52 protein-coding genes and 1 tRNA gene (1 of these 53 running past the window's edge) are annotated in these 56,633 nt (G+C 61.0%); 22 read left to right on the top strand and 31 right to left on the bottom strand.

Annotation, left to right across the window (positions count from 1 at the left end):
• The 7 genes from INS80_RS07350 to INS80_RS07320 form a co-directional block, all read right to left on the bottom strand.
• On the bottom strand, positions 1 to 811 hold the 5' portion of the coding sequence (locus INS80_RS07350) for a homocysteine S-methyltransferase family protein (RefSeq protein WP_192965012.1). It extends 86 nt beyond the left edge of the window; 811 of the gene's 897 nt are visible here — the first part of the coding sequence; the start codon lies at positions 809 to 811; its stop codon lies off the left edge, out of view.
• Positions 812 to 855: 44 nt separating this feature from the next.
• Complete coding sequence (locus INS80_RS07345) at positions 856 to 3,303, bottom strand: GcvT family protein (RefSeq protein WP_192965011.1); 2,448 nt, start codon at positions 3,301 to 3,303, stop codon at positions 856 to 858.
• Between the two features lie 45 nt (positions 3,304 to 3,348).
• On the bottom strand, positions 3,349 to 3,978 hold the full coding sequence (locus INS80_RS07340; RefSeq protein WP_192965010.1) for a LysE family translocator: 630 nt from the start codon (positions 3,976 to 3,978) through the stop codon (positions 3,349 to 3,351).
• Positions 3,979 to 3,989: 11 nt separating this feature from the next.
• Positions 3,990 to 4,559 carry a helix-turn-helix domain-containing protein gene (locus INS80_RS07335; RefSeq protein WP_192965009.1) on the bottom strand — a complete coding sequence of 190 codons (570 nt, stop codon included), beginning with the start codon at positions 4,557 to 4,559 and terminating at the stop codon, positions 3,990 to 3,992.
• A gap of 98 nt (positions 4,560 to 4,657) precedes the next feature.
• Positions 4,658 to 5,110, bottom strand: a complete 453-nt coding sequence (locus tag INS80_RS07330) for a free L-methionine (R)-S-oxide reductase MsrC (RefSeq protein WP_192965007.1) — start codon at positions 5,108 to 5,110, stop codon at positions 4,658 to 4,660.
• Between the two features lie 74 nt (positions 5,111 to 5,184).
• On the bottom strand, positions 5,185 to 6,231 hold the full coding sequence (locus INS80_RS07325) for an alpha/beta hydrolase (protein WP_192965005.1): 1,047 nt from the start codon (positions 6,229 to 6,231) through the stop codon (positions 5,185 to 5,187).
• A 172-nt stretch (positions 6,232 to 6,403) separates the two neighbouring features.
• Positions 6,404 to 7,576: a thiolase family protein gene (locus tag INS80_RS07320; protein WP_192965004.1), complete on the bottom strand. Its 1,173-nt coding sequence runs from the start codon at positions 7,574 to 7,576 to the stop codon at positions 6,404 to 6,406.
• Between the two features lie 97 nt (positions 7,577 to 7,673).
• Here INS80_RS07320 and INS80_RS07315 point away from each other — a divergent pair, with 97 nt between their 5' ends.
• The 3 genes from INS80_RS07315 to INS80_RS07305 all read left to right on the top strand — a co-directional run bounded on the left by INS80_RS07315 (position 7,674) and on the right by INS80_RS07305 (position 10,374).
• A complete protein-coding gene (locus tag INS80_RS07315) occupies positions 7,674 to 8,018 on the top strand; it encodes an STAS domain-containing protein (protein WP_192965003.1) in 345 nt (114 codons plus the stop codon).
• Between the two features lie 48 nt (positions 8,019 to 8,066).
• On the top strand, positions 8,067 to 8,504 hold the full coding sequence (locus INS80_RS07310) for an ATP-binding protein (protein WP_192967223.1): 438 nt from the start codon (positions 8,067 to 8,069) through the stop codon (positions 8,502 to 8,504).
• 292 nt (positions 8,505 to 8,796) lie between these two features.
• Complete coding sequence (locus INS80_RS07305) at positions 8,797 to 10,374, top strand: gamma-glutamyltransferase family protein (RefSeq protein WP_192965002.1); 1,578 nt, start codon at positions 8,797 to 8,799, stop codon at positions 10,372 to 10,374.
• A gap of 149 nt (positions 10,375 to 10,523) precedes the next feature.
• Here INS80_RS07305 and hspQ read toward each other — a convergent pair whose 3' ends face one another.
• Positions 10,524 to 10,850 carry a heat shock protein HspQ gene (gene hspQ / locus INS80_RS07300; protein WP_192965001.1) on the bottom strand — a complete coding sequence of 109 codons (327 nt, stop codon included), beginning with the start codon at positions 10,848 to 10,850 and terminating at the stop codon, positions 10,524 to 10,526.
• Positions 10,851 to 10,935: 85 nt separating this feature from the next.
• Between hspQ and INS80_RS07295 the strand changes: the two genes are divergently transcribed.
• Entirely contained in the window at positions 10,936 to 11,823 is an 888-nt protein-coding gene (locus tag INS80_RS07295) for an AEC family transporter (RefSeq protein WP_192965000.1), read from the top strand.
• Positions 11,824 to 11,876: 53 nt separating this feature from the next.
• Positions 11,877 to 12,464: a transglycosylase SLT domain-containing protein gene (locus INS80_RS07290; RefSeq protein ID WP_192964999.1), complete on the top strand. Its 588-nt coding sequence runs from the start codon at positions 11,877 to 11,879 to the stop codon at positions 12,462 to 12,464.
• Between the two features lie 269 nt (positions 12,465 to 12,733).
• On the opposite strand, the gene INS80_RS07285 is transcribed toward INS80_RS07290, so the two are convergent.
• The 4 genes from INS80_RS07285 to INS80_RS07270 form a co-directional block, all read right to left on the bottom strand.
• On the bottom strand, positions 12,734 to 13,324 hold the full coding sequence (locus tag INS80_RS07285) for a LolA family protein (RefSeq protein WP_192964998.1): 591 nt from the start codon (positions 13,322 to 13,324) through the stop codon (positions 12,734 to 12,736).
• Between the two features lie 96 nt (positions 13,325 to 13,420).
• Positions 13,421 to 16,333 carry a DNA translocase FtsK gene (locus INS80_RS07280; RefSeq protein ID WP_192964997.1) on the bottom strand — a complete coding sequence of 971 codons (2,913 nt, stop codon included), beginning with the start codon at positions 16,331 to 16,333 and terminating at the stop codon, positions 13,421 to 13,423.
• Between the two features lie 113 nt (positions 16,334 to 16,446).
• The gene (locus tag INS80_RS07275) at positions 16,447 to 17,628 is read right to left on the bottom strand and encodes an aminotransferase class I/II-fold pyridoxal phosphate-dependent enzyme (RefSeq protein ID WP_192967222.1); all 1,182 of its coding nucleotides are present in this window, start codon (positions 17,626 to 17,628) and stop codon (positions 16,447 to 16,449) included.
• Between the two features lie 153 nt (positions 17,629 to 17,781).
• Positions 17,782 to 19,113 (bottom strand): amidase, encoded by a 1,332-nt coding sequence (locus INS80_RS07270; protein ID WP_192964996.1) that lies wholly within the window; start codon positions 19,111 to 19,113, stop codon positions 17,782 to 17,784.
• 145 nt (positions 19,114 to 19,258) lie between these two features.
• Here INS80_RS07270 and INS80_RS07265 point away from each other — a divergent pair, with 145 nt between their 5' ends.
• Positions 19,259 to 20,485 carry an FAD-dependent monooxygenase gene (locus tag INS80_RS07265; RefSeq protein ID WP_192964995.1) on the top strand — a complete coding sequence of 409 codons (1,227 nt, stop codon included), beginning with the start codon at positions 19,259 to 19,261 and terminating at the stop codon, positions 20,483 to 20,485.
• A gap of 108 nt (positions 20,486 to 20,593) precedes the next feature.
• Here INS80_RS07265 and INS80_RS07260 read toward each other — a convergent pair whose 3' ends face one another.
• The 7 genes from INS80_RS07260 to INS80_RS07235 all read right to left on the bottom strand — a co-directional run bounded on the left by INS80_RS07260 (position 20,594) and on the right by INS80_RS07235 (position 25,230).
• Complete coding sequence (locus INS80_RS07260) at positions 20,594 to 21,286, bottom strand: hypothetical protein (protein WP_192964994.1); 693 nt, start codon at positions 21,284 to 21,286, stop codon at positions 20,594 to 20,596.
• 91 nt (positions 21,287 to 21,377) lie between these two features.
• On the bottom strand, positions 21,378 to 21,572 hold the full coding sequence (locus INS80_RS07255; RefSeq protein ID WP_192964993.1) for a Trm112 family protein: 195 nt from the start codon (positions 21,570 to 21,572) through the stop codon (positions 21,378 to 21,380).
• Positions 21,569 to 22,213, bottom strand: a complete 645-nt coding sequence (locus INS80_RS07250; RefSeq protein WP_192964992.1) for an LON peptidase substrate-binding domain-containing protein — start codon at positions 22,211 to 22,213, stop codon at positions 21,569 to 21,571. Before INS80_RS07250 ends, INS80_RS07255 begins: the two co-directional genes overlap by 4 nt.
• A 27-nt stretch (positions 22,214 to 22,240) precedes the next feature.
• A complete protein-coding gene (locus INS80_RS07245) occupies positions 22,241 to 23,176 on the bottom strand; it encodes a tetratricopeptide repeat protein (protein ID WP_192964991.1) in 936 nt (311 codons plus the stop codon).
• A gap of 301 nt (positions 23,177 to 23,477) precedes the next feature.
• Positions 23,478 to 24,266 carry an exodeoxyribonuclease III gene (locus INS80_RS07240; RefSeq protein WP_192964990.1) on the bottom strand — a complete coding sequence of 263 codons (789 nt, stop codon included), beginning with the start codon at positions 24,264 to 24,266 and terminating at the stop codon, positions 23,478 to 23,480.
• Positions 24,266 to 24,421: a hypothetical protein gene (locus INS80_RS19275; RefSeq protein WP_226892583.1), complete on the bottom strand. Its 156-nt coding sequence runs from the start codon at positions 24,419 to 24,421 to the stop codon at positions 24,266 to 24,268. Before INS80_RS19275 ends, INS80_RS07240 begins: the two co-directional genes overlap by 1 nt.
• 122 nt (positions 24,422 to 24,543) lie before the next feature.
• Positions 24,544 to 25,230, bottom strand: a complete 687-nt coding sequence (locus tag INS80_RS07235) for a response regulator transcription factor (protein ID WP_192964989.1) — start codon at positions 25,228 to 25,230, stop codon at positions 24,544 to 24,546.
• A 171-nt stretch (positions 25,231 to 25,401) separates the two neighbouring features.
• Between INS80_RS07235 and ribA the strand changes: the two genes are divergently transcribed.
• Complete coding sequence (gene ribA, locus INS80_RS07230; protein ID WP_192964988.1) at positions 25,402 to 26,490, top strand: GTP cyclohydrolase II; 1,089 nt, start codon at positions 25,402 to 25,404, stop codon at positions 26,488 to 26,490.
• Positions 26,490 to 27,005 carry a L,D-transpeptidase family protein gene (locus INS80_RS07225; RefSeq protein WP_226892582.1) on the top strand — a complete coding sequence of 172 codons (516 nt, stop codon included), beginning with the start codon at positions 26,490 to 26,492 and terminating at the stop codon, positions 27,003 to 27,005. The genes ribA and INS80_RS07225 overlap by 1 nt, the downstream gene beginning before the upstream one ends.
• On the opposite strand, the gene INS80_RS07220 is transcribed toward INS80_RS07225, so the two are convergent.
• Both INS80_RS07220 and INS80_RS07215 read right to left on the bottom strand, forming a co-directional pair.
• A complete protein-coding gene (locus tag INS80_RS07220) occupies positions 26,989 to 27,648 on the bottom strand; it encodes a YggS family pyridoxal phosphate-dependent enzyme (protein WP_192964987.1) in 660 nt (219 codons plus the stop codon). The genes INS80_RS07225 and INS80_RS07220 overlap by 17 nt on opposite strands.
• Positions 27,649 to 27,787: 139 nt before the next feature.
• A complete protein-coding gene (locus INS80_RS07215) occupies positions 27,788 to 28,771 on the bottom strand; it encodes a porin (protein ID WP_192964986.1) in 984 nt (327 codons plus the stop codon).
• Between the two features lie 494 nt (positions 28,772 to 29,265).
• On the opposite strand from INS80_RS07215, the gene INS80_RS07210 reads away from it, so the two are divergent.
• The 5 genes from INS80_RS07210 (at position 29,266) to INS80_RS07190 (ending at position 34,633) form a co-directional block, all read left to right on the top strand.
• Entirely contained in the window at positions 29,266 to 29,751 is a 486-nt protein-coding gene (locus INS80_RS07210) for a DUF3576 domain-containing protein (RefSeq protein WP_192964985.1), read from the top strand.
• Between the two features lie 92 nt (positions 29,752 to 29,843).
• Positions 29,844 to 32,396 (top strand): leucine--tRNA ligase, encoded by a 2,553-nt coding sequence (leuS, locus tag INS80_RS07205; protein WP_192964984.1) that lies wholly within the window; start codon positions 29,844 to 29,846, stop codon positions 32,394 to 32,396.
• A complete protein-coding gene (gene lptE / locus INS80_RS07200; protein ID WP_192964983.1) occupies positions 32,383 to 32,934 on the top strand; it encodes an LPS assembly lipoprotein LptE in 552 nt (183 codons plus the stop codon). The genes leuS and lptE overlap by 14 nt, the downstream gene beginning before the upstream one ends.
• Positions 32,931 to 33,959 carry a DNA polymerase III subunit delta gene (gene holA / locus INS80_RS07195; protein ID WP_192964982.1) on the top strand — a complete coding sequence of 343 codons (1,029 nt, stop codon included), beginning with the start codon at positions 32,931 to 32,933 and terminating at the stop codon, positions 33,957 to 33,959. Before lptE ends, holA begins: the two co-directional genes overlap by 4 nt.
• A gap of 83 nt (positions 33,960 to 34,042) precedes the next feature.
• On the top strand, positions 34,043 to 34,633 hold the full coding sequence (locus INS80_RS07190; protein WP_192964981.1) for a glutathione S-transferase family protein: 591 nt from the start codon (positions 34,043 to 34,045) through the stop codon (positions 34,631 to 34,633).
• Here INS80_RS07190 and INS80_RS07185 read toward each other — a convergent pair.
• Positions 34,606 to 35,814: a TIGR03862 family flavoprotein gene (locus INS80_RS07185; protein ID WP_192964980.1), complete on the bottom strand. Its 1,209-nt coding sequence runs from the start codon at positions 35,812 to 35,814 to the stop codon at positions 34,606 to 34,608. The two genes, INS80_RS07190 and INS80_RS07185, sit on opposite strands and share 28 nt — an antisense overlap.
• A gap of 68 nt (positions 35,815 to 35,882) precedes the next feature.
• Between INS80_RS07185 and INS80_RS07180 the strand changes: the two genes are divergently transcribed.
• Positions 35,883 to 36,176, top strand: a complete 294-nt coding sequence (locus tag INS80_RS07180; RefSeq protein WP_192964979.1) for an HNH endonuclease — start codon at positions 35,883 to 35,885, stop codon at positions 36,174 to 36,176.
• A 235-nt stretch (positions 36,177 to 36,411) separates the two neighbouring features.
• Here INS80_RS07180 and INS80_RS07175 read toward each other — a convergent pair whose 3' ends face one another.
• Together INS80_RS07175 and INS80_RS07170 are read right to left on the bottom strand one after the other, a co-directional pair.
• Positions 36,412 to 37,023 carry an enoyl-CoA hydratase/isomerase family protein gene (locus INS80_RS07175; protein WP_192964978.1) on the bottom strand — a complete coding sequence of 204 codons (612 nt, stop codon included), beginning with the start codon at positions 37,021 to 37,023 and terminating at the stop codon, positions 36,412 to 36,414.
• Positions 37,020 to 37,769 (bottom strand): SDR family oxidoreductase, encoded by a 750-nt coding sequence (locus INS80_RS07170; RefSeq protein ID WP_192964977.1) that lies wholly within the window; start codon positions 37,767 to 37,769, stop codon positions 37,020 to 37,022. The genes INS80_RS07175 and INS80_RS07170 overlap by 4 nt, the downstream gene beginning before the upstream one ends.
• Positions 37,770 to 37,928: 159 nt before the next feature.
• Between INS80_RS07170 and INS80_RS07165 the strand changes: the two genes are divergently transcribed.
• The 5 genes from INS80_RS07165 (at position 37,929) to lpxK (ending at position 43,996) form a co-directional block, all read left to right on the top strand.
• Positions 37,929 to 39,458: a DUF2125 domain-containing protein gene (locus tag INS80_RS07165; RefSeq protein WP_192964976.1), complete on the top strand. Its 1,530-nt coding sequence runs from the start codon at positions 37,929 to 37,931 to the stop codon at positions 39,456 to 39,458.
• Between the two features lie 151 nt (positions 39,459 to 39,609).
• Positions 39,610 to 40,956: a TldD/PmbA family protein gene (locus tag INS80_RS07160; RefSeq protein ID WP_192964975.1), complete on the top strand. Its 1,347-nt coding sequence runs from the start codon at positions 39,610 to 39,612 to the stop codon at positions 40,954 to 40,956.
• Positions 40,957 to 40,975: 19 nt separating this feature from the next.
• Positions 40,976 to 41,770, top strand: coding sequence for a 3'(2'),5'-bisphosphate nucleotidase CysQ (locus INS80_RS07155; protein ID WP_192967220.1), 795 nt, complete (start codon positions 40,976 to 40,978; stop codon positions 41,768 to 41,770).
• A 47-nt stretch (positions 41,771 to 41,817) separates the two neighbouring features.
• Positions 41,818 to 43,005 (top strand): 3-deoxy-D-manno-octulosonic acid transferase, encoded by a 1,188-nt coding sequence (locus INS80_RS07150; protein ID WP_192964974.1) that lies wholly within the window; start codon positions 41,818 to 41,820, stop codon positions 43,003 to 43,005.
• Positions 42,992 to 43,996, top strand: coding sequence for a tetraacyldisaccharide 4'-kinase (gene lpxK / locus INS80_RS07145; RefSeq protein WP_192964973.1), 1,005 nt, complete (start codon positions 42,992 to 42,994; stop codon positions 43,994 to 43,996). Before INS80_RS07150 ends, lpxK begins: the two co-directional genes overlap by 14 nt.
• 113 nt (positions 43,997 to 44,109) lie before the next feature.
• Here the strand turns inward: lpxK and INS80_RS07140 are convergent, their stop codons facing one another.
• From INS80_RS07140 to INS80_RS07130, 3 genes are all read right to left on the bottom strand, one after another.
• A complete protein-coding gene (locus tag INS80_RS07140; RefSeq protein WP_192964972.1) occupies positions 44,110 to 45,147 on the bottom strand; it encodes a YbaY family lipoprotein in 1,038 nt (345 codons plus the stop codon).
• Between the two features lie 212 nt (positions 45,148 to 45,359).
• On the bottom strand, positions 45,360 to 46,031 hold the full coding sequence (locus INS80_RS07135; protein WP_192964971.1) for a DsbA family protein: 672 nt from the start codon (positions 46,029 to 46,031) through the stop codon (positions 45,360 to 45,362).
• The gene (locus INS80_RS07130; protein WP_192964970.1) at positions 46,028 to 46,555 is read right to left on the bottom strand and encodes a DUF721 domain-containing protein; all 528 of its coding nucleotides are present in this window, start codon (positions 46,553 to 46,555) and stop codon (positions 46,028 to 46,030) included. The genes INS80_RS07135 and INS80_RS07130 overlap by 4 nt, the downstream gene beginning before the upstream one ends.
• Before the next feature lie 86 nt (positions 46,556 to 46,641).
• Between INS80_RS07130 and INS80_RS07125 the strand changes: the two genes are divergently transcribed.
• Both INS80_RS07125 and INS80_RS07120 read left to right on the top strand, forming a co-directional pair.
• Positions 46,642 to 47,721 carry an A/G-specific adenine glycosylase gene (locus INS80_RS07125; protein WP_192964969.1) on the top strand — a complete coding sequence of 360 codons (1,080 nt, stop codon included), beginning with the start codon at positions 46,642 to 46,644 and terminating at the stop codon, positions 47,719 to 47,721.
• An 81-nt stretch (positions 47,722 to 47,802) separates the two neighbouring features.
• Entirely contained in the window at positions 47,803 to 48,972 is a 1,170-nt protein-coding gene (locus INS80_RS07120) for an alkane 1-monooxygenase (RefSeq protein ID WP_192964968.1), read from the top strand.
• Between the two features lie 105 nt (positions 48,973 to 49,077).
• On the opposite strand, the gene hemN is transcribed toward INS80_RS07120, so the two are convergent.
• Positions 49,078 to 50,433, bottom strand: coding sequence for an oxygen-independent coproporphyrinogen III oxidase (gene hemN, locus INS80_RS07115; RefSeq protein WP_192964967.1), 1,356 nt, complete (start codon positions 50,431 to 50,433; stop codon positions 49,078 to 49,080).
• 241 nt (positions 50,434 to 50,674) lie between these two features.
• On the opposite strand from hemN, the gene INS80_RS07110 reads away from it, so the two are divergent.
• A tRNA-Leu gene (locus tag INS80_RS07110) sits at positions 50,675 to 50,761 on the top strand.
• A gap of 80 nt (positions 50,762 to 50,841) precedes the next feature.
• Here INS80_RS07110 and INS80_RS07105 read toward each other — a convergent pair.
• From INS80_RS07105 to INS80_RS07095, 3 genes are all read right to left on the bottom strand, one after another.
• Complete coding sequence (locus INS80_RS07105; protein WP_192964966.1) at positions 50,842 to 53,034, bottom strand: methyl-accepting chemotaxis protein; 2,193 nt, start codon at positions 53,032 to 53,034, stop codon at positions 50,842 to 50,844.
• A gap of 156 nt (positions 53,035 to 53,190) precedes the next feature.
• Positions 53,191 to 54,063, bottom strand: a complete 873-nt coding sequence (locus INS80_RS07100) for a ribokinase (protein WP_192964965.1) — start codon at positions 54,061 to 54,063, stop codon at positions 53,191 to 53,193.
• 9 nt (positions 54,064 to 54,072) lie between these two features.
• Positions 54,073 to 56,328, bottom strand: coding sequence for an NADP-dependent malic enzyme (locus tag INS80_RS07095; protein WP_192964964.1), 2,256 nt, complete (start codon positions 56,326 to 56,328; stop codon positions 54,073 to 54,075).
• Between the last annotated feature and the right edge of the window lie 305 nt (positions 56,329 to 56,633).

Raw genomic sequence — 56,633 nt, 5'->3', positions numbered from 1 at the left:
TTGTGGCACCCTGATTAATCCAGCCCATGACCAGATCCGCATAGGCTTTGGGCCCCAGATCCTTGCGCTCTTCCAGGGCGTCTACTGTCGGGGCGTCCTTCAGGAACCCTTCGGAGATCTTGGTGAAACCGTTCGCATAGGCGCCAAAGGGGCGACCAAAGGTTTTGAGGATCTCAAGGCCCGCCGGGATCGCCTCGGGGCGGGAGCAGTTGATCAGCACCGCATCGGGGGCAAATTCCGCCACCACAGGCGCCAGATCCGCCACCGGCTGACCGGAGCGCAGGCGAGTTCCGTCCTCGTCATCGACCGTCACCGACAGCCACACCGGGCGGTCTGCTTTCTGGCAGCCCATCAATCCGCCCCGCGCCTGATCAATCGAGGCGACGGTTTCCAGAATGAAGAGATCCACCCGGTCGCGCATCAGATCAACCAATTCGGCAAAAAGCGGCGCGGCTTGCTCTGCCGGGGGCGTCTTGTCGGTGCGGTAGGTGGCACCAAGCGGCCCCATCGCCCCGGCCACCCTTCCCCCGCCATTGGCATCGCGCGCGGCCCCAGCGCCCTGCAAGGCCATGTCGATCAGATCTTCAAATCGATCCTCAAGCCCACCCATGGGCAGGCGGTCCCGGTGCACCGCATAGGTATTTGCCGTGGCAATGGTCGCTCCCGCATCGAAATAGGCCTTGTGCACAGCCTCAACGGCTTCGGGCTGATCCAGCATCACCGAGGTCGACCACATGGGCGTCGGCTGCCCCTTGGCCCGCTTCACCAGCTCCTGACCAATGGAGCCATCCAGCAATGTAATATCCGACATTTCATGCCTCTTGCTTTACCTGACTGCGGCCTAACCCCGGAGCATCATGCGCGCAAGCGGGCGTTTTCCGGATCCCAGAGCGGCTCATCCTTTTGCACCATGGCAGGGCACATCTGCCCGTAGATTTCGACCTCCAGCTCGGTGTCGGCGACGGCGAGATCGGCCCGCACCATGCCCAGAGCGATGGAAGCGTCGACGCGGTATCCCCAATCGCCCGAGGTGGTCTCTCCGACAATCTCCCCATCCTTCCAGATGCAGGACATGTAAGGGGCGTCCGCCTCTGCCGCCTCGACGATCAGGGTGACAAAGCGTTTTGCCGGTCCGGCCTTTGCCTCTGCCGCGAGCTCCGCCTTGCCCGGGAAGTGCTGCGGTTTGTCCAACCTAATGAACCGATCGAGCCCGCCTTCGATTGCCGAATAGTCGGTGGAGAGATCCCCTTTCCAGGCGCGGTAGCCTTTCTCGATCCGCAGGGAATTCAGCGCGTACATGCCAAAGGGTTTGGCGCCCGCATCCAGCACCGCGTCATAAAGCGCCGGAATGTCATCGGGGGCAGCGTGGATTTCCCAGCCCAGTTCCCCGGCGAAAGAGACACGCGCCAATCCGCAGTCGATCCCGGAAATGCGCGCGGTCTGCACCGAAAGCCAAGGTAGCGAAAGATCGGCTTTGGTTTTAATGGCAGTGAATATATCGCGCGCGGCGGGGCCAGTAACGATCAGGGTCGAGAAATCCGTGGTGCGGTCGCGCAGCGTGATCCCTTCGGGCAGGTCATGTGCCAGCACATAGTAGTCATGCCACTGGGCCGTGGCGGCGGTGATCAGCATGTAGTGATCTTCCCCGTGCCACATGACGCTCATCTCGGTCAGGATACGGCCACGGGGATCAGTGAAATAGGCCAGCCCCATGCGCCCCGGTCCCGGCAGGGCGCCGGTGATCTTGCCGAGCAGCCATTCACGCGCACCGGGTCCCTTGACCTCGAAGCGGGAAAAACCGGGCAGGTCCAGCACGCCGCAGTGATCGCGCACCGCCTCGCATTCTTCGCGGATGCGGGCCTCCCAGGGGCCAGCGCGCCCCCAGGTGCGAGTGGCTTCCTCCGACGTGTCATCGCCGGGTTTGGCGAACCAGTTGGCGCGCTCCCAGCCGTTGTAGGCGCCCATCTGCCCGCCCAGCGCGATGACCTTATCATGGACCGGCGACAGCTTCTTGTCTCGCCCCGCAGGCCATTCGTGGCGCGGGAAGTGCATGGCATATTCGTGGCCGTAGACCTCCATGCCCTTGGCGACACAGTAGTCGTGATCGGTGTAATCGGTGTAGCGGCGCGGATCGCAGGACCACATGTCCCATTCGGTCTGCCCATCGACGATCCATTCCGCCAGCACCTTGCCCGCGCCGCCGCCTTGGGCGATGCCGAAGGTGAAAACACAAGCTTCGAAAGCGTTCTTCACGCCAGGCATCGGCCCTAGCAAGGGCAGCCCATCGGGAGCATAGGGGATCGGACCGTTGATCACGCGGGAAACGCCCGCTGTCGCCAGTGCAGGCACACGCTCCATTGCGTCGGTGACGATGTCTTCGATCCGGTCCAAATCGTCGTTCCACAGCTGGAAGGAAAAATCCTCGGGCATGGGATCGGCGTCGGTCTCCCAATGGGCGCGGCAGTTGGGTTCATAGGGGCCCAGGTTGAAGCCATGCTTTTCCTGCCGCAGGTAGTAGGAGACATCCACATCCCGCAACAGCGGTAGCTTCTTCCCGGTCTTTTTGCTGTGGGCTTCGATCTCGGGGATTTCCTCGGACAGAAGATATTGGTGGCTCATCACCATCATCGGCACCGTGCGCCCGCCATAGGGTTTGAACCATTCACCGACGCGCTGCGCGTAATATCCGGCGGCGTTGACCACATAGTCGCAGGCGATGTCGCCCTTGTCGGTGTGCACGATCCAGCCGTCATCCGTTTGCGTGACGCCAGTCGCGGGGCAGAAGCGCAGGATTTTGGCGCCCATGTCACGCGCGCCCTTGGCCAGCGCCTGCGTCACCTGCGCGGGGTCGATATCGCCGTCGTTGGGATCATAAAGAGCGCCCGCCAGATCGTGGGTTTCAAGGAAGGGATAGCGATCCTTGGCCTGTTGCGGGGTCAGGATCTCCATCCCCATGCCCTGATAGCGACCCATGGCTGCGGCCCGCTCGAACTCCTGCATCCGTTCTTTCGTGTGCGCCAACCGGATCGACCCCGTCTGATGATAATTCATCGGGTAGTCAACCTCATCGCCCAGCCGCGCATAAAGCTCGGTCGAATAGCGCTGCATGTTCATGATCGACCAGGAGGTCGAGAAAGTCGGCACATTGCCTGCCGCGTGCCAGGTCGAGCCCGCCGTCAACTCGTTCTTTTCCAAGAGCACGCAATCGCTCCAGCCCTTCTTGGCCAGATGATAGAGGGAGGAACAGCCGACGACACCGCCGCCAATGATGACCACGCGGGCCTTTGATGGAAAATCAGACATATCCGCTCCCTTTTGCTGAATGAGGTGTTGGGACTGGTGGCTGTGTCATTGCGGCACCTCCAGGTTTGGTGTGCTGCTGGCCCCCAGCAGAATCCCATATGTAATGAAGCACAGAGCCAGCACCCGGCGGATCCAGACATTGAAGACCGCCTTGAGCGCCGCCTTGCCCATCAGAACGCCCAATAGCGTGAACCCAGTGTAGCTGAGCGTCGTCAGAACCAGCGCCGTGGGCATGATGACCGCCATCTGATCCCAGATCGGCACGCCGGGCTGCACGAACTGGGAAAACGCGGCAAGATATCCGGCGACGCTTTTGGGGTTGATGGTGGCGACCGCCAGCGCGTGCAGGTAGACGTGGCGCGCGGGCCGTTCGACCGCGGGCGTGGGGCGCGTTGCGTTGAGCCAGCCGCGAATGCCAAGGAAGATGAGAAAGCCCGCGCCGATCACCTTGGCCACGAAAAACGCCGTGGGCGAGGCCGCGATCAGTGCCGTCACTCCAAGAGCCGACAGAACCAGAAATGCACTGGCCTGCGTCAGGATCGCAAGCACCCCGAGCATCGCCTTGGGCAGGCCGAGGGTCATGCCGTTCGAGATGCAGTTCACCGCGTTTGGCCCCGGTGTGGTGACAAAAACCACCCAGAACAGGGCAAAAACACTCCAGGCTTCGAAACTCATCGCACGTCCCCCTAGTACACCGGCGGGGCGATGACCCAGACCGCCACGGCGGCCACGTCATAAGGGTTGGCCCATTGATAGGGTTCATGGCGAATGCGGAAGCTGTCGCCGGGGCCGACGGTGAAGGCGCGCCCGCCGATCACCAGATCCAGCTTGCCCGAGATCATGTAGCCCACCTCCTGCGTGGGCCGGTCCGCGGGGGTCTGCATGCGTGAGCGGGGCGCAAAGGTGGAATGCACCATTTCAAAATCATCGGTGAGGTCCGGCGAGAGCAGCTCTTCGATCAGACCTTCCTCGCCCGACCCCATGGGACGGCGCGCACCTGCACGCACCACATAGCCCTGTTCCTCGGCCGGAGCGTTCGAATGGGCAAACAGCATCGACATGGGCACGCCCAGACACTGCGCAATCTGGCGCAGGTCCGAGATTGACGGATCAGACAGGTCCCGCTCCACCTGACTGAGCCAGCCCACAGAGCGGTCAAGCCGTTCCGCGATGTCCGTCAGGGTCAGCCCGCGCGCCTTGCGCAGGGCACGGATGTCGGCGCCAAGGGTGGCAGAGGGCGGGGACAGGTCGGACAAGAGGAGGCTCCGGGACGTGAAAAAATGCAGTTCTTTTTCACGATGCCCCGAGTCAGTGAAATTTCAAAGCATTTTTTCACGAATATCACAAAAGCCCGTCAAACGGCGAAGACCTGTTTCAGGATCGCAGCCAGTTGGTCGGCATCCTCTTGCGTAAAGGCATCCGGCTGGTCGCTATCGATATCAAAGACGCCGATCAGATCCCCGGCTTTGTTCCAGACCGGCAGAACCAGTTCCGACTGGGTGGAAGAGGCGCAGGCGATATGGCCTGGAAAAGCCTCCACATCCGGCACCAGCTGCACTTCGCCGCTGCGCGCCGCCGCGCCGCAGACCCCGCGCGAAAACGGGATCTGAAGGCAGCCGTGCCCGCCCTGATAGGGGCCGATCTTCAGCAGCTCGGGCGCCACCGCGCGGTAGAAACCAGTCCAGTCAAACCGGTCATCGCTGTGATGCACCTCGCAGGCCACGGTGGCCATCAGGGCGACTTCGTCGTCCTCCCCTTCGGTCAGGGCGGCGATAGTCTTTGCCAAGGTGCTGTAATCGAGGCTCATCAGGTCAGGCTCCCGCATCTATCAATTTCACAGGTGCTGTATCCCGTGACGGGCGCCCAAGCGCAAGATCCTGCTCAGGCATCGGCGTTTAAGGCCAGCCCCAGCCAGGTCGCGGCCTCGGAGATGGCCAGATCCCCTTGCGGGACCACCTTGGTGAGGTTCAGAAAGCCGTGGATCTGGCCCGGATAGCGCGAGAGGGTGACCGCAACACCTGCCTGCTCCAGCGCCGCGGCATAGGACAAGCCGTCGTCCCACAAGGGATCGTGACCTGCAACCAGTACAAAGGCCTGCGGCTGCCCTGCCAGTTTCCGAGACATCACCGGAGAAACCTCCGGCGCCAGCCTGTCCTGACCTGCAGGGAGATACTGGTCCATGTACCACTCCATCCGAGGGCGCGACAAAAGGGCATGCTCGTGCAGCGCCTCAACCGAGGCGGAATTGAGCCGCGCATCCACCGCCGGGTAGAACAAGAGCTGCGCTTGTGGCAGGGGCACTGCCGCCTCGGACAGGCTGTGCATCAGGCTGGCCGTCAGGTTGGCACCGGCGCTGTCGCCACCGACCGCAATACGGTGTGGGTCTATGCCAAGCTCCTCGGCATGGTCCAAAAGAGCCCGATATCCCGCCATCACATCCTGAGGCGCCGCCGGAAAAGGGTGCTCGGGCGCAAGACGATAGCTGTAGGCCACAACACAAATACCTGCACGCGCCGCCAGTTTGGCACAAAGCGCATCATGGGTATCGATGCTGCCCTGAATCCAGCCTCCTCCATGCAGATACATCAGGCAGGGCAAAGACTGGCCCGGATCAATCGCGTCCGGCAGGTACTGGCGCGCAGGGCGCGGGCCATCCGCACCGGGCAGTGTGATGTCGCTCCGCGCCACTCGGGCCATGCAGGGCGCGTCGAACTTCTCGATGAAACCGGCCAGCTGCGCGCGGCTTTCCGCGACCGTGGGCACGGCGCCCGGATCGCGTACCAGACCCACCAGATCTGCAACGGCCTGCGCCTTGGGATCGGCCTGCCTCTCATCAACGACCGGCAAGGATCCACTATAGAGCCTGCGTACAAGACCCTCGGGCAACAAAACACGCACCAGCGCCCAAAGCAGCTTCAGTTTCTTCATTGGAAACCTCCCAGCACCAAACCCGCCAGTGGCTCAGTCAACACGTCATTGAATATGTGAAACAGAGTGCGGGGAGTTGAGCGGCCGCGCAAGCCATGTAACGCGGCGGCAGATCAGAAACGCAAAAAAGGCGAGGGACTGGTCCCCGCCTTTTTAAGGAATTGGTCCGCGATCAGACGCGCTCGATCGCGATGGCTGTACCTTCGCCGCCGCCGATGCAGATCGCCGCAACGCCCCGCTTCAACCCGCGTTTTTCAAGCGCATTGAGCAGCGTCACCATGATCCGCGCGCCCGAGGCTCCGATGGGATGTCCCAAAGCGCAGGCGCCGCCGTTGACGTTCACCTTGTCACGGGTGATCCCCATCTCGTGCATGAAGGCCATGGGCACTACGGCAAAGGCCTCGTTCACCTCCCATAGATCCACGTCATCGACCGACCAGCCAAGTCGTTTCAAGAGATTCTGCGCCGCCGGAACCGGTGCGGTGGTAAACCAGCCGGGTGCCTGAGCATGGCTGGCATGGCCCATGATGCGCGCCCGCACATTTAGACCCTTTTCCTTGGCCGCCTCTTCGGAGGCCAGAACCAGCGCTGCAGCCCCATCGGAAATGGAAGAGGCATTGGCCGCCGTGACCGTGCCATCCTTGCGGAAAGCAGGTTTCAGGTTCGGAATCTTTTCCGGGCGGGCCGACTGGGGCTGCTCATCGGTGGTTATGATCCGCTCGCCGCTGCGGGTGTGGAGAGTTACGGGCGTGATCTCACCTTCAAAGGCACCACTGCGCTCGGCATCCAGCGCGTTGGACAAGGAAGCCAGAGCGTATTGATCCTGCGCTTCGCGGGTGAACTGGAACTTTTCCGCACAATCCTCGGCAAAGGTGCCCATCAGGCGTCCCTTGTCATAGGCATCTTCCAATCCATCGAGGAACATGTGATCGATGACCTGGCCGTGACCGATGCGCGCACCACCACGCATCTTGGGCAACAGGTAGGGGGCATTGGTCATGCTCTCCATCCCGCCTGCAATCATTGTATCGGCATGGCCCAGCGCGATCTGGTCAAAGGCAATCATAGCCGCCTTCATACCAGACCCGCACATCTTATTGAGCGTGGTGGCGGGCACCTCTTCACCCAAACCGGCTGCAAACCCGGCCTGCCGCGCGGGCGCCTGACCCTGACCTGCCGGCAGAACGCAGCCCATCAGAACCTCGTCCACCGTATCTGCGCCAGCGCCAGACAGGGCTGCCTTGATCGCGGCTCCGCCCAGTTCTGCAGCTGTCACACCGTCGAATACGCCCTGAAAGCCGCCCATTGGCGTTCGGGCCGCACCGGCAATCACAACTTGTTTCATGAAATTTTCCTCCAATCGTCGAAATTATCCATACAGAATGCTAAGGTTTGAGGTCTAGAGTTCTTGTGAAGTACAGATTGACGCCCGGGGAAATACTATGAGCCTATCCAGCACTGTAACGGACGGCGCGCAGATCGTGACGGTCAATGCCGAGAGGATCGACGCTGCCATGGCGATTCGGTTCAAAGAGGACATGCGGTCAGCCACCGAAAGTGGCCCGGATCGTGTGATTTTGGATCTGTCCGAGGTCCAGTTCATCGATTCAAGTGGTCTGGGAGCGATTGTAGCTGCCATGAAGCAGCTTGGACAGGGGCGGCGCCTTGATCTGGCCGGTCCCACACCCATGGTAGAAAAAGTCTTCCGCCTGACGCGCATGGACACGATCTTCAACCTGTACGGATCGCTCAAAGAGGCGATCTCAGAAACCAAGGTCGGCACATGATTGCGCACGTAAGTGCGCAAATGCGAAACCGCGCGAAGCGAGATGAAAATGGCTGAAATCTTTGCCTGCTCGTTCACGGCTACAGAACTGGATGCACGCTCGGGCATCACAGAAGTCGTGACGCGATTGCGCAAGATGGGTATCCCCGAACTGCGAGCGGATGAAGTGCAGATTGCCCTGGCCGAGGCGGTCAACAACGTGGTTGAGCATGCCTATGCCGGAACTGCACCGGGGGATGTCCGCATCCGGTGTTCGCTGGACCCACAGCGACTTTGGATCAATATCAGCGATGCAGGCGCGCCATTCCCGGATGGGCAGCTCCCGGACGGAAAAGCGGCCGACATCGACGTTCCTCTGGATCAGCTGCCCGAAGGCGGGTTTGGCTGGTTCCTGATCCGCGAGTTGACCAGCGATATCCACTACGAGCGAAACGCAGGCAACAATCAACTTTCTCTATGTTTCGAGATCCAGGTTACACAAGCCTGATACCAGCGCCCCAATTGCACCACAAATTTGACCCAATAGCGCCCAATTGGTGTGGCTTACATTAAGAATAAGCTTCTAATGGCTGTGCCCGGCGCCATGTGTCACTGCCCCCACCAAAGTCCTGGCGCCGGGTGTTTTTATCTAGGCCAGCGTAACAGCCCTCCACTCCGTCACGACAGGTTTATCCCGCATGCTGGTCCCCAGCCTGGTGACTGACCAGCCATCACGTCTTTCGCATTGCCTTTAAGTAAGGAGACACTACTGTGCGCCCGAAGCAGAAAGGGAGAGGTACATGCGCGACTTTCAACAACCGGGACGATCTGCAGTTTTTGCTCAAAATGGGATGTGTGCCACGTCACACCCAGTGGCAGCAAGCGCTGCCATCGACATTCTCAAACAAGGCGGCAACGCTATGGATGCTGCCATCGCCGGTGCAGTGCTTTTGGGGATTTGCGAACCTCAGATGACCGGAATCGGTGGCGACTGCTTCGTGCTCTATAACCGCCCCGGCAGTGAAGAAATCCACGCGCTCAATGGTTCGGGCCAGGCGCCAGCTGCCGCAAATGCCGCAGACTTGCGCGCTGAAGGGCTTAAGACCATCCCCCTGCAAAGCCCACACGCTGTATCCGTTCCCGGGGCAATCGATGCGTTCTGCCACCTCTCTGAAAACGAAGGCAAACTGGGTCTCGACACCATCCTTGCACCCGCAATTCACTACGCCGAAAACGGTGTGCCCGTGGCACCGCGGGTAGCATTTGACTGGGCCAATGACGCAGACACACTTCAGGGTTCGGCGCGCGAAAGCTATCTGTTCGGTGGCAAAGCACCCTCGGTCGGACAGATCTTCCGCGCGCCCGGTCAAGCCGAAGTCCTGCGGCGCATTGCCAAGAGCGGGCGCGATGCCTTCTACACCGGAGAAGTAGCCGAAGACATGGTTGCTGCTCTCAATGCTCTTGGCGGGGTCCATACCGCTGACGACTTTGCCGCTACGGCCTGCATGAAAACCACGCCTGTTGCAGGAGACTACAAAGGCATCGACTTGGTAGAGCATCCGCCCAACGGCCAGGGGGCAACAGCCATCCTCATGCTGAACATCCTCAAACACTTCGAAATCGCTGGTATGGCCCCATTTGGCGCCGAACGCGCTCACATCGAAGCCGAAGCAGCCAAGCTCGCCTATGATGCCCGCAACCGTTTCATCGCCGATCCGGATCATACAAGCCGCCTGGAGCACATGCTGGCGCCGGAAACGGCCGCAAAACTGGCCGCGCTCATCGATCCGAAACGCGCCATGGCCGCTGCCGCACCGATCAGCGAGGCAGTGCACAAGGACACGATCTACATCACCGTTGTAGACAAGGACCGTATGGCAGTCTCACTGATCTATTCGATCTTCCACGGCTTCGGCTCGGGCATCGCTTCAGAGAAGTTTGGCATCCTGCTGCAAAACCGCGGCGCAGGCTTTACCCTCGAAGAAGGCCACGCAAACGAGCTGGGCGGTGGCAAGCGCCCCATGCACACGATCATTCCCGGTATGCTGCGTCAGAACGGCAAGGTCATCATGCCCTTCGGCGTCATGGGCGGGTCCTATCAACCCAACGGCCACGCGCGCTTTGTCTCAAACATCACCGATTTCGGTATGGATCCTCAGGCCGCAATGGATGCGCCGCGCAGCTTCTCGGATGCAGGTGTATTGAAGGTGGAACGCGGCTATTCAGATGCCGTGCGCCAAGAGCTTGCAGACATGGGTCACTCCGTCGAAATTCCGGAAACCGCGATTGGCGGATCGCAGGCGATCCGGATCCACGAGGGTGACCTCCTCGAAGGTGCAAGCGATCCTCGCAAGGATGGCTGCGCTCTCGGTTACTGATCAGGGGGCATTCACCGTCACGCGCGACCGCGCTGCACCGGAAGGTGCAGCGCCGGGCCCAAGGCTGTCAGGCTAGATCGGCACAGCCGATCTAACCGCAGGCGCGGGAGCGCTTGCCGTCCTTTGACTACCCCTGATTGGAAAAGTGCCTAGTTCAGCTGGTACTGCAGGGAGTATGTAGCACCATCAAATTGTCCGAACATCTCTGGTACGTCCGGATGGCTGACCGGCTCGCCAGAATAATCGGCCACAAGGTTCTGCTCGGACACATAAGCAACGTAATAGGTCTGATCGTTTTCAGCCAAAAGGTGGTAGAACGGCTGGTCTTTGACCGGCCTGCTGTCCTCGGGGATGGCTTCGTACCATTCCTCTGTGTTGGCAAAGGTCGGGTCCACATCGAACACCACCCCGCGGAAGGGATGCTTCCGGTGGCGGACGATCTGGCCCAGGTTATATTTTGCGCGCGTTCTCAACATGGTCTTGCTGCCCCCGTGGATTACTACTAACGCGTATGGGCGACGGATGTCCAACTCTTGAGGCAAATTTTCGGGGAAACAGACTGTGAACCTTGCTGTAACAGTGCTCGAGATCGTAGCCCCTGTCTTCCTTCTGGCAGGTGTTGGTTTCACCTGGGTGCGCCTCGGTTTTGAATACAGAATTCAGTTTGTTACCAGACTGGCGATGACTCTGGCCGTGCCCTGCTTGATCTTCACTGCCCTGATGAAGACCGAGCTGGATAAGAGCGCGATAGGCTGGTTCGTGCTCGCCGCCTTGGCAGGGCATGCCCTTCTGGCGCTCGTCGGTGCTGCACTGGTCCGGATCATGCAACTCGAGCGGCGCAGTTATCTTGCCCCCTTCATATTTGGCAACACCGGCAACCTGGGCATTCCCCTTTCCCTTTTTGCCTTTGGGGACGCAGGTCTCGGCTATGCGGTGGCGATGCTGGCGGTCTCGGCCGTCCTATCCTTTACCTTCGGGATCTACCTCGTCGCCGGTGAAGGCGGTGGCAGCAAGGCCCTCCGCGAACCAATGGTCTGGGCGACTCTGGTGGGGGCGCTCTTCCTGTGGCAAGGCTGGCAGACGCCCCTGTTCCTGACAAATGCGCTGGATCTGATCGGCCAGATGGCCATTCCGCTGATGCTGATCACGCTTGGTGTTGCCGTGGCGCGGCTGACCCCGGGAAAGACCGGTCTGGCGATTGCACTGTCGCTGATCAAGGTCACGCTCAGCGCCGCCATTGGATGGGGGCTTGGACTGGCATTTGGCCTTGATTACACCGCCTTCGGCGTGCTGGTTCTGCAATTGGCAACGCCCGTTGCCGTAACCTCGTACCTGCTTGCCGAAAAGTTCGAAGCGGATGCTCAGGCCGTGGCCGGCATGGTCGTGGTTTCGACCCTGATGTCCGTTGCAGCCTTGCCTCTGCTTCTGTCCCTGCTTCTGGAAATGTGATTTCCCCCGAAGGGTGAATTCGCTACACTGCCCGAAAACAAAAGGCAGAGGCAATGAGCAGAATCATCGTCGCCCTGATCCTCCTGTTGGCAGTTGCCTCCTGTGGAGGTGGGTACAAGTCTCCGCCGCGTAACCTTGATAACGCCTGCAGCATTATCAAGCAGCGGCCGGAATACCTGAAGGCCTTCCGCGCGACCGAGCGCCGCTGGGGCGTTCCAGTGCATGTGCAGATGGCTACGATCTATCACGAAAGCCGGTTTGACGGCGATGCCCGTACGCCGCATCGCTATCTTCTGGGGGTCATCCCGATGGGCCGCCAGTCAAGCGCCTATGGCTATAGCCAGGCACTGGACGGGACCTGGGACGAGTATCGCCGCGAAACCGGAAAGCGCCGCGCCAAGCGGGACCGGATCCGGGACGCTTCGGATTTCATGGGCTGGTATATGAACAAAACCCGTGAACGGAACGGCATCCCGCTATATGATGCGCGCAACCAATATCTTGCCTATCACGAGGGCCACAGCGGCTATGCCCGCGGCACCTATCGCAGGAAGTCCTGGCTCATCCGTGTCGCAGACAAAGTCGAAGATCGCGCGCTGATGTATCAGGCGCAGCTTGCCGCTTGCCGAAAGTTTCGATGATTGAAAAGCGTGTCGCTTGCAATCGAAGGATAAGGCTCTGCCACCTGTCTTAGGCCCTTGCAAGAAGGTCCTTCACCTGTTGGGCTCGGCACTGCACAACGGCGGTGCGGTTTGCATTTGGCGCCTCTTATCTCTGCGTGTTCGCCAATAGCGCCTGGCCTGATTCCGCACAAAAGGGGGTCATGCACTACCTAGGCACCTGCGGGAGCGGGAGGATTTTCTGCACAAAGACGAAACTGCCATTTGCACAGATCTGGCCCTGCTCGTGATCAGCGCGACTTGCTGCCTGCTCCGGTATTGAAGAGAAAAGACGACAGTTTCCCACCCGTCTCAAGTGCGCCAAGGATCACCGTCGTCTTTCCCCCGGCACTGTCATAGACAACCCACTTGCGCAGCTCTACGGGATCACCGGTGAACATCAGTTCAAGCCCGCCCTGCTCTGGATTCTCGGGATCCTGTGCTTGCAGAATCGTCGAGGTCCCATCGAATTGATGCCCGACCACCATGCCCGCTCGCGCCAAATCCACATTCTTGGCCAATATGATAGACAAAGGCGTACGTTTCAGGGGGTAGGTTTCGGGCGGCTGGTTCGATTTAGGGTCATGAATCACAACGGATCCCGATCCAGCCACAACGGTCGCGCCATTTTCCCCGTCATATTCAAACCGCATCCGGCCAGGGCGATGGATATAGAGCTTGCCGGTAGACAGGCTCCCATCATCATTGATCTGGGTAAAGGGCGCCTCGGCCGTGGTCAGCCCGTTGAGATAGGCGGACAGCTCATTGAGGCTCAGCTTTTCAGCCGCATATGCAGCCGGCGCCGCAAGAACAAACGCGATTGCGAATAGGATCTGTTTCATGAGGTCTAGATAAGCCCTGCGGCACCAAAAGGAAGAGGCCGCCCTGTCCAAGGGCGGCCCTGCGCACCGATCCGCCGATCGGCGTTCGTGCGGCCTTTATTGTTCAGGGACAAGGATCTCGCGCTTGCCGACGTGGTTTGCAGGAGAGACGAGGCCCTCTTCTTCCATCTGTTCCACCAGCCGGGCAGCCTTGTTGTAACCGATCGCCAGCTTGCGCTGGATGTAGGAGGTGGAGCACTTGCGGTCCTTGATCACAATCTGCACGGCAGAATCATAAAGCGCATCCTCACCAGTGGTATTGCCACCTGTCGATAGGCCCAGAACCGCGTCGATATCGTCGGCCTTTTCCTCATCCGGGCCATCCAGAACTGTGCCCACATAGGCGGGCGGGCCGAACTGCTTGAGGTGGGTGACGACTTCCTCGACCTCTTCGTCAGAGACGAAGGGTCCATGGCAGCGGGTGATCTTGGCGCCCCCTGCCATATAGAGCATGTCGCCCATGCCCAAGAGTTGCTCGGCGCCCATCTCACCCAAGATGGTACGGCTGTCGATCTTTCCGGTCACCTGGAAGGAGATCCGGGTCGGGAAGTTCGCCTTGATGGTGCCGGTGATTACGTCAACCGAGGGGCGCTGCGTGGCCATGATCAGGTGAATGCCGCTCGCCCGCGCCATTTGCGCCAGACGCTGGATGCAGGCCTCGATCTCTTTGCCTGCAACCATCATCAGGTCGGCCATTTCGTCCACGATGACAACGATATAGGGCAGCGCCTCGGGTGCGAACTCTTCCGTTTCGAACACTGGCTCGCCGGTGTCATCGTCAAAACCAGTCTGCACTGTGCGGGAGAACATCTCGCCCTTGGACAGCGCCTCTTTCACGCGACCGTTGTAGCCGGCGATGTTACGCACGCCCATCTTGGACATCTTGCGATAGCGGTCTTCCATCTCGCCCACGACCCATTTGAGGGCGACAACCGCCTTTTTCGGGTCGGTCACCACGGGCGACAGGAGGTGCGGGATGCCGTCATAGACGGACAGCTCCAGCATCTTGGGGTCGATCATGATCAGGCGGCATTCATCCGGGCTGAGCTTATAGAGCAGCGACAGAATCATCGTGTTGATAGCAACAGACTTACCGGAGCCGGTGGTACCCGCGATCAGCAAGTGAGGCATCTTCGACAGATCAGCGACGACCGCATCACCGCCAATGTCCTTGCCCAGGGCCAGCGGCAGGTTCTGGGTGCCGTCACCATAATCGCGGCTCGACAGGATTTCACGGAAGCTGACCATCTCGCGCTTGTCATTCGGGAGTTCGATCCCGATGACCGAGCGCCCCGGCACGGTCGAAACACGGGCCGACAAGGCAGACATAGAGCGCGCGATGTCATCTGCCAGACCGATCACCCGGCTCGCCTTGAGGCCAGGCGCAGGCTCCAACTCATACATGGTAACAACGGGACCGGGGCGGACCGAAACAATCTCACCCTTTACACCATAGTCATCCAGCACCGATTCCAGCATCCGCGCGTTCTCTTCCAGCGCTTCGTCACTCAGGTGATGACGTTCAATGGCGGCCGGATTGGACAATAGCGACAGGGGTGGCAGCTCGAACGCATCCTGATCTGCCTCTTCAAACGCAAGGCTCGGCTGGGCTTCTGCCTTGGCGCGGGTGGAGGGTTCAGGCGCGCGTCGCTGAGGTTTTTCCACGACAACTTTGCGCGGCTCCGCCACCGGAAGCTCCATCGCCCCAGCCGGTTCAGCAGCCCGTGCGGCCGCGGGCGCCGGCGGCAGTGTCGATACGGCCGTTTCAGCCGCAGCCGCCTGCGGCGCCGCTGGCACCTGCGCAAGGCCTTCCTCGAACGAGACCTCCGGCGAAGCAACGGCCTGCGCCGCTGTCAGAGGCGGTTCTGGCGGAAGCCCCTCATGCGGCGACGGATCGGCATTGAAGACCAGCGGTTCTGGGCGACGGCCGCGCCCCTTGGTCAGGGGCAGATTAGGATCGGGTTCCGTCACCTTGCCCGCAGCGCGGCGCACCCGGACGGCATTGGCAATCTTCTGGGAAATGCGGTCATCTCCCGGCAAGTCTTCGTCCAGGATCGACGGCTCTTGCTCCACCAGTTCCGGCTGCGGCATCGGTGCATTCGTCAGATCCGGATCAGCACGGCGGATCAGGCTCGGCACACGCGCAAACAAGCCTGCCTTTTCAGGTGTAGGCGCAGGCGTGGGATCTTCGGGGTATGTTTCGAACATCTGTGGCTCTGCCGCTGCCTCGGCTATTGCCGCGCTTTGTGCAGCTGCAGCTTCGGCGCGGGCAGCGCGCTTTTCGCGGTAGGCCTTGGCAGCCTGCAAACCACCCGAGGCGCCACGGCCCAGAAGGCTGGCCAGTGCGCCGTAGACCATCACCACACCAACCAGCAGGAAGCGAGCGGCGCGCGTCAATTCGGCACGAGAGAAACCGCAGACATAGACACCCAGAGCGACCATGCCCAGCGCCATCAGGAACGACATCAATTTTACAGCGAAATGAGAACTGATCGGCACGAGTGTCAGCAAAGCGCCCATCACCGTATCGCCAAAAAGACCGCCCAGACCAAAGCTGTGCGTCGACAACCATTCCGCGCCGGGCACCAGCGTGGCAGCGTAGACCGACGCCACCGCAACAAGAACGGGCGCAAAAACAACCCGGGCAATCGCTCGTTCCGATCCGCGATGCAGCAGGAAGCGGATCCCCCAAGCTAAGAGCGTCACGGCAAAGGCCACACCGCCCCAACCCACGACCATGAACAGTGGCGCCGCAATCGAGGCGCCCATGCGGCCCATCCAGTTCTGAACAGGCGCATCCGTGGAGACCATCCAGTTGGGATCATCCGGTGTGTACGAGCCGATCATCGCAGCCGCGATCAGACCGCACCCCAAAAGGGCAATGCCGATCAGTTCCTTGCCACGCTTTTCAATGGCTGCCTGCATATTGCTGTCCAGCAACGGATCCCGGCTGCGAGTTTGAAATGCCATGCCTACCTCAGTTCCAGTTTATCGCAGGTCGCCCGGCTTGGTGTCGGATCTTCGCCTGCATTGGTCTATTGATCTTGGCCGCCCGCCCCACTGCCGGGGGCGAACCGCAGTCTTTATTCGTAAAGGCACGCGCGCAATGTGGTCAGCGCCGCCCGTGTTGTTTCTGCCGGGGCGACAAGCGCCGCCCTGATATATCCTTTGCCGGGGTTCTCTGTCCCCTCGCCCTGCGCCAGGTAGGCGCCAGGAAGAACGCGCACACCCGTCTCGGTCCAGAGCTTTAGCGCTGCAGCCTCACCATCCTCGACCGGCAGCCACAAGAAGAAGCCCGCTTCGGGCGCCATGTATCCATTGAGGCCACCCAGAACATCGTCCGCGATGCGGTATTTTTCCTGATAAAGCGCACGGTTTTCCGCCACATGAGCCTCATCCGCCCAGACCCGCGCCGCCGCTGCCTGCAAGGGACCGGGAATTGGGGCACCGCTATAGGCGCGCAGCTGCTTGATACGCTTGATGCTTTCCGGCCCCCCCGCGATCAGCCCCGCGCGCAGACCCGGCAGGTTCGAGCGTTTCGACAAGGAGTTGAACAGCACCACACGCTCAGGATCGGCGCCCAGTTCCTGCGCCACGGTAAGCGCGCCAACAGGCGCTTCATCGCGGTAGATCTCTGAGTAGCATTCGTCGGCAAAGATGCGGAAATCATACTTTTCCGCCAGCCGCACCAGATCAGCCCAGTACTCGCGTGAGGCAACAGCCCCCTGCGGATTCGCCGGAGAGCAGATATAGGCCACCGCAGTGCGGTTCAGCACCTCTTCGGGAAGGTTTGCGTAATCGGGCAAGTGACCAGTGGCAGAGGTTGCAGGCACAAAGACCGGCTCTGCCCCAACCGAAATTGTGGCCACCATATAGACTTGGTAGAACGGGTTAGGGATCAGCACCACCGGCCGAGCGTCATTCTTGGTCTCCGGGCAAAGCGCCATGGCCGCATTATAGAGCCCTTCGCGGGTTCCGTTCAGCGCCATAACGTGGCCGTCCGGATCCAACGTCACACCATAGCGGCGCGCAATCCAATCGCACATGGCACCGCGCAATTCGTCAGATCCATCATTTGGCGGGTAGCTGTTAAACCCGGCAGCATTCTGCGCGATGACATCCGTGACCCAGGCCGGAAACGCATGTTTCGGCTCACCAATGGTCATATGCACCACATCCCCGCCGGGAGTGTGGTGGTCCAACAACGCCCGCAGACGCGGGAACGCATAGGCTGGCAGGTTCGAAAACCGCTCAGGGAAGTTCATCGCATATGCCTCAGGTTCGGGATCATTGGCGCCCCGTTTGCAAACAAGGTACAGAGCACGACCCCATCCGTCCAGTCGCATGGACCCTGCACGGTGAATTTGTGGCTTTCAGGACAACGTCCGCAAAAGCTACGCAAGCCTACCGAAATTTTGTCACAACAAGACGGCTTCTACCCCCGCTCCGATTCTCAGCAGCGCCTCTTCGCAGTCGGGCTGACCCAGGATCTGCAACCCACAGGACGCCTTGCCAGTCGGCAAGGTCAGGGCGCAAAGGCCCATCAGATTTCCAATCCGTGTGTTGCGCAGGGTCAGAAGGTTGGCCTTGACGTAGTAATCGCGATCCTTCTCCAGCCGGTCCATGTTGGGCGGAAGGATAGGGCATGTTGGCGTCAACACCCCGTCAAAGCCCGAAACCGCCTGATCCCAGACCATGCGGCACTGCTCCAGCTTAGCCCAAGCGGCCACATAATCGGGCCCGCTGAACTGGGCGCCCGCCCGGAAGCGTTCAAGGATTTCGGCAAACATCACCTCGGGGCTGGACTCGATGACGTCCTTCCAAAGCCCGTAGGCCTCGGTCGTGTAGAGGATGGCGCTGAGATCCATAGCCTCTTGCAGCTGCGGCACCTCAAGTGGCACGATTTCGGCGCCAGCCGCCTTCAGCTTGCCCAGAGTTTCGACATGGGCCGCTGCAACCCCCGGTTCCAAATCATCACGTGCGATTGTGCGCAGATCGGCAAAGCGGCGGCCTTTCAGCGTTGGCGGGTTGCGCAGATCCGGGCCGTTGGTGCCCTCCATGAGACCCAACATCAGACCGGCATCTTCGACCGAGCGGGCCAATGGGCCGACGGTATCGAACTTGAGGCACAGAGGCACGACTCCTTCAAGGCTGATACGGCCCGAGGTGGTCTTGAGCCCGACAAGGTTATTCCAAGCCGAGGGAATCCGCACCGATCCGCCCGTATCAGAGCCGATCCCGCAAGCGGCCAGACCAAAGGCAACCGAAGCCGCGGCACCGGAAGACGACCCGCCGGGAACAGCACCTTCATTACTCACACAAGGTGGGGTTGCTTTTACGGGGTTGAGGCCAAGACCGGAGAAGGCCAGCTCGCTCATATGCGTCTTGCCCAGACATACCGTTCCCATGGAGGTGGCACTTTCCAGAACACGCGCATCGCGCTCAGGCACGCGACCTTTCAGAAGGTCTGATCCCGCTTCAGTCCTGGTTCCGGCGCTGTCGAACAGATCTTTCCAGCTGATCGGCACCCCATCTAGAGCCGATCGCCGCAGATCCAGCTTGGCCCGCTTGGAGGCGGCCTCGGCCTCGGCAAGAGCGCGGTCATGAGTGACCTCGGCATAAATCCTATCGCGCAGAGGATGAGCATCGATGGCATCCAGATAACAGCCGGTCAGGTCAATCGGATCGATCTCTCCCGCACCGATTCCGCGTCCCAGCTCTGCCGCAGTCATCTTCAGCCACTCATGCATCCGTCGTTTCTCCCGTTTTGCACCCTGCACGCCCTGTGTCTTTGGGCGCGACGGTAACGATAGGTTGTCGGTGGGACAATCCCGCACAGGACGCAAGCGGGACATTCGGTTGGACAATCTCCGTACAAAGCGCATATTGCACCCAATGATGAACAGCTCTGATATCCTGATTGTTGGCGGCGGGCTGAACGGCCCTGCGCTGGCGCTGGCGCTGGCCCAGACTGGCCACAGCGTGACCGTGATCGACGCCCTGCCCGAACTGGCCCTGCAAGACGACGGCTTCGACGGGCGCGGCTATGCGCTGGCGCTGGCCTCCAAACGCCTGCTCGACCGGATCGGCGTCTGGCCGCATGTGGCGGACAAGGCGCAGCCCATGCTCGAGATCAAAGCATCGGACGGTCACGCGGGCGAAGGACCCGCCCCTTTTTTCATTCACTTTGACCATACCGAGATCGAAGAAGGTCCCATGGGCTATATGGTCGAAGACCGCTTCCTGCGCCGTGCCTTCCTTGAGGCAATGAAGGACGAGCCCTTGATCACCACGGTGAATGGGCGCCGCGTGGTGGCCCAGTCGCCGGACGCAACCGGGGTTATCGTGACCCTGGATGACGGGTCCGAATTGCGTGGCAGGCTGCTGGTCGGCTCGGACGGGCGCAAAAGCGGCACTGCACAGCGCGCCGGGATCAAGCGCAGCGGCTGGGACTACGGGCAGACCGCACTGGTCTGCGCCATCGAACATGATAAGCCCCATGGCGGCATTGCTCATCAGTTCTTCATGCCCGCAGGGCCGCTGGCTATCCTGCCCCTTCCCGGCAATCGCTCCTCCATCGTCTGGAGCGAAAGGACCGAGACTGCCGCAGCCATACACGCGCTAGATGATGCCGGTTACATCGCAGCTCTGAAGCCTCGGTTCGGGGATTTCCTGGGCGAGATTTCACTGGCAGGCAAACGCTTCACCTATCCGCTGAACCTGACCGTCGCAAACAGCTTCATCGCGGATCGTCTGGCGCTGATCGGCGATGCCGCCCACGGGATGCACCCGATTGCCGGACAGGGCCTGAACGCGGGCCTGCGCGATGTGGGCGCGCTGGCCGAGGTGCTGACCGAGGCGACACGGCGGGGCGAGGATATTGGATCTTCACTTGTTCTGGAACGCTACCAGCAGTGGCGCCGGTTTGACACCGCGACACTGGCCATGGCCACGGATGTGTTCAACAAGCTCTTTTCCAACGACAACCCGCTTCTGCGGCTGGGCCGCGACATCGCTATGGGACTGGCAGGTGCCCTGCCCGGCCTGCGCCGAGGCTTCATGCGCGAGGCTGCCGGTCTTACCGGGGATCTACCCCGCTTGCTGCAAGGCAAGCCCATCTGATTGAGGCACAACCGCGCCGTGCGACAGCGCGGCGCCAGGCCCAAGTCCGCGCCTTTGCTTTGGCGCAGCCAATGGACAGGCCGGACGCAGGAGCGCTCGCCTCCCCCGTCAGAGCTCGGACCAAAATTCCAACGACGGCTCACAGACATTATGCAAAGGCGCGATAAACCGCCCGGGGTGTTCGATCCTGTCATACTGCATACGTCTTGGCGACCAGTTGAAGTACTGACGCCCATCGTCATTTTCTACGATCATGACCCCATGAAAGTACCAGCCAGAGTTTGATTTGTACCCTGAATCGGTTGTGTACAAAGAAAACCCCCGCAGATCCCAGATCGACCGGATCTTCACCCAAGGACCGTGATGCGCAATGCAGAGTGGCGCTCCCCCGGCAAGTCTGTTTGCGTGACCAAGCACGATGACAGCCGACAGGATCGACCAGAGTGCTGCCACTGTGGCGACGACAATTCCCGACAAAGCAGCGCGTGCTGCAAACGGCCCCAGCCGCTTACCCCCCAAGAACAGCAGGCTTGCTGCCACCCCTAGTGACAGCGCACCACCATGGTACATCACCATAAGGCCCGATTTTGGCGTAGCGAATGCCGAGAAGATCAGCGTCAACAGAAATCCAGACAGATGAACAGCGATTGAAGCTGACTTTGCCAGCACCGGCGATACAGGGGTTTTTCGCAAACGCTCTGTCAGTATCGCAATCAAGGGAACCAAAGGAGCAGCCCACACCATCAGGGCGAGAAGTGAAAACACCCCTATCGATGAAAGCGATACCCTGGCATCCATCATCTGAAGAAAGCCGACAGCTATAAGAGCAGCACATGCAGCGCGTATGGAAACAGAGGTCCTTGGCGCCCAACCTCGCCAGGTCAAACCACCCTCACTCCAGCGGGCGCGCCTCGTCCACCAGCATCACCGGGATGCCACCCCGGATCGGGAAGGCCAGGTTGGCGGGCTTGGAGATCAGCTCCTGCGCCTCAGCGTCGTATTCGAGCACCGCATTGGTCACAGGGCAGACGAGCGCCTCCAACATGCGTCGGTCAAAGGCGGGCGACTGGTTCTGCTCTTCGCTCATTGCAGGGGATCCTCATTCGAACCGCTACGCAAAGCGAATTCGATCAACGTGACAAGGGTTTCCCGCCTTGTTGCAAGAGAAGGCGCCTCAAGCAAGGCCTGTTTGTCCTCAGGTTCGAAATCGAGCAACATCGACAGAGAATTGATCAGAAGCTCATCATCCGCCCCCTCAAGCGCCTCCCAGTCCGTAGAGAGGTTTCGCGCAGCGAAATACCGAGACAACAGCTCCAGCAGTGCCGCGCGCTCAAATCCGCAGTCGGGTTCAGCCCGGCCCAGATCAGCCTCGAACCCTGACCAATCAACCTCGCATTTGCGATAGGGCGTAAAACCGGTGATTTCGCTGCTGACCCGAAACCTGGATACGCCCGAGAGCGTGATCAGGTATCGGCCGTCCTCAGTTTCGGAAAACTGGGTGACACGCCCGGCACAGCCAATGGCATGCAAAGCGTTCCCCTGTCCATCTCGGGTCGGACACGGTTGCACCATACCAATAAGCCGCTCCCGTGTCTTCAGAGCATCCTCAAGCATCTGCAGGTAACGCGGCTCAAATATATGCAGCGGCAGTTTAGACCGGGGCAGCAAAAGTGCCCCGGGCAGTGGAAAAACGGGCAAAGAGCCCGGCAGGTCCGCGTGTTTCAACATGGCCTGAAGTGTAGCGCACCAGCCGTCTCAGGCAAATATCATTGAACTCAATTTGCGACGTCCTTCGAGGACCACCGGATCGCTCGGCTGGAGCGCATCGAAGATCGTGAAAAGCTGCGCCTTGGCAGCGCCATCGTTCCACTCACGATCGCGGCGGAAGAGTTCCAGCAACTCGGCAACGGCACCAGCTGCATCACCTGAAGCATGCAAGGCCTGTGCCAGATCGAACCGGGCTGCGTGATCGGCCGGATCGGCCTCCACCTTGGTGCGCAGTTCGGCAACCGGCCCCGCATTCGCTGCCTGTCGGGCGAGTTCGATCTGGGCGCGCGCCGCTTCGATCTCAGGCGCGTCAGAAATCTCAGCCGGAGCGCCATTCAGGATCGCTTCAGCCTGATCCAGGTCCTCCAGCGCAATATGCGCCCGCGCCAGCCCCCCATACGCGGCCGCGTTCTTGTCATCCTCACCCAGAACAGCAGCAAAGGTCTGGGCCGCATCGGCCACGGCGCCTTCGGCCAGCATCTCTTCGGCGGCTTCAAGAGCAGCGCCAAGGCCTCCGTCCGCTTCACCGCCCGCAGCCTCAATCACCTTTTTCAGGAAGGCATCGATTTCACTGGGAGGCAACGCGCCTTGGAACATATCGATGGGACGCCCCTGCACAAAGGCGACAACCGTCGGAATCGACTGCAGCGGCAGACCCTGCTGCGCCAGCGCCTGGGCGAGGCGCTGGTTCTGATCCACATCGATCTTGGCCATGGTCACAGCGCCCTTGGCACGCGTCACCGCAGCCTCCAGCGCCGGGCCAAGCGTCTTGCAGGGACCACACCAGGGTGCCCAGAAATCGACAATCACCGGTGCTTGCATCGAGGCTTCGACCACATCCTGCATAAAGGTCGCTTCCGTGACGTCCTTGATCAGATCACCTGCGGACGCAGCCGTGCCCGCACTACCGAGAATATCCATCATGCTCTTGTTCTCCGTTTGGAACTTGCCCCCTATATGGATTGCTGAGGCTCAGAAACCAAGAGAGGAGTTCTCAGGCGCCCAGCGTAAGGCAACCCCTCCCGCGCCCACAGCCGCCCTGAGGGGCGCCTTATGCGGCCTTGGGCCGCGCAGCGCGCACGCGCGCTGCGGTTACGCGTCTATTATCCATTACTGCGGCCAACAGAGACCCGCCGTGCGCCAGCACGGCGCCCGGCCCAACTGTGGCGGCGCAATCTTTGATTGCTCCAGAACAGGCGGGAGCGCCCAGCCCTGCCACCAAGTGCTAGAGATCGAAAGTCGCAAAGACCGGCGCGTGGTCGCTGGGCTTTTCCCAGCCGCGGGCATCGCGCAGGATCCGGCTGGAATGACCCGCGTTCGAAATGTCGCCGGTGGCCCAGACGTGGTCCAGCCGCCGCCCCTTGTCCGCCGCATCCCAGTCTTTCGCCCGATAGGACCACCAGCTGTAAAGCCGCCCGTCCGGGATGTCCTGCCGAGTGATATCGACCCAGCCGCCTGCATCCTGTGTCTGTGCCAGATGCTCGACCTCGATGGGCGTATGGCTCACGATCTTCAGCAGTTTCTTGTGGTCCCAGACATCATCCTCGCGCGGGGCGATGTTGAGATCCCCGACCAGGATGGATTTCTGCGGTTTCTCCCCATGGAACCAGTCCCGCATGCCGGTGAGGTAATCGAGCTTCTGGCCGAATTTCTCGTTGATCTCGCGGTCGGGTTTGTCGCCCCCCGCAGGCACATAGAAATTGTGGATAGTGACGCCGTTCTCCAGCCGCCCCGCAACATGACGCGCGTGGCCAAGATCCGCGAAATCCTCGCTGCCGACCTCGGTGATGGGCATCCGCGACAGGATCGCCACACCGTTGTACCCCTTCTGCCCGCGCGCCACCATATGGGTGTAGCCAAGCGCGGCAAAGCCCTCCATCGGGATCTTCTCCACCGGGCTTTTGCATTCCTGTAGACACAGCACATCCGGCGCCTCTTCCTGCAACAGCTTTTGCACGATCGGCTCGCGCAGGCGGACGGAGTTGATGTTCCAGGTGCAAAGTGTGAAGGGCATTACGCATCTCTTTCATAGCGGCGGGTCGGCGCCATTCTTGCCCTCAGGCTGCGCAGGATACCAGAGGCGAATTCGCTGACCCGCCATAGAACGACGGGCCATAGGCCAAAAAAGACCGGGCGCCAGGCCCGGTCCAGTCCAACAGGGAGGTGCATATCGTAACCCGGATATGCGTGGGATTTGGTGAAGATCCATTGCAGGATAAAGGTGACTGCTAGATCTCTCTTTGATCTGCGTCAACGGCCTTCCCCTGCGTGAGGATGACTTCCTTTCGCCCTCAGGTCGCCAGCCGATACCCACCCGATTCCGTCACCAGAATCCGGGCGTTCGAAGGATCCGGCTCGATCTTTTGGCGCAGGCGGTAGATATGGGTTTCAAGCGTATGGGTGGTGACGCCCGCATTATAGCCCCAGACCTCGTGCAGCAGCACATCACGCGCCACGACCCCATCGTTGGAGCGATAGAGGAACTTCAGGATGTTGGTTTCCTTCTCGGTCAAGCGGATCTTGCGGTTGTCCTCGGTTTCAAGGAGTTTCATCGCTGGCTTGAAGATATAGGGGCCAAGGCCGAACACCGCGTCCTCGGACTGTTCGTGAGTGCGCAATTGGGCACGAATGCGGGCCAGCAGAACCGGAAACTTGAAGGGTTTTGTCACATAGTCGTTGGCACCCGCATCAAGACCCAAAATGGTGTCCGCATCGCTGTCGTGACCGGTCAGCATCAGGATCGGTGCCTTGACGCCCTGCTTACGCATCAGGCGGCACAATTCCCGGCCGTCTGTGTCAGGCAGTCCTACATCGAGGATAACAAGATCGTACAACGCCTCTTTGGCGCGTTCCATAGCGGCCTGCCCGTTCTCGGCTTCAAAGACGTCGAAATCTTCGGTCATGATCAGCTGCTCGCTCAGCGCCTCGCGCAGATCGTCGTCGTCGTCCACCAGCAGTATCTTTTTCAATTGCGCCACGGCACTGTCCTCCTTTGCGTTGGCAAACAGATGCGGTCAGCATCGCACAACCACAAGATATGCTTCAAAAGTTTCACGCCCTCGTGTCCATGACGCAGGATTTGTTTCACTTCCGTTGCATTTGGGCCTAGGTAGGGAGCGTTATAATGTCACGAACATCCGGATGGTTGCATGAGCCTGCTGCCCACCACACTCGAACTGCTGGCCCGCGCGCGGGTTGATCTTCGCATGGGGCTGCCCGTGGTGCTAGAGGGGGGCGGCACGACAACACTGGCGCTTGCAGCCGAAAGCCTTACGGCCGAGCGCTTGGCGGACCTGCGCGCTCTTGGTCCGGTATCACTGGCGCTGACCGCACGGCGCGCCGAAACGCTCAAAGCACGCGCCTATGATGGCGATCTTGCTCGGATCGAAGTTCCGGCGGACGCCACCATGGGCTGGATACAGGCGCTCGCCGACCCCGCGGATGACCTGAACACTCCGATGAAAGGCCCGCTTATCAGCCTGCGCGACGGGCCTGCAGACCTGCACCGCCTTTCCATCGCGCTGGTGAAATCGGCGCGCCTGCTGCCCGCTGCGCTTGTGGTGCCTATCGACTCGAGTGCGCCCTACGTTGGCGATTATGGGCTGACGCGCATTGCCGAGGCCGCCGCCGAACCGCTCCTGAGCCAAAGCTCTCCGCTCCACCCGGTCGCAGCAGCCCGCCTGCCCATGGATGCCGCTGAGGCTGGGCGCCTGCACATCTTCCGGCCCGAAGACGGCGGCGAAGAACATTACGCCGTTGAAATCGGCCGCCCCGACCGCAGCAAGCCGGTACTGGCGCGGCTGCATTCGGCCTGTTTCACCGGAGACGTCCTCGGATCGCTAAAATGCGATTGCGGCCCGCAATTGCGCGGCGCGCTGGCGCAGATGGGCGAAGAAGGCGCGGGCGTTCTCTTGTACCTCAACCAGGAAGGGCGCGGCATCGGCCTTGCCAACAAGATGCGCGCCTACAGCCTGCAGGATCAGGGGTTCGACACGGTCGAGGCCAACCACCGTCTTGGGTTCGAGGATGATGAGCGCGATTTCCGCCTCGGCGCGGCGATCCTAAAAGAAATGGGTTTCAATGCCGTCCGCCTGATGACCAACAATCCCGGCAAGATCGCGATGATGGAGAAAGCCGGAGTTGCCGTCACTGAGCGCGTTGCATTGAAGGTCGGCGAAAACGCCCACAACCGCGCCTACCTTGCAACCAAGGCTGCCAAATCGGGGCACATGCTATGATGATGACGCGTGCCGCCTCTGCCTCTGACTTGGTCCTGACGCCGCGCGGTGTCCGCTTCATGGGGCGCACCCTGCCCTGTTCAATCGGAAAAGGCGGGCTGACTGCAAACAAGCGCGAAGGCGATGGCGCGACGCCGACAGGCATACATGGCATTGTCGGGATGCTTTATCGGCCCGATCGCATCGCAAGACCTGCGAATTGGGCGGTTCCCATCGGGCCAAATGATCTGTGGTCAGACGATGTGAAAGATCCTGACTACAACCTGATGGTCCGCACGCCGCATAGCTACAGTCACGAGCGCCTGCGCCGCGCCGATCCGCTTTATGATCTGGTGCTGATCACCGACTGGAACTGGCCGGGTGCGGTCAAGGGGCGCGGCTCGGCGATCTTCCTGCATCAATGGCGTAGGCCGGGCTACCCGACCGAAGGCTGCATCGCCTTCAGTCGCAGCGACCTGCACTGGATTGCGCCACGCCTTCGGCACGGCTGCCGGGTTATCATTCCGCCGGTTTGACCCGCTCGCCAAAGATGGCCGAGCCGACCCTCACGTGGGTTGCGCCAAGCGCGATGGCGCTCTCAAAATCGCCGCTCATCCCCATCGAGAGGCCGGTCAGCTCGTTGCGTTTGGCGATCTTGGCCAATAGCGCGAAATGCAGCGCCGGCTCTTCGTCCACCGGGGGGATGCACATCAACCCCTTGATGGGCAGATCCAGCGCGCGACACTCCGCGATGAAGGAATCTGCATCGGCAGGCAGCACGCCCGCCTTCTGCTCTTCCTCGCCGGTGTTGACCTGAATGAAGAGATCCGGGCAATGGCCGATCTCCTGCGCGAGGCGTGCAAGGGTCTTGGCCAGTTTGAGGCGGTCGACCGAGTGGATGCTGTCGAACAGCTCCATCGCCTGACGGGCCTTGTTGGTCTGCAAAGGGCCGATCAAATGCAGATCAATCCCGTCGAATCGCGTTGCAAAATCGGGCCACTTGCCTGCGGCCTCCTGCACACGGTTTTCCCCGAAACAGCGGTGGCCCTGCTCCAGCACGGCTTCTACCCGCTCGTTAGGCTGGACCTTGGACACGGCGATCAGATGCACCGATCCCGACGCGCGGCCTGCGGCCTGTTCGGCCTTTGCGATGCGGGTCTTGATCTCTTCCAGGGACATGGGTGGCCTCCGAGCAATGAAAATGCGGTTGGATCTCGGCGCAGAGAAACACTGTTTGGGGCAAAATGTTAAGAGGCAAAAGAAAAGGGCGAGCCTGCAAGCAGGCCCGCCCCCAATTTCACGCTAAGCGTGGTTCAGCTTAGAAGCTGAAGTACACACCAGCCTGGAACTGGTTGTCGTCGTCGGCTTCGTCAACGTAACCGGCAACGATGGTTGCGCCGCCACCCAGGTCGTACTGGTAGTTGATGCCGAAGGAGGTGCCGTCAACGCCGCCGTCACCTTTAACGGTGGACACGGAACCAGGTGCGTCAGCGGAGTTCACCCAAACCAGGATGTTGGACGCTGCGCCGATGTCCATGTTGCCTTCCAGAGTGAACGAGTCAACCTGGTCGGTCGAACCGTATGCCAGTTTCGCGCCGAATGCACCGAAGTTACCGCCGATGGCAGCAAAGGTGATGTCGTTGGCTGCAACGGAGGAGGACTGCATCGCTGCGGTGACATAGTAGTCGCCGAAGGAGTAGGTGACCATTGCGCCGGTGCGGTCTTCGCCGCCTGCGGTACCGGCAACGGTGCCGCCGTTACGCTGCGAGTAGGACAGGTGACCGGTGAAGCCGCCAGCGGAGTACAGAGCTTCGATGCCGTTCACGCCAGTGCCAGCGGAGGAGTAAGCATCCCAGTTAAAGGTGGTGCCGCCGTTGGTTTTGATCGCTATCTGGTGGAAGCCCATGCCGTCGATGCCGGTGCCGGCGGAACGGGTGCCGGATGCATACAGGCCGGGTGCGTTTTCAACAGCACCGATGATGTTGCCAACGTTCACGGTGATACCGTTGTAGGTCACACCAAAACGAGCGCCGTTGAATACTGCGGTGCCGGCGGTGCCGTCACGGCTTTCAGCCTGTGCGCGGAAACGAGCGTTGAAGCCAACACCCGCGTCGGTTTCGGTGGACATGTCCACCTGCAGACGCAGACGGCTGGTGATGTTGGTTTTGGAGCGGCCGACGACGCGCTCGTTAGCGGAGTTGTAGTCCAGACCAAAACGGCCGTAACCGCCGAATTTGACGTCTGCAGCAGCCATGCCCGCGGTCGCGATCAGCGCGGTGGTTGCGAAGAGAACCTTTTTCATAGTTTTTCCCTCGGTTTTCAATTCACATGCCCAAACCGGGGAATCCGGCGTGGGTATGACAAGGGGTTTCGCTTTTTAGCCCCCGGTTTGGCAAGAGGTGCCCATTGACCGCAGATCATTGCCCCCCATGATGGTGCAGTTTTGCCACAGTTCTGTTTACCATGTGGTTTGAACGCCCAGTCAGCAGCGGTGATTGGACTGCAGCAGGATCGCCTTCGAAGCCCCGTACATGTACATATATACCTCTACCGGGATCATGTCCGCCTGTGTCACCGCTCTCGGATTCGTTTCGACCCTGACGTTTTCCACCTTCGCCCAAACCGTTTTGAAAATGCGCTCCCTCGAAGCTGTCCGCTGGACTGACGTTATACATGCCAGGATCGGAATTCTGTTCAGCCTGTGAATCGTGCTTGTAGGACACCGCGCTAAAGCGCTTGCCCCGCTTGTAGCGCATGCGATAGGACTGCCTCAGGTCAAAGGCTCCGGGAGCGGCTATGAAACTGCAGACTATTTCCAAGGTAACACTCATTGGCGCACTCTGCCTGGGCGTCGCCGCCTGCGGCGGGCGCGGCAACAACCGCCCGGCCAACACCAGTGTACCACAAGAATTCAATAACGATGTGGACGCGGCTCAAAGCAGTAGCTCTTCGATCTGGGATGTCTTTGGCGGCAAACCGGACCAGAAAGTGCAGGTCAACCGCTACCTCTGGAATGCCAGCATGGATGTATTGAGCTTTCTGCCCGTTCAAAGCGTCGACCCCTTCACCGGTGTGATCGTTACCGGATATGGCACCCCGCCCGGCGGTGGACGGGCTTATCGCGCGACGGTCCATATCAAGGATCCCGCGCTGGATGCGCGTTCGCTGAATGTATCACTCCACTCCAAGGGCGGACCGGTGAGCGCCTCCACCACGCGGGCGGTCGAAGATGCGATTCTGTCGCGCGCACGGCAGCTGCGCATTGCGGACAAAAACTTCTAAGGTCTCTACCCTCTGGAAAGCCGCGAAAAACATCATTATCACCAGCGCCGGGCCCCATCGCCCGGCGTTTTCACTCTCAAAGGACCGCATCCATGTCGCGTTACTCTGCCTCCGAGATCGAAGCAAAATGGCAGGAAGCCTGGGATAAAGCCGGGATTTTCCAGGCCAAACGGACGGCAGACAAGCCAAAGTACTATGTCCTGGAGATGTTCCCCTACCCATCGGGCCGCATCCACATGGGGCATGTGCGCAACTACACCATGGGCGACGTGGTGGCGCGCTACAAGATGTCCACCGGCCACAACGTGCTGCACCCGATGGGCTGGGACGCTTTCGGGATGCCCGCGGAAAACGCCGCAATGGCCATCGGCGGCCACCCCAAGGACTGGACCTATAACAACATCGCCGACATGCGCGGCCAGATGAAACCGCTGGGCCTGTCGATCGACTGGTCCCGCGAATTCGCCACCTGCGATCCCGAATACTATGGCCAGCAGCAGTCCCTGTTCCTTGATTTCCTTGAAAAAGGTCTCGTCTACCGCAAGAACGCCGTGGTCAACTGGGACCCGGTCGACATGACCGTTCTGGCCAACGAACAGGTCGAAAACGGGCGTGGCTGGCGTTCCGGCGCGCTGGTGGAGCGGCGCGAGCTAACCCAGTGGTTTTTCAAGATCTCCGACTACTCCGAGGAACTGCTAGAGGCGCTGGACGGATTGGAGAACTGGCCCGCCAAGGTGCGGCTGATGCAGGAAAACTGGATCGGCAAATCCCGCGGTCTGCAGTTCTCGTTCGAGCGCACCGATGGCGGCAAAGCGATCGAGGTCTACACCACCCGCCCCGACACGCTGATGGGCGCATCCTTTGTGGGTATCTCGCCCGATCACCCGATTGCTAAGCAGCTTGAGGCAGAAAGCCCCGAGATGGCCGAATTTCTGGCCGAATGCCGCAAGGGCGGCACCACAGCCGAAGCCATCGAGACCGCTCCGAAACTCGGCCGCGACACCGGCATCCGTGTAAAACACCCGCTGGACCCAAACTGGGAGCTGCCGGTCTGGATCGCGAACTTTATCCTGATGGACTATGGCACCGGCGCGATCTTTGCCTGCCCTGCGCACGACCAGCGCGACCTTGATTTCTGCCGCAAATACGATCTGCCGGTCACCGATACCTTTGTCGCGCTGGACGATCCCAAGCCGGTCGAGAACGATGCCTTCGTGCCGCCAAAGACCGAAAAGGTGAAATGGATCAACCATTTCGCAGGTCTCGACGAGGCCACCGGCGAAGAGGCGATCAACATCACCATCGACAAGGCCGAGGCCGAAGGCTGGGGCCAGGGCGTCACCAAGTTCCGCCTGCGTGACTGGGGACTTTCCCGTCAGCGCTACTGGGGCTGCCCGATTCCGGTCGTCCATTGCGACAGCTGCGGCGTAGTGCCCGAGAAAAAGGAAAACCTGCCCGTCCGCCTGCCGGATGATGTAAGTTTCGACAAGCCCGGCAATCCGCTGGACCGCCACCCGACCTGGCGCGATTGTGCCTGCCCCAAGTGTGGCAAGCCCGCCCAACGCGAAACCGACACGATGGATACCTTCGTCGATTCGTCCTGGTACTTCGCCCGCTTCACCGCCCCGCGCGCCGAAACGCCCACGGTGATGGAAGAAGCAGAATACTGGATGAACGTCGATCAATACATCGGCGGCATCGAACACGCGATTCTGCACCTCTTGTACTCGCGCTTCTTTGCCCGCGCGATGCACATCTGCGGCCACCTGCCCGAAAAGTCGAAAGAGCCCTTCGATGCGCTCTTCACCCAAGGGATGGTGACCCATGCGATCTACCAGACCATGGGCGACAATGGCCGCCCGGTTTATCACTACCCCGAACAAGTAGAGCTGCAGGGCGACAAGGCCTTCCTCAAGGAAACCGGCGCCGAGGTTGAGGTGATTCCCTCGGCCAAGATGTCGAAATCCAAGAACAACGTGGTGGATCCGCTCAGCATCATCTCGTCCTTCGGCGCCGATACCGCGCGCTGGTTCGTGCTGTCCGACAGCCCGCCGGAGCGGGACGTGGAATGGACCGCCGCCGGGGCCGAAGCCGCCTTCAAGCACCTGAACCGGGTCTGGAACCTTTCGGTGAAGATCGCCGAGATGGACGCAGGCCAGACCGGTTCGGGCGATGAGGATCTTCTGCGCGAGATGCACAAGGCGATCCGTGACGTGACGCTGGGCGTGGAATCCTTCGGCTTCAACGCCGCGATTGCCAAGCTTTACGCCTTCACCAACACGCTGGCGAAATCCAAGGCGGGCGCCGCCGCGCAGAAACAGGCGATCCGCACCCTGGCGCAGCTGATGTCGCCGATGACCCCACACCTAGCAGAAGCCATCTGGGAAGCACAGGGCGGCGAAGGTTTGGTGGCTATCGCACCCTGGCCTGTTGCCGACGAATCGATGCTGGTCGAAGACAGCGTGACCCTGCCGATCCAGATCAACGGCAAGCGGCGCGGTGAAATCACCGTGGCCAAGGATCTGCCCAAGGACGAGGTTGAAAAACTCGCGCTGGCGCACGAAGCTGTGCAAAAGGCGCTGGATGGCGGCGCCCCCAAAAAGGTGATCGTGGTGCCGGGCCGTATCGTCAATGTTGTTGCCTAATCTGAGGCATATACTCCTTTTGCCGCTGGCCGTGGTCCTTGGACTGTCGGCCTGCGGTTTCACTCCGGTTCATGCACCGGGGGGCACGGGGGCTGGCCTATTCGGAAAAGTACGTGTGCAATCCCCCGAAGAAATACGTGCCGACAGTGATGTGGATGCCTATCACCTGGTGCGTAGCCTTGAGGAGAACCTGGGACGCGGCGACGGCGGCGCCGTGGGCGGCGATTACCGGCTTGATCTGACCCTCAGCACCCGAAGCGAGGGGCAGGCGATCACCGCCGACAATGCGACCACCCGCTATTCCATTGTGGGCACTGCAGGTTTTGTGCTGACCCGCCTCTCGGACGGCGTGATTGTTGCCAGCGGCAGCGAAGACGCCTTCACCGGATATTCCGCAACGGGGTCGACCGTGGAAACCCTGGCCGGTGAACGCGACGCGCACGAGAGACTGATGCAGATCCTCGCCGATCAGATCACAGCGCGGCTCTTGACCACGGCGGATCTGTCACCTGCATCCACCGATCCGGTAGAGGGATGAAACTCTCCCCACGTGAGGCAGAGGGCTATTTCGCCAAGCCCGCCCCGGACAAGACCGGCCTTCTGATCTATGGCGCCGATTCCATGCGGGTGGCACTGAAACGGCAGCAGGTTTTGGCCGCACTGCTAGGCCCCGGCGCCGAAGAAGAAATGCGCCTGTCGCGCATGCCCGGCTCTGATCTGCGCAAGGATCCCGCGCAGCTTTTGGATGCGGTCAAGGCGGTGGGCTTCTTTCCCGGCGCCCGCGCCGTCTTTGTCGAGGACGCTACAGATGCGGCGGCCCCCGCGATTCTGACCACGCTGGAGGACTGGCAGCCGGGCGATGCCCAGATCATCGTCACCGCCGGTCAGCTCAAGGCCACATCCAAACTGCGCAAAGGGTTCGAAGGCCACCGCAACGCCTATGCCGCCGGCATTTACGACGATCCGCCCTCGCGCGCCGAAATCGAACGAATCCTGTCCGAGGCGCAGATCCGAGATGTGCCCGGCGACAGCATGTCGGCCCTCACGGACATCGCCAATGACATCGGGCCAGGTGATTTCTCCCGCATGATCGAAAAGCTCGCGCTTTATAAATATGACGACACCAGCCCCCTCACGCTGGAAGATATCGATGCCGTTGCCCCGCAATCCACCGAGGCCGCGCTGGACGATGTCCTGAACGTGGTGGCCGAGGGCCGTAGCGCCGAGATCGGCCCGCTATTGCGGAGGCTGCAGGCGCAAGGCACCAATGCGGTGACGCTCTGTATCGGGGCAACCCGCCATTTCCGCACGCTTTACACCGTGGCCGCCGATCCGGGCGGTCCTGCGCAGGGCATCGGCCGGTTGCGCCCGCCGCTTTATGGCAAACGCCGAGACCGGGTGCTGCGGCAGGCACAGGGCTGGGGCGCGGCAAAACTCCAGACCGCGCTGACCATTCTGACCGATACAGACCTGCAGCTGCGCTCTGCCGGGCAGACCGCACCCGCGCTGGCCCTGATGGAGCGCGCCCTGATCCGCCTCGCCATGCTGGGCCGGTCACGCTAGGCCGTAACGTCCCAATTCTTATGCCTTGACGCTACGACATCCGCGCGCATCTGATGCGACCAACACATTTGGGAGAGAGACACATGTACACCGTGATCGGCAAACCGATGACCCGCGCCTTCCGCGTGATCTGGACGCTTGAGGAACTGGGTCAGCCTTACGAGCTGAACACCGCCGCCCCGCACAGCCCGGATATCGTCGCCGTGAACCCCTCGGGCAAGGTTCCGGCCCTGGTCGAAGATGGCGAGGTGATCACCGATTCCACCGCCATCATCACCTATCTGGCCGACAAGCACGGCGCGCTCACCGCCCCCGCAGGGACCATGGCCCGCGCCAAACAGGACGCCGTGATGCACCAGATCCTGGATGAGATCGACGCGGTCTTGTGGACCGCCGCCCGCCACAGCTTTGCCCTGCCCGAAGAGCAGCGTGTGCCCGAAATCAAGGACAGCCTGCGCTGGGAGTTCGAGCGCAACATCGCCCGGCTGGAGAAGCGCCTGACCGGCCCCTACCTGATGGGCGAAGACTTCACCGTTGCCGATATCATCTGCGTGCACTGCCTGAACTGGGCCTATGGCGCCAAGTTCCCAGTCGAAAGCCGCATCCTGCTGGACTATTCCAAGACGGTGCGCAGCCGCGAGGCCTTTCAGCGCACCGCGGCGTTGGCCAAGTAATCGACCGCGCCCCGCCCGGCCCAGCGCCCGGTGGCAAGGCAGGCAGTCAGCAGGTAGCCCCCGGTAGGCGCCTCCCAATCCAGCATCTCCCCGGCGCAAAACGTGCCGGGGACAGCTTTCAGCATCAACGCCTCATCCAAGGCCTCGTGGCAGACGCCGCCAGCGGTCGAGATTGCCTCGTCCATCGGTCGCAGCCCCTGGTGGCGTACAGGCAGCGCTTTGATCAGCGCCGCAAGTTCTTCCGGGTCCCGCGGCAGGGGCCGGGCGAATTCCTGCAAAATGGCGATCTGCACGGGCGGCAGTTTCAGCACCTTGCGTAGATGGTTCGACAGGCTCGCCTTGCCGCGTGGACGCTGCAACCGGCGCGTGACCTCTTCAACTGTCAGATCCGGCAGCAGGTCCAGGGTCAGATCCACCCCCTCCCGCACCTCTGCACAAATGGCGTAGATTCCGCCCCCTTCAAGACCGCGAGCAGAGATCACCGCCTCCCCGCGCGAAGACAGCGCCCCGGCCCGCAGCGCGATGCCTTTCAGGGGCGCGCCGAAATGCGTTTCAATGTGATCCGACCACGCCACCACCAGCCCGGCATTGGCCGGTTTGAAGGCCGCCAGTTGCACGCCCCGCTCCGCCAGCAACGGCGCCCAGGCCCCATCCGAGCCGAGCCGCGCCCAGCTTGCACCGCCCAGCGCCAGGACGGTCACCTTGGCGCGGATCGCCGCCGGTCCCTCAGGGGTGTCAAAGGTCAGGTCTTCACCCTCCCAGCCGGTCCAGCGCCAACGCGTCCGCCGCATAACGCCCAGTTCCTCAAGCCGCGCAAGCCAGGCCCGCAACAAGGGGGAGGCCTTCATTTCCTTCGGGAACACCCGCCCGCTGGAGCCAGTGAACAGATCGCGCCCCAGCCCGCGCGCCCAGTCCTGCACGGCACCCGCATCAAACGCCCGCACCATCGGCGCCAGCCAGCCCCGCGCAGCGCCGTAGTGACCGATCAGATCCTCGAAAGGCTCATCCTTGGTCAGGTTCAGGCCCGACTTTCCCGCCATCAGGAATTTGCGCGCAACAGAAGGCTTTGCCTCCGCCACCAGCACGGCATACCCGGCGCGCGCCAGCTCCTCGGCCGCCATCAAGCCCGCTGGTCCGGCGCCGATCACCACCGCATCCCACTGTTCCACCTGATCGCCCATGTCACCCCTTGCCTACGCCTGTTTCCGCCGCATCTATTGCACCCAAGCCGCAAAGACGAGAGGCCAAGATGTTAGATCCGATCTGCCCCCTCTGCCAACGCCCCATACCTGCGGATGTCCCGCAAAGCCTGCACCACCTCGTCCCGAAACTCAAAGGCGGCAAGGGCGGGCCGACCGTATTGCTCCACCACATCTGCCACCGCGAAATCCACGCAGCCCTGACCGAGGCCGAACTCGCCCGCGACTATTCCACCGTCGAAGCGCTGCACAGCCATCCCCGTCTTGCCCGTTTCATCACCTGGATCCAGAAACGCCCGCCCGGCTTTTCCTCCCGCGTCCCCGGCAAGCGGCGCAAACGCTAAGGCGCGCCGTGGCACCGGCAGCGGGTCAAGGCTGGCCAAAGGCCACCCTGCGCAGCAGGGCCAAAGGGCCTTGAAGCGATGGCGGAGCCAATACGCTTGATATGGCCCTCAGAGGCAGATCCTGCCTTCAGAGGGCCTCTCAGCAAAAGGAAACGCCGCGCATCAGCGCGGCGCTACGCCCAACGGGACGCGGGGCATGCAAATGCCCCAAGGACGGGCGGGAGCCGCCTTCCTCCTAGCGGCACATCTGCAGAATGCCCTGGGCTGTTTCGGGCTGGGCGGCCAGCGCATCACTCAGCAAAGCTCGGGCACTCTCCATCAGATCATCAGCCTCAACGATCCGGTCCACCAGCCCCCAGGCGCAGGCCTCTTCGGCCTCGATCTTTTGCCCACCGGCCAGGATCATCTTGGTGCGGGCAGGACCGATCAGCGCCACCATGCGCGCCGGGTCCGAAGGCTGCGGCAGGTAGCCCAGCTTCATTACCGGGTAAAAGAACTTCGCCGAAGGCACCGCAACACGGATGTCACAGGCAAGAACCATGCCGTTGGCACCCCCTGCCAACGTGCCGTTCAGGGCAGCGATCTTCAGGCAGGGCAGCGCGGCGATGGCAGCCGACAGCCGCTCCCACAGCGGCGAGGTTGCAAGACCGGCCCGTGCTTCATCCAGGTCAGCACCAGCGCTGAAGACCTTTCCAGTGCCTGTCAGAATAAACCCACGGGCGTCGCCCGCACGCTCGGCAATCTCGGCTAGCTCCGTCAGCATCTCCCCCGTCAGGGAGTTGGCCTTCTCCGGGCGGTTGATCGTGACCGTCCAAAGGCCGTCGTCTGAAATAGCCAGATCAATCATATCAGCCCAACCCGGCGGCGAATTGACTCATCGCGCAGGGCGATCTCCTGTCCAACATATTCATCTGCGTCGCCGCTGCACATCCAAAGCAGCGTCCGCGCCGGCCATTCGGCGGGAATGTGGTCTTTCCAGTTGAGCTCGCTCACCGGGTTTATTCCGCTGGCCTTGATCTCACGCTGCATCTGGGTGGCGACGGTTCCGGGAGACAGACCCATGGCACGGATGCCATTCTCGCCTTCCTCAAGGTGAAGCGCACGGGTCAGCATCGCCGCGCCTGCCTTGGAGGTGCAATAGGCGCTCCAGGCCTCTAGCGGATTATGCGCGGCACCGGAACTCACGGTGATGATTGTGCCGCCACCGGCCGGTTTCATCAGCGGCAGGGCCGCGCGGATGCCATAGAAGACACCCTTGATGTTGATGTCGATCAGCTTGCCCCAGGCCGCCGGATCCGCTTCCTCCAAGCGAACGATTGGGTCGATCACGCCTGCATTGTTGATAAGCACATCAAGGCTGCCAAATTGATCATGCGCCTTCTTCAGTGCCGCTGAAACAGCTTCGGGATCAGCCACGTCGCAGGCACAGGCCAGCGCCTTGTCGCCGATCTCTGCTACCAAATCCTCCAACGCCGCAGCGCTGCGCGCCAAGAGGACAACGCTTGCCCCCGCCGCCGCGAAAACCCGCGCCGCATCTGCCCCGATGCCACGGCTGGCCCCGGTGATGACAACGGTCTTGCCCTTCATATCCATGATTTCGCTCCCAAATCCTTCGGCCACCCCTGCGGCGGTTCCAATCCTGTGTATGTGGTAAACCGCCTAGGGGGAACGGTCCAGCCCCAGGCCCCCTTGACGGCAGGGACGCACCATCGGACGATGGTTGAAAATGCCGGCTATGAGAGGTTTCATCCAATGTCCATTTTCTTTGTGCGCAGCTTTGGCGCCACTGCCATGCTTGCTTTCTCGGCGCAGGGAGCGCTGGCCGATTTGAGCGCCCAGGACGTCTGGTCGGACTGGAAGTCCTACATGACAGGCACGGGCTATGAAATCACCGCCACCGAAAGCCAGTCCGGCGGCACCCTCACCGTTTCGGACCTGTCCATGATGATGCCGATCCCCGATGAGGAAGACGTGACGGCGGCGATCAGCATGCCGGAGATAAAGTTCACCGAGAACGGCGACGGAACCGTAAGCATTCTGCTGCCAGCAGAATTCCCGATGACCGTCCGCGCGAGCGAGGATGACGAGAAATTCACGGTTTCCGTGACCGTCGCCCACGATGGCACGCCGATGACAGTTTCCGGCGATCCAACGGCCATGACCTATGACTATGCCACCAGCCAGATGACTGTGACGCTGGACAGCATCGAGGCAACCGGCGAGGACATTCCGGCCGGGGCCGTCAAAGCCAGCGCAAGTCTTTCTGATTTTGTCGCAAAGACAACCTTGTCTGTGACCGATGCACGCAGTTACATGCAGAGCTGGACCGCGTCCTCTTTCACCTACAACATCGACGTCCGGGAGCCGGGTGGTGATGATCACGTTTCAGCGGTTGGAACGATGCTTGGGGTGGAAACCCTCGGCAACAGCACCGTGCCCACCGAGCTTGACAAGGCAAGTGACATGGCCGCGCTTCTGGCCTCTGGTTTTGGTGTTGACGCCTCCTTCTCTTATGCAAGCGGCAACTCCGCGATTTCGATCCAGGATGGCAGCGATAACTTTGCCTTCAACAGCACCTCTGGCGGTGGCGACATCGGCATGGTGATGGATGCAAGCAAGCTTTCCTATGACGTCAGCCAGAAGGATATGGACTTTAACGTCACCGGCTCTGATATCCCTTTCCCGATCGCACTGAGCATGGCCGAGGCGGGCTTCAACATCACCATGCCACTGGCCCAGTCCGAGGAAGAGCAGGACTTTGCCCTCGGCATTTCCCTGCGTGACTTTGCCGTGCCGGAAATGCTGTGGGGCATGATCGACCCAGCAGGCACACTGCCACATGATCCGGCAAGCGTGGTGTTGAGCCTCACAGGCAAGGGCAAGGTCCTGTTTGACATCTTCGATCCCGAAGCCATGGAGCAGGTCGAGGACGGCGACATCGCACCGGGTGAGCTGAACGCGGTCACAATCGAGCAACTGCTGGTCTCCGCCGCAGGCGCCAAGCTGACCGGCACCGGCGATTTCACCTTCAACAACGAAGATCTGGTCAGCTTTGACGGCATGCCTGCACCATCAGGTGAAGCAAACCTGTCCCTTAGCGGCGCAAATACGCTGATCGACAAGCTGATCGAGATGGGCCTGATGAGCGATGAAGATGCAATGGGCGCGCGCATGATGATGGGCATGCTGGCGGTTCCGGGTGAAGGCGAGGATACGCTGAACTCCAAGATCGAGATCACTGAGGATGGCAAGATCCTGGCCAACGGTCAGCGCCTGAAGTAACCAATCTCTCGCGAGGATGCATGTTTGGGACCGCCCCTGAGCGGTCCCTTTTTATTGGCATTTGTGGATCATTCTGCCCTCTGCCCTTGCGGCAGGGGGTCACTCTGGCTAGCTCTATGGCAACTCAGAATAACAAGATGGCCCTTTGCGCATGACCCAATCTCCCGAAACCCTCTGCCATGCCCTGATCGATGCCGCGCGCAAGGCTGGCGCCGATGCCGCCGATGCAATGGCCGCAGATGGCTCCTCGCTCAGCATTGAGGTGCGCGAGGGTAAGCTGGAACATGCCGAACGCTCGGAAGGCACGGATCTGGGCTTGCGGGTTTTCATTGGACAACGGCAGGCGCAGGTCTCCTCCTCGGACAGCCGCCCCGAAACCATCGCGGCCATGGCCGAACGCGCTGTCGCGATGGCTCGTGAAGCACCGGAAGACCCCTACGCAGGCCTCGCCAATCCCGAGCAACTGGCCAAGGGCTGGGATCTGGCGGCACTGGATCTCGTTGACCCTGCTGACGAACCCGCCCCCGCCGCCCTGCAGGACGACGCGCTAGCCGCTGAGGCTGCCTGCCAGGCCATCAAGGGCGTAACTCAGGTACAGTCGGCGGCAGCGGGTTATGGCCGCCACACGGTGTACCTTGCGACCTCAACAGGATTTGCAGGCGGCTACACACGCACCGGGCGCTCGACCTCATGCACAGGTATATCCGGCACCGGCACCGGGATGGAGCGCGACTATGATGGCGATTCCCGCACCTATCAAACCGATCTGCGCAGCCCCGAAGACATAGGTCGCACCGCGGGCGAACGCGCCGTGGCCCGGCTTGGCGCGCGCAAGCCCAAGACCGGCAGCTATCCGGTCCTGTTCGACGAGCGGATTTCCTCTTCTTTGATCGGGCACCTGTTGTCGGCAGCCAATGGCGCGGCCATTGCGCGTGGCTCTTCCTGGCTAAAGGACTCTCTCGGCCAGCAGGTTCTGCCCGCGCATCTGTCGGTGATCGAAGATCCACACCGCCCCCGGATCGCCGGCTCCCGCCCCTTTGATGGCGAAGGACTGCCCACCCGGCGCCGTTCCATTATCGAGAACGGCGTGCTGACCGGCTGGACGCTGGATCTGGCCTCGGCCCGCAAGCTGGGCATGCAAAGCACCGGCAACGCCGCGCGCGGCATCGGCTCGGTGCCATCACCGTCGAACTGGAATATTGCGCTGACCGAGGGCGATCAAAGCCGCGCCGATCTGATCGCGGGCATGGGCACTGGCCTTCTGGTGACCTCGCTGATCGGATCGACCATCAACCCCAACACCGGGGACTATTCGCGCGGCGCCTCGGGCTTCTGGGTGGAAAACGGCGAAATCGCCTACCCGGTCAACGAATGCACCATCGCGGGTAATCTGATTGAGATGCTGATGCGGATCGTGCCTGCCAATGATGCGCGCAGCTATCTGTCGCGCGTGGTGCCATCGCTGCTGGTCGAGGGGATGACGCTTGCCGGCAACTGAGGATCTGCAGATAGGCGACATGTCGGATCTGGATCTGCTGACCCGCGCCGCAGAGGCTGCGGGTGAGATCGCCCTGCGCTTTAGCGGGCCAGAGGCGCGGCGCTGGGACAAGCCGGATGGCCAAGGCCCCGTGACCGAGGCTGATCTGGCGGTCAATGCTCTTCTGGAGGAGATGCTGCCCGCCGCCCGACCCGATTATGGCTGGCTGTCCGAGGAAACCGAGGACAGCGCAGACCGGCTAACACGAGACAGCGTTTTTATCATTGATCCCATCGACGGCACCCGCGCCTTTGCCGAAGGGTCCCGCACCTGGGCGCACTCGCTTGCCGTGGCTAGGGGTGGGCGGATCACCGCCGCCGTCATCTATTTGCCCCAACGCGAACGGATGTATTCGGCGGCTTTGGGGCAAGGCGCTGCTCTGAACGGCATCGCGATCGAAACCAGCGCCCTCACCGACCTTGCGCAGGCCGATGTGCTGACAGCACGGCCCAATCTTGCCCCGGAACACTGGAAAGGCCGCCAGCCGCCCGGTTTCAACCGCAGCTATCGCCCCTCGCTCGCCTATCGCATGGCCAAGGTGGCCGATGGCCGTGCAGGCGCCATGCTGACCCTGCGACGCAGCTGGGAATGGGATATCGCCGCCGGTGATCTGATCCTGCGCGAAGCCGGCGGGCGGGCCAGTGACCGATTTGGAAGCGATCTGCGCTTCAACAACCCTGTGCCACTGCTTGATGGGGTGGTGGCCGGGCCCAAGGCCCTGCATAAGGAGTTGATCGCGGCGCTGGATCCGAACGGACCCGGCATAGGCGGCTGACCCGCTTTTGCGCGCCACCTGATGACTGGAATTGACGGACTGACACCATGGCCCTCAGCGAAGCCTCCATGCCAGACCAGACCGGCCGCCCGGACGGCGAAGTGTTGTGGGTCCATGCCACCAGCACCGAACGCTTTCTGGCGCTCTGTGATCTTGGCGCCCGGCTGAAGACGGCCCGACCAGATCTTGTGATCCTGGGCACCTGGGAGCCAGACATGGTTGTGCCCGAGGATACCGAAGGCTGCGATATTGCTGCAGGTCTCCTGCCTCCGGATACCGTAGTGGATGTGCGTGCCTTTCTGGACCGCTGGCGTCCTGACTTCTGCATCTGGTCCGGTGGCAGACTGCGCCGCACCCTGTTGCGCCGTATGCGCGAGCAGGAACTTGATGCGCTTTTAGTAGATGTTACGGAGGACGAACTGCCCAGCCGCACCAGCCGCTGGCTTCCTGATCAGCGCAAACGCATGTTTGATGGGTTTTCCGCGATCCTAACAGCCGATCCCGTCGTGCGCGCCCAGCTTTTGCGCATCGGTTTGTCACCGCAGAAAGTACAGGTTTCCGGGCGTCTGCGGATATCGACCACCCCACCGGGCTGCAATGACGACGACCTTGAAGACATGCAGAGCACGCTGGGAAGTCGGCCCGTCTGGCTAGCTGCCCATGTGCGCCCCGATGAATTGCCAATGGTCCTGGAGTCACAGCGGATCGCGCTTCGGCTGCTCCATCGGCTGATACTGGTCCTTTCCCCGGACGGTGCCGCCAACCTTGAAATCTTTCGCTCGGCCCTGCGCGACAGTGGATTGCAATTTGCCGATTGGGAGGCCGGAGACGTGCCGGATGACTACACCCAGATCCTATTGACCGATGGAGAGGAACTGGGTCTTTGGTACCGTCTTTCACCGGTCTGCCTGATGGGTGGTAGCCTCTTGCGCGGGCGCGAGGGGCATTCTCCCCTCGATGCGGCCGCGCTTGGCTCGGCCATCCTGCATGGGCCCGGAACGGTGCGCCACCAAGAAATCTATGCCCAACTGGCCGAGGTGGGCGCCGCCGAATGTATCTACACGGCACAGGAACTGGCTGAAATGGTGCTGCATCTCTCCGCCCCGGATATGGCCGCCGAAATGGCCCTTGCCGGCTGGGAGGCCGTGACTGAAGGCGCGGCAGTGACGGATGAGTTGATCGACCGGGTGCAGGACCTTCTGGATGAGCGGGAGGCCCATCATGCGACCTCCTGAGTTCTGGACCAAACCGGTCGGCGCCTTTGATCTACGCTCAACGCTCCTTGCGCCGCTCGGCTGGGTCTACGCGGCTGCAACCCGCTCTCGCCTTTCAAAAGCGACGCCGGAACGCATTGGGGTTCCGGTCATTTGCGTTGGCAACCTGAACGCAGGTGGCACTGGCAAAACCCCCACCGTGATCTGGCTGATCGAAGCCTTGCGCGCCATGGGGCACACACCCCATGTGGTCAGCCGCGGCTATGGCGGCAGCATCACTGGCCCCGAAGAGGTGGACCCGGCGCGGCACAAGGCGTCACACACCGGGGACGAACCGCTGTTGCTGGCCGCCTTTGCCGATGTCTGGGTCGCCCGCGATCGCGCCGCCGGAGCGTGCGCGGCCGCGGATGCGGGTGCAACGGTGATCCTTCTGGACGACGGTTTTCAGAACCCCGCATTGGCAAAGGATCTGTCCCTGGTGGTGGTGGATGCGGCGCGGGGCTTTGGCAACGGCCGCTGCTTGCCCGCAGGCCCCCTGCGCGAACCGGTGGCCGAGGGGCTGAAGCGCGCCGATGCCGTACTCTCCATCGGTGATCCTGCAGCGCAAGAGAAGTTCGCCCGCCTGTGGGGCCAAGCCATCGGGGATCTGCCTCACGTCACAGGGCACCTCGCCCCCCTGCCAACTGGAATGCCCTGGCAGGGAACGCGGGTTCTCGCCTTTGCCGGGATCGGCTATCCGCAAAAGTTCTTTGACACGCTCAAAGCCCTCGGCGCCGATCTGGTCCGGGCCGAGGCGCTGGATGATCACCAGACCCTTCCAGCAGCGCTGCTGACACGGCTGGAAGCGGAGGCAAAAGCGCTGAACGCCCAGCTTGTCACCACCGAAAAAGACGCCGTACGCCTGCCTGCGAGTTTCCGCTACAAGGTGATCACACTACCCGTGCGCCTTGAGATCGAAGATGCAGATACTTTGACGGATCTTGTGAAACGGAAGGCACCACGGCCAGCTTAGCCGGAATAAGCGAAAACACTGTAAGGTCTGCTTTGCGGTTTTTTCCGCCGTTGGGCCACAGGCAAGGATTCTACACGACGAAAGAATCGATTTGTGAATCCTTTGGTGGCTGATCAGGGCAGCGCCACGGCCTCGAGAAACGCAACAGTTTTTCCCTCCGCACTACGCAACTCCATCGTGGGACCTGTCACGATGACCTCGCTAACCGAGGCTATGCCCTCGGTCCATGCCCGTTCGACCTCATCGAGCGGCGGTGGGCAAGCCATCATGGTCATGGGGCCTGCAGCCAGCTTGAGTGATGGGACATCGAATGAATAGCTTCCATTGACGGTGTTGCAGCCAATGGTTGAGGTAAATGCCCCTTCATCTGGACGCAGGATGATGTGCGGCTCTCGCCGATCCTCGGCGGCCTCAATCGTTGCGCCGCCAATCGACAGGATGCGCCAATAGGTGTTTTCGACATCCGCGTCGGCCATTGCACGCTCACAGGTCATCCCGGGCACGAACCCGGCAAGCCGGTCAATCACCAGCATATCGCGCCGACCGCCTTCCATGCCGTCGCGTTCGACAATCTCTCCGTCCAAGACGGCAACGACCGAAGCCATCGGCTTAGGCTGCGCGTCGAGGTAACCGCGTTCCGCAATGGGATACGCACCTTCCACAGCAACTGGATAGGTTTCCTCTCCTCCGCATGTGGTAAACGTCGCAGCATCCGCGAAATACACGAACTCTCCGATCATTCGGCGGGGCGGTTCAGCCAGAACCTGTACCTGCACCATGGTTATCGACACGTCGGTGCCCGCGCCATCCGATAGGACAGGGGTATGAGTGTCAGTCGTGAACAACAACCGCTCGCCCATCCGCAGACTGGCGCGCACGGTATAGCGCCGTCCATCCTGTATTGCGTCTGGGTTATAGGGGATGATGATGTCGTATGGCGGGTTGCCCGCCTCGTTCATGGTTACCTCACTGATGATTTTTGCCGGGGCGTCCATCCGTGATACGTCTTCAAGTTGCACCTCAAGGGTCACACCGGGCGGCATGGCAATCCGTTCGCGGTATGTGACTGATCCGCTGATCGTCTCCGCGGCATTCGCTCCACCTACCGCTATGACAAACGCCGCCGCGAGAGTAGATACAAGTATCCGCATCGAGATGGTCCTTTCGTTGATCTCTTGCTAGCATCCTAAAGCAAGCGACGATTACACGTCCACAACTCAAGCCCTAGGTGTCTGTTCGCACAGTTCCATCCAAAGGGTGACAGCTCCGGGGCTCAAAGCGGACCAAAACGCCTTGTCGATTTCATCATTGAAAAACCCGGCCACTGGGACCGGGTTTTGCCTTCTCGCATTTCTGAAGCGGATTAGCCTTCCAGTTCAGCGTCTATAAGTGCCTTGAAGGACTCGTAGGACTGGTTCTCGATCTTCCTGCCGTTCAGAACGAAAGACGGCGTCGATGTCACATCATCCTTTTCGGCGTTTTCCTGATACCAGGTCACCAAGGTCTGCAGTTTGGTGCCGTCCTGCAGGCAGGCCTCCAGCTGGTCCTTTTCGAGGCCAGCCAAAAGGCCGATCTTGCGCAGCGCATCAACGATCTCGGTGGCGCCGCCAGCACGGGCCCACTCGGATTGCTGCTGGAAGATCAGATCGGTGATGCCAAAGAACTTATCCGGGCCAGCGCAGCGCGCGATGGCCGATGCCCAGAGGCCGTAGCGGTCAAAATAGACCTCACGGTAGATAAACTTGACCTTGCCGGTGTCGATGTAATCCGCCTTCAGCTGCTTATAAGGGCCGGTATGGAAGTTGGCGCAGTGCGGACAGGTGTAGGAGGCGTATTCGATCAGTGTCACCGGCGCGTCCTCGGCGCCCTGCACCATCTCGATGATGGTCGAGGTGTCGACCTCGGCTTCCTGCGCGACAGCAGCGCCGATCAGCGGGTTTTCAGGCAACCGGTTTTGGCCACCCAGTCCAGAGATGGCATAGGCCCCGGCAACAAGCGCCACCACGGCAAAGACACCAGACATAAGACGGGTCATTCATACCCCTTTCGCATTGTTTTCTGTTTTGTAAGAACGTTGCGCCCCAGCCGTTCCAGCGCGGCGCGCAGCCCCTCATCACCGACACCTTCGGCCACTTGGGCGGCCTCAGTAACCGCCTGTGGATCGGGCTGGATCGGAGCGGCCTGTTTGGGCGCATATTTGAACGAGACCTGACCTTCGGAAAACCCGATCGGAGCGGTCTGGGTGATCAGAACTTTGGAGATCGCATTGTAGCCGTAGACCGCGTTGACCTTTTCCCGCAGCTTTTCCTTTTGCATTTCCAGCATCGGCGCATTGGCGCCCGTGGTCAGCACCGTTAGCGTCGCCCCGAAGGAGCTGCGCCCGTAGCCGACCTTTACGGGCCGCGCCATAGCCGCCAGATCGGTGCCGACGATCTCTTCCCAATGGGTGAGCAGACGGGACACCGCAAAGCCCCGGCTTTCGCCCGCCTTGCGAATCTGATCGTTCAAAAGCTTGGAGGTCCGTGCGAACCCGCGTGTGCTGCTGCGTCTGACTGACATGACTGTGGTTTTGCGTGACTGTGCGCCCTATTGTAAAGGGTCCGTTTGCAAGCGCCAGCGAAACAAGATCAGGCAGGGGGTAAACTATGCGTGACCTGAAAGAGGATGCCGAAGGGCTAGGGCGCGATCTGTTGGCTTGGTACGATACCCACGCCCGCAGCCTGCCCTGGCGTGTCAGCCCTGCGGATCGCGCGGCAGGTGTACTGCCCGATCCCTATCGCGTCTGGCTGAGCGAGGTGATGCTGCAGCAAACCACCGTTGCCGCCGTGAAGGATTATTTTCACCGTTTCACAAGCCGCTGGCCGACGGTCATGGATCTTGCTGCTGCAGCTGACGCTGATGTCATGGGCGAATGGGCCGGTCTTGGCTACTACGCCCGCGCCCGCAATCTCCTCAAATGCGCACGTGTCGTGGCGCGTGATCTGGATGGCACCTTTCCCGACACCTACGAGGGCCTGCTGAAACTCCCCGGCATCGGCCCCTACACTGCCGCCGCCATCGCCTCGATCGCATTTGACCACTCTGAAGTGGTTCTGGATGGCAATGTAGAGCGGGTGATGGCCCGCCTACATGACATTCACGAGCCGCTCCCCGGCTCGAAGCCGCTCTTGAAAGAGCGTGCAGCAGAGCTGACACCGCAAGAGCGCCCCGGCTGCCATGCTCAGGCGGTGATGGATCTGGGCGCCACCATCTGCACGCCGAAATCGCCTGCCTGCGGCATCTGCCCCTGGCGGGATCCTTGCGCAGCGCGCATTGCAGGCACGGCGGCAGAGCTGCCCAAGAAGACACCGAAAAAACCGAAGCCCACCCGCCATGGTATCGTCTACCTTGCGCGGAGCGCTGCAGGCGACTGGTTGCTTGAGCGACGTCCGGACAAGGGGTTGTTGGGCGGCATGCTTGGCTGGCCCGGTTCGGACTGGAATGACGCGCCCGAGCCTGCACCGCCGTTCAAGGCCGATTGGCAGGATCTGGGTGCCGAAGTGCGCCATACCTTCACCCATTTCCACCTGATCCTGCGGGTGATGGTGGCTGAACTGCCGGGCAGTTTCTCCCCTGGCCCAGCGCAAGAGGTGATCACCAAGCATGATTTCCGCCCATCCGACCTGCCCACGGTGATGCGCAAGGCCTTTGACCTGTGGCGCGGGGACAAAAACGCGAAAAACTGAGGCCATTCGCCCCCTTGGGTTTCCAACCCTCCCGGCATAGGGTTTCACCAGACGCGCCATGAGTTCATCGGAGAGCCGAGGATGAAACCTTCTGCAACTGCCGACCGTATCGCACACAGGATCACGCCGGACACCCTGCGGCGCTGGCAATCTGCCCTGCCCTTCTGGCTGTCTTTCCTCCTGGTGCCGCTGTTATGGTTCTCCGCAATTATGGGCGGCTGGTGGATTCTGCTGACGCCGCTGGTGACATGGTACCTTTTTGCCGCACTTGATGGCGTTTTTGGCCTCCACCTCGACAATGCCGATCCCCAGACTCCCGAGGATGACCTGCGCTGGTACAGCCTTCTGACCATCGCCTGGGTCCCGATCCAATTCCTGACGCTGTTCGGGTTGATCGCCTATGTGGCCGGAAACGAGAGCCTCAGCGGTTTGGAGAAATTCGGCCTATTCTTCGGCATGGGCGTGATCAGCGGCACCGTGGGCATCAACTACAGTCACGAGCTGATGCACCAGCGCAGCCGCCTTGAGCGCTGGCTGGCCGATATCCTTCTGGCGATGGTGCTCTACTCGCATTTCCGATCAGAGCATCTCCTGGTGCATCACCGCTATGTCGGCACCCCGCGCGATCCGGTCACCGCACGCTACAACGAGGGTTTTCACCGGTTCTATCCGCGCGTGCTGCGCGAATGCTGGCAATCCGCCTTTCGCGCCGAGAAGGAGAAGCTCGCCAAGAAAGATCGTCCCTGGACGGATCTTTCCAATCCCTTCTTCCGCTACTGGGCCTTGCAGGGCGCGATGCTGCTGCTTGCGGTCATTCTGGGTGGCTTCGGCGGGCTGGTGCTGTTCCTGGTGCAGGCGGGTGTCGCCATCTGGCAGCTAGAGCTGGTGAACTATGTGGAGCACTACGGTCTAACTCGCAAGCACCTCGGCGATGGCAAGTACGAACATGTGCGCCCCTGCCATTCCTGGAATGCGGCACACAAGGCGTCGAACTGGCTCTTGATAAATCTACAGCGTCATTCGGACCACCACTACAAACCCGATCGACGCTTTCCCCTTTTGCAGAACTACACCGAAGCCGATGCGCCTCAGTTGCCCTACGGCTATCCGGTGATGACCATTGCCGCGATGATGCCGCCGGTCTGGCGCCGTATGATGAACCCGCGCGTGCGCCGCTGGCGTCAGATGTATTACCCCGAAATCACCAATTGGACGCCCTACAACCGCGCCAGTAATCCGATGCCGCGCTAATGCTAATAGAGCCGCCCGCACCGCGCGCAGCGCGGTGCCACGCCCAACCGAAGAAGGGCATGGCAATGCTCGCCGACGGGCGGGAGCCCTGCCGATTGGATCGGCTCAGGAGGCGCGACTGTAACGCACTCCTTCCGGCTTATGGGCATCGAATTGGCTGGCAATGATCCGCGTCAGGGCGCGGCCCTCGGGCAAGATCGAAAGCCCCTGCTCGTCCAGTGCCACCAGATCGCCGAACCGCGCCCGAATGGCAGCCATCTCGATATCAAGGCTGCGCGCCATATCGCCGTACTCCCGGATCAGGGCCCTGCGGTCAAGGTAGAAGTCACACATCACCATCTCGATGGCGCGGGCGCGCAAGTGGTCATCCTCGTTCATCTCGTGACCCCGCGCTCCCGCCAGATCTCCGGCCTCGATCCGCTCCACATAGGCAGGCGTCGCTGCTGCGTTCTGGACGTATCCCCCGGCGTAACGAGAAATCGAGGACGCACCGAGGCCAATCAACGTCGGGCAGCGGTCGTCGGTATAGCCCTGGAAATTGCGACGCAGATGGCCGCTCTTGGCTGCTTTTGCCAAACCGTCGCCCGGCAAGGCGAAATGGTCGATACCAATCGTTTCGAACCCGGCGGCCCGGAATTGATCGCCTGCAAGACAGGCCAGCTCATAACGCTCGGCGTCCCCCGGCAAGGCCAGCTCATCAATCAGCTGCTGACGCTTGGCCACCCATGGTACGTGAGCATAGCCAAAAAGCGCGATCCGGTCCGGCGCAAGACTCAGCACCTTTTCCACCGTGTCCGAGAGCCTCACAGCGTCCTGATGGGGCAGCCCGTAAATCAGATCTGCGTTGAGGGACATGATCCCGGCCTCGCGAAGATCCTCTACGCAGTCACGCGTCACCTCATAGGATTGATCCCGCCCAATCGCCGCCTGAACCTCTGGATTGAAGTCCTGAATGCCGATGCTGGCGCGGTTCATTCCCACATCCGCCAGGGCAGCGATTTTCTCTCGGTCCACGAGGGTCGGGTCGATCTCCACCGAGAATTCCCAGTCGGTTGTCTTTGGAAAGACGGACCTTACAGCGGCAGCCAGCCGGTAAATCAGATGCGGCGGCAGAATCGTCGGAGTCCCACCGCCCCAATGAAGGCGCCCCATCTGCACCCCTTTTGGGAGATGCTGCGCCACCAGTTTCAGCTCTGCCTCCAGCGTCCCGATATAAGCCTCCACAGGATCAAGGCGCCGGGTGCCTTGGGTTCGGCAAGCACAGAACCAGCACAGTCGTTCGCAAAACGGTATGTGGACATAAACGGACACCGGGACGGCAGGATCCAGCGTCTGCAAATGCACAGCCTGCTCCGTTGCGCCCACAGTCGGCGAAAAGACCGGGGCTGTAGGATATGAGGTGTAGCGGGGCACCCGGCTGTCGAACAGCCCGAGAGTAGCGAGGCGATCTATCTGTGTCATACCAACCTTTTTGGCAAGGTCGGGACACCTCGACTTTGCGCAGGATCAAACTTGACGGTCAAATCGGCGCAAATCCATGGGCAAAAACCTCCGTCCTGGCACCGTATCTGCAAAAACAATCCACTGAAATTTCTTGTGAAGTCCGTGGCATGAACCCCGGTGCAAAGAAATTGTCACACCAGCTTCATTTTGGGTTTGACGCTTCTTGCGACTCCGCTTATACGCCCTGTCCACGACACCTGCCCAGGTGGCGGAATTGGTAGACGCGCTAGCTTCAGGTGCTAGTGTCCGTATGGACGTGGAGGTTCGAGTCCTCTCCTGGGCACCATTCCCGACAAGCAGTCAGATCAACTGAGACGACCCGATGATCGTCCCATGGCTGTATAGAGCCGCGAAAACGTCTGATCCTTAGAAATCCTGCCACTTGTCGAGAGCAGCGTTGCCGTCGGTGCCGGTTGCGGCCGGGGCGGCTTCGTTGAAATCGCTGAAGTCCCAGTCGTCATCCCCATGCGCCGTCGGCGTGCTGGCGGCTGGTTTCGGTGCGCTCATCTGTGTGATGCCGCTGCTGCCTGAGACTTTGAAATGCGCCACCAGCTCGGCCAGTTTGGTTGCATCGCTGTTCAGCATATGGCCCGCAGCCGTCGCCTCTTCGACCATGGCCGCGTTCTGCTGCGTCACCTGATCAAGCTGCACCACCCCGGTGTTGATTTCCCCGAGACCCGTGGATTGCTCCACAGCACCTTCGGCAATATCCGTTACCAGCTTCGAGATATGGTTCACCCGCTCGACGATATTGGTGAGCGCATCGCCCGCCTTGCCGACCAGATCCACGCCGCGCTCCACCTGGCGCGAGCTGTCGCTGATCAGCGTCTTGATCTCCATCGCCGCATCCGAAGAACGCTGCGCCAGCGCCCGCACTTCGGAGGCCACCACCGCAAAGCCGCGGCCCGCTTCGCCCGCGCGGGCGGCTTCGACGCCTGCGTTTAGGGCCAGAAGGTTGGTCTGGAAGGCAATGTCGTCGATCACGCTGATGATCTGCGCGATATGGGTCGAGGACTGCTCGATCTCGGTCATCGCCGACACCGCGCTTTGCACAACGACGCCGCTGTTTTCAGCCTCCTGCTTGGCCTCTTCCATGATGTTTTCGACGCTGCGCGCGCCCTCGGCGGCGGATTTCACCGATGCGGTGAGTTCATCGAGGGCCGCGGCGGTCTCTTCAAGGGTGGCCGCCTGGCTTTCGGTGCGGTGCGACAGATCATCCGAAGACTGGCTGATCTCGGCCGCGCCGTTGCGGATGCTCTGCGCAGAATCGACGACCTGGGCCACCGTGGCATTCAGGTTTTCGACCGTTTTGTTGAAATCGGAACGCAGCTGCTCGTAATCCTCGGGGAAGGCGCTTTCGATGCGTACAGTCAGATCGCCACCTGCGAGAACCGACAGGTTGCTGCCGAGCGATGCAACGACCTCGGCCTGATGTTTGGCATTGGCTTTTTGAGCCTCTTCCAGTTCCTTTTGCTTCATCAGTGCATCCCGGAAAACACCAAGGCTGCTTACCATATCGCCGATCTCACCCTTTGTGGGCAGTCCAGAGGTTTCAATGGAAAGATCACCCTCTGACAAGGAGATCATGCGGCGGCTGATACGATTGAGCAAACCACAAAGCCATTTTCCCAAGACAAGCGCCATGGCACCTGCCAAAAGCATGGCAACCAGAGCTGCGCCGAAACCCGTGGTCCGGATCGTGTTCGTGATCGCATTTACTGATTCCAGAGGCACAAGGGCGTTGCCAACAGCAACCAGATTGCCCGAAAAATCGCGGATTTCAAACGGCCGTCCTGCGTAGGCAGCATTGTCGATTTCAAAGTTTTCACGCTCAATGACCTCTCCACCAACAAACGACGCCAGGGTTTCTGCATTGATCAGTGACGGTCCATCATAATTGCCGGTCAGGCGCTGAATTTCCGAACCGTTGGCCGAGAAAGAACTGATATCGCTGTCGGGCAGCAGGTAAACTTCGATACGGCTGTCGCTACCTTCGGTCAGGCTTTCGATGAGCGCACTGTCGAATTTCAGACCGATCTCAACTGTGCCCACATGACGCCCCTCAAAGAAGATCGGGCTGATCCCGCGAATGCCGATCCCTGCCCTGCCACGCTCCAGACCGGACACCGGGGCCTTCTCCGCGTTGGCAGCGACAACGGAATGCCGGAAGCCAGAAAGATCATCGCCAAATTTTTCGGGCTTGTGGACCCGGAAAACCGACACCGCTGTGGGCGTATGAAACTGGAACTGGGCGATTCCGGCCTCTGCTGCCAGACCTTTGAAGTTCTGCGCGAAAAGGCGATCAAGCGTTTCGCGGTCCTGCTCGGCGACGGCGCGCTGAACATCCGGCATGGAGGCTACAGTCTGGGCCGTGGTAAGCGCCAAACGCTGCTGACCTTCAATTTGTGAATAGACGCGTGCCTCAAACTGCTGGAGTTCGCGTTTAATCCCCTCGTCAGATACCGTTCCAAGACCCATGAACAGGGGAACGGTAACGATGGCAATCGCGACCAGTGAACTGACCAAAAGCGAAACGACAATACGCATGCGAAGGGACATACTAGAACTCCATAATGACAGCCCTCTGCATACTTCGGAATGTTTTACCAAAACGTCTACTTTATGGAAATAAGTCCCCGCTTAATCGCAGCTCTTAAGGATTAGAGACGCGCCAATAGGTTAGGCCATCAAGCACGCATGGTGGATCAACGCCGATCAGAGCCGTGCGTCCTGAACCTCTTTCAGGTCGGGAATGACATCGGCAGTACCGTGCCGGGTCACCATCAAGGCCGCCGCGCGAGAAGCCTGCGACATGGCCTGCGCCATTGGCATGCCGCGATCAAGGCCGGCCAGAACGTAGCCGGTGAAAGTATCCCCTGCCCCGGTGGTATCAACCGGAGTGACTGGCAGCGCAGGGACTTCGCGCACCTCACCGCTGGGGCTATGGATATGGCGTGCGCCTCTTGCACCAAGCGTCACGATCACATCCGCAACGCCCAGCGCATCAGGGGCATGTCCAGTGGCTTCTTGCAACTGGTCCGCCTCCACCTCGTTCATGAATAGGAGGTCGAGATGGGGCAAAACTGCCTGCACGGCCTCGGCCTCGAAAGGGGCTGCCGCATAGGCGACGCGCAGGCCCAGCTGGCGCCCCATCTTCGCGGTCTCGGCCTGAAGATTGGTTTCGTTCTGCATCACTAGGATGTCCCCGGCGGAGGCCGCCGACAACGCCTGTCCCACCTGATCCGGGTGGATGGCCCGGTTGGCGCCGGGAAACAGGATGATCTGGTTTTCCCCCGCCTGGTCCACCGCGACGATGGCATGGCCGGTGGGGGTGTCGATCTGGGCAATGTGGCGGGTATCGACGCCGTACTCCAAGAGCCGATCCCGCGCCCAGAGCCCTTCGGGCCCCACCGCACCGATATGGCAGACATGAGCGCCTGCGCGGGCGGCGGCAACGGACATGTTCGCCCCCTTGCCGCCCAGGAACTGGGCAAACTCGGTGGCCGCCAAAGTCTCCCCTGCCTGCGGAAGATGCGGCAGGGTGTAGACCATGTCGGCATTGATCGAGCCCAGGTTCCAGATCGCCATGATGCGCCCCTAGCCGATGTTGCAGGCCGCCAGAACCGCCATGTTCAGCACATCATTTGCGGTGGAGGTGGTGGAGCAGATCTGGATCGGCTTGTCGACGCCAGACAGAATCGGGCCGATCACCGTGGCGCCGCCCATTTCCTGCATCAGCTTGACCGAGATCGAGGCCGAGTGCCGCGCCGGCACCACCAGGATATTGGCCGGGCCAGAGAGGCGCTGGAACGGGTAATTCTCCTGCGCTTTGGCATTCAGCGCCACATCCACGGTCATCTCGCCTTCGTATTCGAAATCAACACCGCGCTGATCCAGAACGCTGGGGGCGATGTGCATCTTTTCTGCGCGTTCCGATACCGGGTAGCCGAAAGTAGAGAAGCTGACAAAGGCCACGCGGGGATCCAGCCCCATGTGACGGGCAACGCCAGCGGCGCGCTCGGCGATGGTGGCAAGATCGTTCTCATCGGGCCATTCATGCACCAGCGTATCGCCAATCAGCACGATACGCCCCTTGTGCAAGAGCGCCGTCACACCTGCGGCACCATGATTGGCGTCCGCATCGAAAACGTGGTTGATCTGATCCATGATATGGGCGGACTTGCGGGTCGCCCCGGTCACCAGACCATCGCCATGGCCATGGGCCAGCATCAGGGCCGAGAATACGTGCCGGTCACGACCCACAAGCCGGTGGATATCCTTGCGATCAAAGCCCTTGCGCTGAAGGCGGTTGAATAGGAAATCCTTGTAGGTCTCGAAATGCTGAGTGTTGGCGGCATTGACCACTTCAAGCTCCCGCACCGCATCACCAAGGCCCGCCGTTTCCAGCTTGGCCTTCACATCGTCGGGGCGACCCACCACCAGCGCCTTCCCAAAGCCAGAGCGCTGATAGGTGACAGCGGCACGCAAAACGCGGGGATCGTCGCCTTCGGCAAAGATCATCCGCGACTGGGCCGAACGCGCGCGGGCATTTAGGCCGCGCAGGATCGAGGCGGTGGGGTCCATGCGGCTTTTGAGGCTGACCTCATAGGCCTCCATGTCGATGATCGGGCGGCGCGCGGCGCCGGTGTCCATTCCCGCTTTTGCAACCGCTGGCGGGATGCGGTGGATCAGGCGCGGATCAAAGGGCGTCGGTATGATGTAATCGCGTCCAAAGCTCAGCGATTTGCCATAGGCCAGCGCTACCTCGTCCGGTACATCCTCGCGCGCGAGCGCCGCCAAAGCATGAGCGCAGGCGATTTTCATCTCGTCGTTGATGGCGCGGGCATTGATGTCGAGCGCGCCGCGGAAGAGGTACGGAAAGCCCAGAACATTGTTCACCTGGTTGGGATAGTCCGAGCGACCCGTGGCGACGATGGCATCGACGCGTACCTCATGCGCCTCTTCGGGGGTGATTTCGGGGTCCGGGTTTGCCATGGCAAAGATAACCGGATTGTCGGCCATGGATTTGACCATCTCCTGCGTCACCGCGCCCTTGACCGACACGCCCAGGAAGACGTCAGCGCCCTCCATCGCCTCTTCGAGGGTGCGCAGCTCAGTCTTGATGGCATGGGCCGATTTCCACTGGTTCATGCCTTCGGTACGACCCTGATAGATCACGCCCTTGGTGTCGCAAACGATGCAGTTTTCGTGGCGCGCGCCCATGGATTTCAGCAGTTCGATACAGGCGATACCCGCCGCCCCTGCCCCGTTGAGGACAATCTTCACGTCCTCGATTTTTTTGCCCGAGATATGCAGCGCATTGATAAGGCCCGCCGCGCAGATCACCGCGGTGCCATGCTGATCATCATGGAAGACAGGAATATCCATCTCTTCCTTCAGGCGCTGTTCGATGATGAAGCATTCAGGCGCCTTGATGTCCTCCAGGTTGATGCCGCCAAAGGTCGGACCCATGAGACGCACCGCTTTGCAGAACTCATCCGGATCTTCGGTGTCGAGTTCGATGTCGATCGAGTTCACATCGGCAAAGCGTTTGAACAGAACCGACTTCCCTTCCATCACCGGCTTGGATCCAAGTGCGCCAAGGTTCCCAAGACCCAAAACCGCTGTCCCGTTCGAGATCACCGCCACAAGGTTGCCCTTGTTGGTGTAATCATAGGCGGTTTCAGGGTTCTCTGCGATCGCCTCGCAGGGCACCGCAACACCGGGGGAATAGGCCAGCGACAGGTCCCGTTGCGTGGTCATCGGGACGGTTGCATTGATCTCCCACTTGCCGGGGGTTGGCTCCAGGTGAAAGGCGAGCGCCTCTTCGTTGGTGATCTTCGCTTTGGGCATGGGCTGTGGGTGTCCTCTCCTAATCGGGCACAGTCATATCCCAGCCCCGCGCCCCCCTCAATCCGATCTGAAAAGAATTTGGCCTCTAAAAAGCAATATTATTTCAAATAAAACTTGATAGATTCAGTCAGATTTTTGCCACATTCCAGCCGCGCCAAAGTTGTATTCTGTTAATAAATCCTAACAGCCACCCGGTCGTCTGGTGGTGCTCAGGCGGAACTCAAAGGCCTGCGAAGCCTATGTCAGAACGGCATGTCATCTTTTCGGAGAGCCACACCCGCCGTCCTTGAACGGGATGCTGGGGT

Source organism: Phycobacter azelaicus (assembly GCF_014884385.1).
GTDB lineage: Bacteria > Pseudomonadota > Alphaproteobacteria > Rhodobacterales > Rhodobacteraceae > Phycobacter > Phycobacter azelaicus.
This window is presented reverse-complemented; position numbering and strand designations above follow the sequence as displayed.

Coding starts and splice junctions, on each gene's coding strand:
- holA (WP_192964982.1), top strand. CDS start 32,931: ATGAAACTCTCCCCACGTGAGGCAGAGGGCTATTTCGCCAAGCCCGCC.
- INS80_RS07150 (WP_192964974.1), top strand. CDS start 41,818: ATGGCCCTCAGCGAAGCCTCCATGCCAGACCAGACCGGCCGCCCGGAC.
- INS80_RS07270 (WP_192964996.1), bottom strand. CDS start 19,113: ATGCATGAGTGGCTGAAGATGACTGCGGCAGAGCTGGGACGCGGAATC.
- INS80_RS07340 (WP_192965010.1), bottom strand. CDS start 3,978: ATGAGTTTCGAAGCCTGGAGTGTTTTTGCCCTGTTCTGGGTGGTTTTT.
- INS80_RS07240 (WP_192964990.1), bottom strand. CDS start 24,266: ATGCCCTTCACACTTTGCACCTGGAACATCAACTCCGTCCGCCTGCGC.
- INS80_RS07320 (WP_192965004.1), bottom strand. CDS start 7,576: ATGAAACAAGTTGTGATTGCCGGTGCGGCCCGAACGCCAATGGGCGGC.
- INS80_RS07100 (WP_192964965.1), bottom strand. CDS start 54,063: ATGGCGATCTGGAACCTGGGCTCGATCAATGCCGACATGGTCTACACC.
- ribA (WP_192964988.1), top strand. CDS start 25,402: ATGAGCCTGCTGCCCACCACACTCGAACTGCTGGCCCGCGCGCGGGTT.
- INS80_RS07260 (WP_192964994.1), bottom strand. CDS start 21,286: ATGATGGATGCCAGGGTATCGCTTTCATCGATAGGGGTGTTTTCACTT.
- INS80_RS07310 (WP_192967223.1), top strand. CDS start 8,067: ATGGCTGAAATCTTTGCCTGCTCGTTCACGGCTACAGAACTGGATGCA.
- INS80_RS07225 (WP_226892582.1), top strand. CDS start 26,490: ATGATGACGCGTGCCGCCTCTGCCTCTGACTTGGTCCTGACGCCGCGC.
- INS80_RS07275 (WP_192967222.1), bottom strand. CDS start 17,628: ATGAACTTCCCTGAGCGGTTTTCGAACCTGCCAGCCTATGCGTTCCCG.
- INS80_RS07345 (WP_192965011.1), bottom strand. CDS start 3,303: ATGTCTGATTTTCCATCAAAGGCCCGCGTGGTCATCATTGGCGGCGGT.
- INS80_RS07280 (WP_192964997.1), bottom strand. CDS start 16,333: ATGGCATTTCAAACTCGCAGCCGGGATCCGTTGCTGGACAGCAATATG.
- INS80_RS07325 (WP_192965005.1), bottom strand. CDS start 6,231: ATGAAGAAACTGAAGCTGCTTTGGGCGCTGGTGCGTGTTTTGTTGCCC.
- leuS (WP_192964984.1), top strand. CDS start 29,844: ATGTCGCGTTACTCTGCCTCCGAGATCGAAGCAAAATGGCAGGAAGCC.
- INS80_RS07155 (WP_192967220.1), top strand. CDS start 40,976: ATGTCGGATCTGGATCTGCTGACCCGCGCCGCAGAGGCTGCGGGTGAG.
- hspQ (WP_192965001.1), bottom strand. CDS start 10,850: ATGTTGAGAACGCGCGCAAAATATAACCTGGGCCAGATCGTCCGCCAC.
- INS80_RS07215 (WP_192964986.1), bottom strand. CDS start 28,771: ATGAAAAAGGTTCTCTTCGCAACCACCGCGCTGATCGCGACCGCGGGC.
- INS80_RS07305 (WP_192965002.1), top strand. CDS start 8,797: ATGCGCGACTTTCAACAACCGGGACGATCTGCAGTTTTTGCTCAAAAT.
- INS80_RS07290 (WP_192964999.1), top strand. CDS start 11,877: ATGAGCAGAATCATCGTCGCCCTGATCCTCCTGTTGGCAGTTGCCTCC.
- INS80_RS07255 (WP_192964993.1), bottom strand. CDS start 21,572: ATGAGCGAAGAGCAGAACCAGTCGCCCGCCTTTGACCGACGCATGTTG.
- INS80_RS07210 (WP_192964985.1), top strand. CDS start 29,266: ATGAAACTGCAGACTATTTCCAAGGTAACACTCATTGGCGCACTCTGC.
- INS80_RS07250 (WP_192964992.1), bottom strand. CDS start 22,213: ATGTTGAAACACGCGGACCTGCCGGGCTCTTTGCCCGTTTTTCCACTG.
- INS80_RS07105 (WP_192964966.1), bottom strand. CDS start 53,034: ATGTCCCTTCGCATGCGTATTGTCGTTTCGCTTTTGGTCAGTTCACTG.
- INS80_RS07245 (WP_192964991.1), bottom strand. CDS start 23,176: ATGATGGATATTCTCGGTAGTGCGGGCACGGCTGCGTCCGCAGGTGAT.
- INS80_RS07285 (WP_192964998.1), bottom strand. CDS start 13,324: ATGAAACAGATCCTATTCGCAATCGCGTTTGTTCTTGCGGCGCCGGCT.
- INS80_RS07170 (WP_192964977.1), bottom strand. CDS start 37,769: ATGGATATGAAGGGCAAGACCGTTGTCATCACCGGGGCCAGCCGTGGC.
- INS80_RS07125 (WP_192964969.1), top strand. CDS start 46,642: ATGCGTGACCTGAAAGAGGATGCCGAAGGGCTAGGGCGCGATCTGTTG.
- INS80_RS07265 (WP_192964995.1), top strand. CDS start 19,259: ATGATGAACAGCTCTGATATCCTGATTGTTGGCGGCGGGCTGAACGGC.
- hemN (WP_192964967.1), bottom strand. CDS start 50,433: ATGACACAGATAGATCGCCTCGCTACTCTCGGGCTGTTCGACAGCCGG.
- INS80_RS07220 (WP_192964987.1), bottom strand. CDS start 27,648: ATGTCCCTGGAAGAGATCAAGACCCGCATCGCAAAGGCCGAACAGGCC.
- lpxK (WP_192964973.1), top strand. CDS start 42,992: ATGCGACCTCCTGAGTTCTGGACCAAACCGGTCGGCGCCTTTGATCTA.
- INS80_RS07175 (WP_192964978.1), bottom strand. CDS start 37,023: ATGATTGATCTGGCTATTTCAGACGACGGCCTTTGGACGGTCACGATC.
- INS80_RS19275 (WP_226892583.1), bottom strand. CDS start 24,421: ATGCACCTCCCTGTTGGACTGGACCGGGCCTGGCGCCCGGTCTTTTTT.
- INS80_RS07315 (WP_192965003.1), top strand. CDS start 7,674: ATGAGCCTATCCAGCACTGTAACGGACGGCGCGCAGATCGTGACGGTC.
- INS80_RS07190 (WP_192964981.1), top strand. CDS start 34,043: ATGTACACCGTGATCGGCAAACCGATGACCCGCGCCTTCCGCGTGATC.
- INS80_RS07120 (WP_192964968.1), top strand. CDS start 47,803: ATGAAACCTTCTGCAACTGCCGACCGTATCGCACACAGGATCACGCCG.
- lptE (WP_192964983.1), top strand. CDS start 32,383: ATGTTGTTGCCTAATCTGAGGCATATACTCCTTTTGCCGCTGGCCGTG.
- INS80_RS07165 (WP_192964976.1), top strand. CDS start 37,929: ATGTCCATTTTCTTTGTGCGCAGCTTTGGCGCCACTGCCATGCTTGCT.
- INS80_RS07135 (WP_192964971.1), bottom strand. CDS start 46,031: ATGACCCGTCTTATGTCTGGTGTCTTTGCCGTGGTGGCGCTTGTTGCC.
- INS80_RS07160 (WP_192964975.1), top strand. CDS start 39,610: ATGACCCAATCTCCCGAAACCCTCTGCCATGCCCTGATCGATGCCGCG.
- INS80_RS07130 (WP_192964970.1), bottom strand. CDS start 46,555: ATGTCAGTCAGACGCAGCAGCACACGCGGGTTCGCACGGACCTCCAAG.
- INS80_RS07180 (WP_192964979.1), top strand. CDS start 35,883: ATGTTAGATCCGATCTGCCCCCTCTGCCAACGCCCCATACCTGCGGAT.
- INS80_RS07330 (WP_192965007.1), bottom strand. CDS start 5,110: ATGAGCCTCGATTACAGCACCTTGGCAAAGACTATCGCCGCCCTGACC.
- INS80_RS07185 (WP_192964980.1), bottom strand. CDS start 35,814: ATGGGCGATCAGGTGGAACAGTGGGATGCGGTGGTGATCGGCGCCGGA.
- INS80_RS07095 (WP_192964964.1), bottom strand. CDS start 56,328: ATGCCCAAAGCGAAGATCACCAACGAAGAGGCGCTCGCCTTTCACCTG.
- INS80_RS07140 (WP_192964972.1), bottom strand. CDS start 45,147: ATGCGGATACTTGTATCTACTCTCGCGGCGGCGTTTGTCATAGCGGTA.